Below are 56,017 nucleotides of genomic sequence, written 5' to 3'. Positions count from 1 at the left end.
AGCTCGGCCAGCTACCCCAAGATTCGCCGGGCAGGCCGATTCACGGTCAATATCCTGTCGGACGAGCAAGTCAGGATTTCCAACCAATTCGCCCAACGCGGCGCGGACAAGTGGCATGACGTCGAGTGGCAGAAATCGCCGCTGGGCAATCCGATCATTGCCGGCAGCCTGCATTGGCTGGATTGCGAAATTCACGCCGAACACCCCGCGGGTGATCACCTGATCGTGATTGGCGAGGTAAAAGCGCTGAACCTGCAGGAAGGCGCTTCCACGCAGCCGTTGCTGTATTTCAAAGGGCAGTATCGCAACATCGCCGCGCACGGCGCGGTTTGAGGACTTCAGGGCCTTGGCGCCGAATATATCCGGCCATGGCCGACGGCAGAGGCGACTCGAGGGAGATCAGATCCCTGCCATATGGCGTCTTTCTCCAAATGTGGATTGCCCGCCATGCTCGCCATTCGGAATAATGGTTTTCCCTAATAATTAAGGCTCTCATTAAGCCTGAATGGCGCGCCGACGTCGTCGGCAAGAAGGCGGCCGCGCTTCGAACCGTAGCCCGACAGCACTCGGAATATCCCCCCTCAGGGCCGGTTCCGTTAAGGCCTGAATATCAAAATCGCCTCTCAGGCGTGCCGGCCAATCGGCAAATGCAACAGTGCATCGAACATTTGCACTAGACAAAAAGTAGTAGTAGGGTTTCAGGGCGTTCATGTTGTGTCTGCTCGAAAAGACGGCGCATCAATGTTCCTGCGGCGTCCAGATTGACTTCAGGTCACATTTCCTCTGGCAGGAGCCGCTCGTGAAATGCGCAGAACATGAAAATATCCCCCAGGTTTTTCAATCGCCGAATCTCGCGGCACGTATCGCGCTAGGGCTTGCCGCGACTCTCGGCGGCTCGGCGGCGTTTGCAGACGTAGTTCCGGAAGGCACCTACACGACCCCCTTTCGAGTCGTCACCGGCGAAGAAAAGACGTTTGTCGGCGGTACTGTCATCACGCCCAAGCCGCCCTACCCCCCGCAAATGGGCGGTACGGGTATTCAGGTCCAGGGCGGTTTAGCCATTCTGGACCCCTCGCTCGGCGCTGGCACGCCCATCCGCATAAGCGTCAGCGGCAACGCCATCGACGGCTTGTATGTCAAAAGCGGCGGCAAGATGGTGATCAGGCCCGGAGGCGTCTATGTGTATGCCACCGGCGGCAACGTGCGCGGCATCTACAACGTCGGGGCCACGGGCCTGCCGGCAGAGTTTGATGGCTCGAACGTGTATGTCACGACCGACTTCGTCGACTCCCATGCCCTGCGCACCTATGGCGCCGACGCGACGACCATACTGCGGAACTCGACGCTGACCACCTTGCAAAATGGCTCCAAGGGGGCCGAGGTGTGGCAAGGCGCCAAAGCCGACTTGCGCGACACCGCCATCTTGACCAAGGGCACGACCGCATACGGCGTCCACGTCTTCCATGACGGCAGCGAAGTCACGACCACCAACGGGTCGATCACCACCGAAGGCACAAGCGCCTACGGCATTCTGGTGCAGGACTACGGCAAATTCATGGGCAACGGCACCTCGGTTCGTGCGCAAGCCGCGATCGGCGTCTATGTCTTCAACAATGGCGTATTCGTGTCCGACGGGATGAACATCCAGTCCGACCGCACTTACGGGATGTACGTCAACGGCGGCAGCATTGCGTTGAAAGACACGCAGGTGAGCACGCTGGGCACCGGCACGTTTGCACTGTTCATCAACGGCGGGGCGCCCGCGACCATAACCGGCGGGCAGATTCAAACCTCCGGCGACCGCTCTGTGGCCGTGCGCACTCAGTCCGGCGCCGTGGCGAACATCAACGGTACCCAGGTGAGCACGCTGGGACAGGCGGCGTATGGCATCCATGTCGAGGGCTGGGGCACGGTCAATCTGGGCCGCGATGGCGCGACCGGAAGCCAGGTCAGTACCCAGGGCGCGGACGCCGATGCGGTGCGCGTGTCGGTCAATGCCACGCGTTTCAGCGCCACCGGCGCGACGCTGCAAACCACGGGCGCAAACGCCCAGGGATTGCACCTGACCGGAACGGCGGGCGGCGCGGCCAAGACGTACACCCTTGTGGATTCCACCGTCACCTCAGCCCAAGCCGATGCCATACACCTGTCGGAGGGGCCCGCGATCGTGTCTCTGACCGGCTCGTCCATCACTGGCGGCAACGCCGCCATCAACATAGGCGCCACGTCGGCCGCGACGGCGGATATCGCCGCCAGCCAGACCTTGATCCAGGGGCGCGTGCTGACGCAACCCGGCAGCACGACCAACCTCTCCCTGAGCAATGACAGCAATTGGGTAATGACGGGGGACTCCAACGTCACGAACCTGGCCAATACCGACAGCCTCATCGACTTCACGCCGCCGCAGGCAGGCAGATACAAGACCGTCACGACGCGGAATTACAGCGGCAACGGCACCATCGCGCTCAATACCTACCTGGGCGACGACAGTTCCCCGTCGGACAAGCTCATCATCAATGGAGGGAACGCCACGGGCGCATCGCAGCTGCGCATCAAGAACGCTGGCGGCCCCGGCGCGTTGACGACGGCCGGCGGAATTCAAGTGGTGGAAGTGGTCAACGGCGGGGTATCCGGTTCGGGTGCGTTCGCGCTGTCCGGTCGCGCCGTGGCTGGCCCCTACGAATATCGACTCTACCAGGGGACCGCTGCGGCGCCGAACGATCAAAGCTGGTACTTGAGGTCTGAAAAACAACCTGATCCGCCGCCTCCGCCGCCCCCTCCACCACCTCCGCCTCCTCCTCCGCCTCCTCCGCCTCCCCCGCCGCCTCCGCCACCTCCGCCACCTCCTCCGCCGCCGCCACCGCCGCCTCCGCCGCCGCCAGACCCCGAGCCTCTATATCGGCCCGAAGTCGCCGCTTACCTGGCCAATCAACGCCTGGTGGGTCAGATGTTCGTGCAGAGCATGCACGACCGTTTGGGCGAACCGCAGTTCATTGAATCGCAACAATTCGAAGATGACGGCAGCAAGCGCAAAGCGATCTGGCTGCGCACGTCGGGAAAATGGGAAGGCACCCACAGCCGCGACGGCAACTTTGACGTGAGCACCGACCTATTCCTGATACAGGGAGGCGGCGATCTCGCGCAATGGAAGCTCTTTTCGGAAACCGATCGCTTGCACCTCGGCGCCATGCTCGGATACGGCACGGCTGACAGCACCGCCCGCGCCGACGGCAACCCCTACAAGGCAAAAGGCCGCGTCAACGGGTACAGCGCTGGCGTGTACGGCACATGGTTTCAGAACGACGAGACCAAACTGGGCGCCTACGTGGACACCTGGTTCCAGTACGGCTGGTTCAACAACCGGGTTCAAGGAAACGAACTGCCGCGCGTGGATTACGACTCTCAGGCTTGGGCGATATCGGCGGAGACCGGCTACGCATTCAAGCTGCGGGAGAACTGGACGCTGGAACCGCAGGCCCAGGTGATCTATGTCAGCTCCAACACCGACAGCATCACGGAACAGAACGGCACCCGGGTAGACCGCGCCGATTCGAATGGGACCATTACCCGTCTTGGCGTACGTACCTTCACCACATTTGACTTGGGCAATAACCGCAAGGTCCAGCCTTTCGCGACGGCGAACTGGTGGCGCAGCAACGTCGACAGTTCCGTGTCTTTCAATCAACTGCCCATCGGGGACCTGTATCCCAAGGACCGGTATGAATTGAAGGTGGGCGTAAATGCCGACTTCAGAAAGGGCTGGACTGGATGGGTCAATGCGTCCGGCAGCTGGGGCGCGCAGGACTACCATCAGTATGTGGGGCGAATCGGCGTGAAGTACACATGGTGATGCGCGACGTGCCATCCTGCTCTGCCACCTCTGCGCCGAATCTGCTCTACGTTCTTGATCTGCATCTGCGCTCTTTTTTGGCAGCGTCCGATCACGGACGGCGTGGAGATTGGGCGACACCAAGAGCCCGGGCCTGCGACATAGGGTCGCACTTAAGACATATTTGCCTCTTTCGCAAGCCAAAAGCGACATACAAATTGAACAATTCGACAATTTGCCTGGGCCTTGGCGGTAGAATTTGGCCGCCTACTTGCCTGGCTCACGAGTAATACATGCAGCTGCTGAAGCAGCGTTGAGGAAATGATGAATTTTTGGTTCCCAGTCGTCTTCGGTACGTTCAAGCTCCTCGTGTTGGGCACGGGCATGTTTCTCGCCATCAAGTCTCACCGCGATGGCGCAAGAAAGGAAAGAGAGCAGAGGGAAAAGGAAAAGGAGATGAAAGCAACATAGTGGAAACTTTGTTGCTGTCCTGCCCCAAACCATCACCACACTCAATCCAACGTCATATTGAAGTAGACAACCCTCTCCGTCTCCTTGAACCCAAGACGTGTATGAGCCGCCTGGCTCACCAGATTTTCCAGCCCGGTGTCCGAAGCCAGCTCCCTGCAGCCCTTGCCCGCGGCCCACACGCGAACAGCAGTAATCAAGGCCCTGGCCGCGCCCCGCCGCCTGGCCTCGGGCACGACGTATAGACCTTCCAGGAACGCCACGGGACTGGAGTCCGTGCCATTGACGTAGTCCGTCCTGATGGACGCTTCGGCAAGGCCTATCGCCTGGCCGTTGTCGGCGCGCACCAGGAACTGAACGTACCTGTCCGGCGAGCAAACCTGATCGTCCATGTCTTGCTGATGTTCGACAGCGGACGCGTCAGGCCAGAGTGACATGCGCAGTTGCAGCCAGGCGGCATCCCGCGAGGACGTGATAGCGGCGGTTTTCATGGCAGGGTTCGTTTTCCGGGTGACGCGCAAAAATTTATCACCTGGCCCCGCCCGCTGTCGAAGCGCATCCGACTGCGGCGTGCGCCGCCCTACTCCCGCACCGGCACCGTGTAGTTCAGCGCCAGCCGGCCGCCATCCGCATAAACCGTCTGCCCGGTCACATAGCTGGCGTCATCGCTGGCCAGGAACAACGCGACCTTGGCGACTTCGTCAGTCGACCCCAGCCGCTGCATTGGAATCCGCGAAAGCACGGTCCTGCGGGCTTCCGGGTTGCTGGTAATGGTGGCGAGGATCTCGGTGTCGATGCTGCCGGGGCCGATGGCGTTGACCCGTATGCCATGCGGCGCCAGGGACAGCGCCATCGACTTGGTCATCTGGCGCACCGCGCCCTTGCTGGCGCCGTAGGCCAACTGGTCCGGCATCGCCAACTCGGCCGTCATCGACGACAGGGTCACGATGGCGCCGTTGCCGCGTGCGCCTGCCACCATGGCGCGCGCAGCCGCCTGCGCGACCAGGAAGGTGCCGCGCACGTTGACGTTCATGACCGCGTCCAGGTCTTCCAGTTTCAGGTCCAGGAAGTCCGCCGCGCGGATCACGCCGGCATTGCAGACGCAGATGTCCAGGCCGCCCCAGCGCCGCACGCATTCATCGGCCAGCTTCTGGGCGTCGGCCGCGTCGGTCACGTCGGCCAGCATGACGGCGGCGCGGTCTCCCAGCGAACGGGCCGCGACCATCAGCTCGGCCTCCTTGCGATCGGCCAGCAGCACATATGCGCCTTCGGCCACGAAACGCCGCGCGATCGCCAGCCCGATGCCGCCGGCCGCGCCGGTCACCAGCGCCACTTTGTCCTGCAATCTCATCTCAGACTCCCACGTAGGCGGCCACCAGGTCGGGCCGCTCGGATAGTTCGGCCGAGCTGCCGCGCCACACCGTCACGCCCTTATCGAGGATGACGTTGCGGTCGGACAAGCGCAGCAAGGCCGTGGTGTTCTTGTCCACCACGATCATCGACAAGCCTTCCGCCTTCAGTTGCGCCAGCACGCGCCAGATCTCGGCGCGCACCACCGGCGCCAGGCCTTCGGTGGCCTCGTCCAGCACCAGCAGGCTGGGGTTGGTCATCAACGCCCGACCCAGCGCCAGCATCTGCTGTTCGCCGCCGGACAGCTGGGTGCCCAGGTTGGCGCGCCGTTCGCGCAGGCGCGGGAACAGTTCGTAGACGCGCTCCAGCGTCCAGCCGCGGGAACCAGCGCGGCCGATGGCGGTGGCGATCAGGTTCTCTTCCACGGTCAGGGTGGGGAAGATCTGGCGCCCTTCGGGCACCAGCGACAGGCCCAGACGGCCGATGCGATACGGCGCCAGCCCGCGCAGCGAGCGCTCGCCGTAGCGGATGCTGCCCTGGCTGGCCGGCAGCAGGCCGAACAGGCATTTGATGACGGTGCTGCGGCCCATGCCGTTGCGGCCGATCAGGCCCACGACCTCGCCCTGGCCCACGTCCAGGTCTACGCCGAACAGCGCCTGGCAATGCCCGTAGGCCGCCGTCAATCCGCTGATGCTCAACATGGCGGCTCCTTATGCGTCGGCGTCGTCGCCCAGGTAGGCGCGGCGCACGTCGGGATGGTTGCGTATCTGGTCCGCGCTGCCGGTGGCGATGATCTTGCCGTAGACCAGCACGCTGATGCGGTCGGCCAGCGCGAACACGGCGTTCATGTCGTGTTCGACCAGCACGATGGTGTAGCGGCCTTTCAGGCTTTGCAGCAAGGCGATCACGCCGGCGCTTTCGGCCGCGCTCATGCCGGCCATGGGCTCGTCCAGCAGCAGCACCGACGGTTCGCCCGCCAGCGCCATGGCGATCTCCAGCTGGCGGCGCTGGCCGTAGGCCAGGCTGGCCACCTCGGCCTCGGCCACGTCCTCCAGCTGGCAGGCGCGCAGCGCCTGGGTGGCGGCGTCCACCACATCCGCGCAATCGCGCAAGGCGGTCCAGGCCGACAGCCGCCGGCGGCGCTTGCGCAGCGCCGCCAGGCAGGCGTTGTCCAGCACCGTGTAGCTGTCGAATACCGACGTCACCTGGTAGGAGCGCAGCATGCCCAGCCCCACGCGCTCCTGCACGGTGGCGCGGGACACGTCGGCGGCGCCCAGGCGCACGGCACCACCATCGGGACGCAGTTCGCCGGACAGCAGGTTGATCAGGGTGGTCTTACCGGCGCCGTTGGGGCCGATCAGGGCGTGCAGCTCGCCCGGCGCCACGTCCAGCGACACGCCGTCGGTGGCCCTGAGGCCGCCGAAGCGGCGCACCAGGTCCTGGGTGGACAGGCCCACGGGCGCGGCGGCAGTTTTCAGGTTCATGCCGAGGCCTCCTTGGCGATCGCGTCGGGCGGACGGCGGTCCTTTTGTTCACCGGCTGCCGGCGGCTGGGCCGTGGGCGCCGCGGGCGGCGGACGCCGCAGCCAGGCCAGGGAATTGGCGTAGCCGCCCTTGGCTACCATGGCGATGATCACCACTGCCGGCCCCATCAGCAGCATCCAGTGCTGCGTCATGCCCTTAAAGGCTTCTTCCATCAGCAGGTAGGCGACGGCGCCGAAGATCGGGCCCAGCACATTGCCCAGGCCGCCGATCACCACCATGACGATGAGTTCGCCCGACACCGGCCAGGACATGTAGCTGGGCGAGGCGAAGGCGGTCAGGTTGGCCAGCAGCAGTCCCGCCACGCCGGTCAGCACGCCGGAGGCCACGTAGGCCGTCAGGCGCACGCCGAACACCGAATAGCCCAGCGCGTCCACGCGCCGCGGGTTGGCATGGGTAGCGCGCAGAATCATGCCGAAGGGCGAGCGGCGCAGGCGCAGCATCGCCAGGCTGGAGGCCAGCAGCAGGCCCCAGGCCGCCCAGTACACCGGCTGGCTGCCGCCCAGGTCGAACAGGCCGAAGGAACTGGCTTCGTAGATGTTCAGGCCGTCGTCGCCGCCGTACTCGCGCAGGCTCACCGCCAGGAAATAGAACATCTGCGCGAAGGCCAGCGTGATCATGATGAAGCCTATGCCCGAGGTGCGCAGGCAGACGGTGCCGACGATCAGCGCCACCAGCGCGCACACCGCGATGCAGACGGCCAGCTGCAGCCAGCCGTTGCCGAAGCCGTGGTAGCTCAGGATGCCCACGGCATAACAGCCCAGGCCCAAGAACATGGCGTGGCCGAAGCTCACCAGCCCGGCGAAGCCCAGCACCAGGTTCAGCGCCAGCGCCGCCAGCGCGTAGATCAGGATGCGCGCGCCCAGCGTCACGTAGAAAGGTTCGCCCAGCCATTGCGCCACGAAGGGCACGCCGGCCAGGACCAGGAACAGCAAGGGCAGCACCCAGCGCCGGTTGTTGTGTTCTTGCATGATGATCCAACCTCAGGACAGGCGCGCGTCAACGCCGCGCCGAGAAGACCAGGCCTTGCGGCCGGAACGCCAGCACCACGGCCATCAGCACATAGATGAGCATGGAGGCCAGGGCGGGCCCGACCGCGTTCGCGACCGAAGCATCGAACACGGCGCGCAGCATGTCGGGCAGGAAGGCGCGGCCCAGCGTGTCTATCATGGCGATGAGCAGCGCCGCCACCAGCGTGCCGCGCACCGAGCCGATGCCGCCGACCACGATCACCACCAGCGCCAGGATCAGCACGGGCTCGCCCATGCCGGACTGCACCGACAGTATTGGCCCCGCCAGCGCCCCCGCCACGCCGGCCAGCACCGCGCCCAGCAGGAACAGCAGCGTCTTCTGCAGGTCCACGTTGGCGCCCAGCACGCTGGCCATGGGCGCGTTGCTGGCGCCGGCGCGGATCAGCATGCCGAAGCGCGTGCGCTGGATCAGGAACCAGGCGCCCACGGCCACCAGCGCGCCCACGCCGATGATCATCAGCCGGTACACGGGATAGTCGTTGCCGAACAGGCTGACGGCACCCTCCAGCCCTTGCGGCACGGCGGCGTAATACGGCCGGCTGCCCCAGATGACGGAAGCCAGTTCGTTGAAGAACATCATCAGCCCGAAGGTGGCCAGCACCTGGTACAGGTGGTCGTGCTTGTACAGCGGCCGCGCGATCAGGCGTTCCAGCGCCACGCCCACCAGGCCGCTGCCGGTCACCGCCGCCAGGATGGCGAAGGCGAACGAGCCGCTGGCGTTGTAGGCGGTGGCGCCCAGGAAGGCGCCGATCATGTACAGCGACCCGTGCGCCAGGTTGATGAAGTTCATGATGCCGAAGATCAGGGTCAGCCCCGAGGACAGCAGGAACAGCAATGCGCCCAGCTGCAGGCCATTGAGCATCTGCGACAACAGCAAGGATCCGTTCATGGGGCGTCTCCCGGGACGGTTACTTCAGCGGGCAGTCCGCCACGTAGGCGTCCTGGTGGTCGGTGAACACCTTGGCCAGCTGCTTCAGGCCCACGCCGTCGCCCTCCTTCACGACCTGATAGGCGTACAGGTCCTGCACCGGCATGTTGTTGCTGTTGAAGCGGAACTTGCCGCGCACCGTGGGGAAGTTGGCGCCGGCCTCCTTCACCGCCGCGGCCAGGGCCTTGCTGTCGCCGACCTTGCCGCCCTGCTGCTTGATGGCCGCGTCCAGCAGGAAGGCCGAGTCATAGCCGCCCACCGCATACTCCGAGGGCAGGCGTCCGTACTTGGCCTTGAAGGCTTCAACGAACTTGCGGTTCTGCGGGTTGTCCAGCGTGGTGGCCCAGGGCGTGCCGTAGATCGCGCCCACCGCCTGCTCCTTCAGCGCGGTCAGCGTGTTGGAGTCGATCAGGCTTTCCGAAAAGAACGGCAGCTTTTCCATCAGGCCGGCCTGGCGCAGCTGGCGCACGAAGTTCACGCCGACCCCTCCGGTGTAGAACACGAACAGCGCGTCGGGCGAGGCCGACTGCATGCGCGAGATCTCGGCCGAGTAGTCCAGCTGCCCCAGCTGGGTATAGATCTCGTCGGCTGGCGCGGCGCCATAGAAGCGCTTGAAGCCCGCCAGCTTGTCCTTGCCGGCCTGGTAGTTGGACGACATCAGGTAGGCGCGCTTGTAGCCCTGGTCCTTGACGTACTTGCCCATGGCCTCGGACATGCTGTCGTTCTGCCAGCCCAGCACGAACAAGTTGGGCAGGCACATGCGGCCGGCGATCGGCGCGGGCCCGGCATTGGTGGACAGCGCCACCACGCCCGATTCCTTGATGCGCCGCAGTTCGGCCATCAGCACGTTGGAGAAGCCCAGGCCGATGATCACGTCGACCTTGTCCTTCTCGATGAACTTCTGCACGATCTGCGCGCCCACGTCGGGCTTGAGCTGGTCGTCGTCGCGGATCACCACGGCCTTCTGGCCGCCCAGGCTGCCGCCCAGCTGCTCGATGCCCAGCATCAGGCCGTCGTACTGGTCCTGGCCCAACGCTGCCTGGGGTCCGGACAGCACACCTGTGAAGCCGATGCGGATGTCCGCCATTGCGGCGCTGGCCGCGGTCAAGGCCGCGACCGCGGCCAGCGCGGACAAACCGCGTGCGTATGCTTGCATGCTATGTCTCCTTGGGGGATGGGCGGCGGCGCCGTTCTACGCGGCGCCTGCCGTATTGAGGTCAGAGCTTCACGCAGACATTGCGCAGCTCCGTGTAGAACTCCAGCGAATGCACGCCGCCCTCGCGGCCGATGCCGGACTGCTTGGCGCCGCCGAAGGCCGTGCGCAGGTCGCGCAGGAACCAGGAATTGATCCAGCAGATGCCCACTTCCAGGGCCTGCCCCATGCGATGGGCCGTGCCCACGTTGCTGGTCCAGACCGAGGCCGCCAGGCCGTAGGGCGTGGCGTTGGCCAGGGCGACGGCTTCTTCTTCCGTGTCGAAGGGCGCGATGTGGCAGCAGGGGCCGAAGATTTCCTGCTGGATCACGGCCGAGCTTTCCGGCAGGCCGGTCCAGACGGTGGGCTGGATCCAGGCGCCGGCCGCCAGGCCGTCCGGCATGTCCGGCACGCCGCCGCCCGCCACCACCGTGGCGCCGTCTTCGCGGGCGCGGGCGTAGTAGCCCAGCACCTTGTCGCGGTGGCGCTGCGAGATCAGCGGACCCAGGTTGACGCCGGGATCCTTCGGACGGCCCAGCTTGAAGCCGCGGGCGCGTTCGCCCAGCGCCGCCACGAACCGGTCGAAGATCGGCCGCTGCACGTAGACGCGCTCGGTGCCCAGGCAGACCTGCCCGGTGTTGTCGAAGGCGGCGCGCGCGATGCCGGCCACCGCCTTGTCGAAGTCCGCGTCGGCGAACACGATGCCGGCGTTCTTGCCGCCCAGCTCGAAGGACACCGGGCGCACGCCCACCGCCGCCGCCTGCATGATGGCTTCGCCGGTGCGGGTTTCGCCGGTAAAGGTGATGCCGTCGACCAGCGGATGGCGCGTGAGCTTTTCGCCCGCCGAACCGGGGCCGCGGCCATGCACCACGTTATAGACGCCGGGCGGCACGCCGACCTCGTTCATGACTTCGCCCAGCAACGTGGCCGTGGCCGGGGTGTCCTCGGAAGGCTTGACCACCACGGTGTTGCCGCAGGCCAGCGCCGGCCCCACCTTCCAGGTCATCAGCAGCAGCGGCAGGTTCCACGGGCAGATCACGCCGATTACGCCGCGCGGCACGCGCACGCCGTAGTTCAGGGCATGGCCGCCATCCGGCGTTTCCAGGTCGAAGGTCTCGTTGGGGATGTTGCGCACCAGGTCGGCGAAGATCTTGAAGTTCGCCGCGCCGCGCGGAATGTCCAGATGGCTGGCCAGGTCATAGGGCTTGCCGGTGTCCGCGATCTCGGCATCGACGAATTCGTCGAAGCGCCGGATGATGCCGTCGGCCACCGCGTGCAGCAGCTCCACGCGCTGCTGCGTCTTGAGCTTGCCCCAGGGGCCGCGCAACGCCGCCTTGGCGGCCCGCACGGCGGCGTCGACCTCGGCGTCGCCGGCCTCGTGGATGCGGCCGATCAGGCGGTTGTCCACCGGGTCGCGATTGTCGAACGTCTGGTTCGTGGCGACCCATTCGCCGTTGATGAAGTTGCGGAAATCGGTCATTGCGTCCTCGGTTGTGACAGGTCTGCCAGCGCCGCTTCAGGGTCGCCGGCGGTCAGGTATTCCCACATGCGTTCGTAGATGCGGCCCGTGCCCACGGCGCGGGTCGCCGCCTCTTCGGGCGAGAACGTGGGCGCGCCTTCGGCCAGGCCGGCCGAGCGCAGTTGCCATTCGATGCGCGCGGCATCCTCCAGATACCAGGTCAGCACCACGGCATGCATCAGCGATTCCGCCGCCACCACGGCGCCGTTGCCGCGCATGGCCACGGCTCGCGCGGCGCCCAGGGCCTGCGCCACGCCGCGGGCCTGGGCATCGCTGCGCACCAGCTGCGGATCGTCCCAGAGCGGCACGGCGGGGGAAAAATACGAACCCATGCCATGGCGCGGCTGCGGCGTCACGCGCGCCGAGGACAGAGTCATGACCGTGGGTGGCATCGAGCGCACCACGCCGCCCACTTCGGGACGCATGCGGTAGATGTGCTGGTGGATGCGGACCTCGCCCAGCACGCCCTCGGGCAGCTCGCCGTGCACCGGCACCACCGTGCCTACCTCGCCCGGCTCGATCAGGCCCATGGGACGCGCCGCGCACACCAGGAAGTGCTCGGCGTCGAGCCGGCTGCTGCAGTGGCCATAGGCGTGGACCAGTCCGGCCCGGGCCAGGCCGCGCGCCGCCACCCGCACCAGGGCTTCCTGGCCGGCATCGGCCTTCATCGTCGCGCCGCTCACGTCTTGAACTCCGGGATGTCCGGCTTGGCGCCCCACATGCAGAACGAGGACGGCACCGCGGGGAAGGTGCGCGGCCGGTAGTTCTTTTCGTCCTCGGCGGTGATCAGGCGCACGCCGGTGGAGTATTCGTAGATCATCCCGTCGGGGCCGTCGAAGTACAGGAACATCGCCCCCGAGGTCGGATGCCGCCCCGGACCGAAGCGGATCGGCACGTTCCATTCCTTCAGCTGGTACCAGGCCCGCATGATGTCGTCGATGCTCTCGACCTGGTGATTGATGTGCTGCACGCCCGGATAGCTGGACGGGAACAGCGCGATCTTGTGGTGCACTTCGTCGATGCGCAGCAGCGGCGCTTCGCCGATGCGGTCGCTGACGCGGGCCGACAGCAGGTCGGTCCAGAAGGCCTCGTCGCGGCGCGCGTCCAGCGTGCGCAGGCCGATATGCGAAAAGCCCGTCACGCCGGCGTCGCGGCCGGGGAAATAGCGGCGGCCGCTGTGATGCGGCGCGTGCACCAGCTCGATGCGGTTGCCGGACGGATCGATGAAGGCAAGGAATTCACGCACGTAGCGCTGCTCGGCGTCCTCGCGCTTGCCCGCCTCGACCCGGTAGCCGCTGCGCTCCAGCACCGCGCCGGCGCGCTCCAGTTCCTCGGGGGTGTCGACCTCGAACGCCGCGGTGTGATCGCGCGGATCGCCTTCGAAGTAGCACAGGGTGTGGTCGCGGGTGTCGGACTTGAAATAGACCGCGCCATGCTCCTTGCGGGCCACTTCCAGGCCCAGCACGGTGGTCGCATAGCGGACCGCCCCTTCCAGGTCGCGGGTACCCAGCCGGACGTACCGGATGTCGTGTAGCCGTATCACTGCTTGTCTCCTGGTTGCGCCTGCCGCCGGCTGCATGCCGGTCGTAGTCTCGACGCTTTTTTCTACGATAAGCAGCATAAATATCGGCGTCAATAATTTTTATCGAGATTTTTTAAAGCCAGTGATAAAGTAGCTCCCATGTCAGACGGCGCCACCCTCCCCCCGCTCGCTCATTCCGCCTCGGCCAACACCCTGGTCGGCGCGGCCTATGTCAACCTGCGGCGCGACATCATCCAGGGCGTGCATCCGCCGGGCTCCCGCTTGCGGGTCGAGCACCTGAAGGATGACTACGGCGTGGGCGCGGGCACCTTGCGCGAAGCGCTGGCGCTGCTGGTGTCGGACGCGCTGGTCATCGCGCAAGGCCAGCGCGGCTTCCACGTCACGCCGATCTCGCTCGAAGACTTCCGCGACATCACCGAGAACCGTGTGCTGCTGGAAACCCAGGCCCTGCGCCAGTCCATCGCCCTGGGCGACGACGACTGGGAAAGCGCCGTGCTCGCCGCCTTTCACCGCCTGAGCAAGGCCGAGCAGCGCCTGGCCGCCGACCCCGACACCCGTTTCGAGGAATGGGAGCAGCGCAATCGCGAGTTCCACCGTGAACTGATCCGCGCCTGTCCCTCGCGCTGGCTGCATCATTTCCTGGGCATCCTGTACCAGCAGGCCGAGCGCTACCGCCGCCTGACCGTCACGCGCAAGCCCATCGCGCGCGACCTGGACGACGAACACAAGGGCATTCTGGACGCCACGCTGGCGCGCGACGCGGACCGCGCCTGTGCGCTGCTGGCGGCGCACATCCGCCTGACCTACGACGCCGTGGCGCGCCTGCCGCCGGACCTGTTCACGCCGGACTGAATCCGCCTCAGTTGAAAAAAACCCACACTGGCGGACGCCTACCCGTTGATTCGCCTACACCACTTCTATAGAATCTTCAATTCGGGCCTCTGCCCATTCCATTTCCCCCACTTCACACACCACTGGGAGGCGCAAGATGATGAATCCGCATACCGCCATCCCGCGCGTGTCTCCGCGACGCCATTAAGTCGTCGCCCGCGCGGACCCATCGCTGGATGCCTATCTAGCGACTGGTCCTCCGTGCCCGCCCCAAGAACCTAAACGCAATCGCCCGCGCTCGCAGCGCAGGCCGTTCCTTCCTCTTTCCACACAAGGACTCCCGGCGTCCTGGTGACGCCGGGCCATTGCAATGGCCAGAAAAAAGATTGATCTACGAGGACAAGCCTTCAGGGATGTCCTGGGCTTTACCTTCCGCTATTGGCGCGAGCAACCGCTGCGCACCGCGCTCATCGTCGCGCTGGCGCTGCTGTCGGCGCTGGCCGACGTGCTGACTCCGCTGTACGCCGGCAAGCTGGTCGACGCCGTGGCCTCGGGCGCGGCGGGCGACGAGCTGATCTGGAGCGCGGCCGTGTCCGCGTTCTGGCTGCTGATCGCGCTGGGCATCGGCAGCACGCTGCTGCGCCAGGCCGTGTTCCAGAACATCATCACCTTCACCCTGAAGATGATGAACGGCATGGTGTCGAACGCGTTCTACCGCGTGCAGCGCTTTTCCACCGACTGGCACGCCAACAGCTTCGCCGGCTCGACCGTGCGCAAGATCACCCGCGGCATGTGGGCGGTCGACCTGTTGAACGACACGCTGCTGGTTGCGCTGCTGCCTTCGGTCGTCATGCTGGTGGGCGCCACCGCCCTGCTGGGCGTGCACTGGCCCGTGATGGGCCTGGTGGTAGGCCTGGGCTCGGTGCTGTATATCGCCGTCACTGCGGCGCTGTCGCTGGGCTATGTGGCTCCGGCGGCGCGCTTGGGCAACGCCTGGGACACCCGCATGGGCGGCGCCCTGGCTGACGCCGTCAGCTGCAATGCCGTGGTCAAGGCCTTCGGCGCCGAAGCGCGCGAGGAAGTCCGGCTGGACCGCGTCGTCGACAAATGGCGCCGCCGCACCCGCCGCACCTGGATCCGCGCCACGTTGAACGGCGGGGTACAGGGCGCGATGCTGGTCGCCATGCAAGCCGGCATCCTGGGCGCGTCGCTGCTGCTGTGGGCGCGCGGCCAGGCCAGCGTGGGCGACATCACCTTCGCGCTGACGATGTTCTTCATGCTGCAGGGCCACCTGCGCGACGTGGGCATGCACATCCGCAACCTGCAGCGCTCGGTCAACGACATGGAAGAGCTGGTCGCGCTGGAGAAGCAGCCGCTGGGCGTGGACGACAGGCCCGGCGCGGGCGAGCTGCGCGTCACGGCCGGCGAGATCCGCTTCGAGGGCGTGACGTTCCGCTATGGCGCGCACGACAAGGCGCTGTACGACCAGTTCTCGGTGCGCATCGCGCCGGGCGAACGGGTCGGCCTGGTCGGCCATTCCGGCTCGGGCAAGACCACGTTCATCAAGCTGATCCAGCGCCTGTATGACGTGAACGAAGGCCGCATCACGATCGACGGGCAGGACATCGCCCAGGCGCGGCAGGCGTCCTTGCGCAGCCAGATCGCCATCGTGCAGCAGGAGCCGGTGCTGTTCCACCGCACGCTGGCGGAGAACATCGCCTATGCCCGTCCCGGCGCCACGCAGGCCGAGATCGAGCAGGCGGCGCGGCTGGCCAGCGCCCATGACTTCATCATGGCGCTGCCCAAGGGCTACGACACGCTGGTCGGCGAACGCGGCGTCAAGCTGTCGGGCGGCGAGCGCCAGCGCGTCGCCCTGGCCCGCGCCTTCCTGGCCGATGCGCCCATCCTGATCCTGGACGAAGCCACGTCCAGCCTGGACAGCGAAAGCGAGGTGCTGATCCAGCAGGCGATGGACCGCCTGATGGTGGGCCGCACCACGCTGGTGGTGGCGCACCGACTGTCCACCGTGCGCGCGCTGGACCGCCTGCTGGTGATGGACCGCGGCCGCGTCATCGAGGAAGGCAGCCACGATGCGCTGATCCGCCTGAAGGGCGGCCTGTACCGGCGCCTGTTCGAGCGCCAGGCGCTGGAACTGACCAAGGGCCTGGCGCCCTCGGAACTGCTGGAAGACGGCGCCGTCGCGCCGCAGGCCAAGGACGAGGACGAAGCGGCGGACGAATCCTCGTACGCCTACGCCAAGTAGGCCTGGCCGCCGGCCCTGCGGCGCAAGCCGCGGGGCCCGCGTTTCAGGCCGGACGCTGGGCGAAGGTCAGGCGCAGGCCGAAGCCGATCAGCGCCAGTCCGAACACCCGGCTCTGGATCTTCTGCGCCCGGGGGCTGGCCGACATCCAGCGCCCCACCGCTCCGCCCGCCAGCGCGCACAGCGCGTCCAGGGCCAAGCCCAGGCTGACGAGGATCACGCCCAGCACGGCGAACTGCTGGCCTATCGGGCCATGGGCGGGCGAAACGAATTGCGGCAACAGGACCGAGCAGAACAGCAAGGCCTTGGGATTGAGCACGTTGGTCAGCACGCCGCTCAGGAACGCAGGCCCCAGGCCCGCACGGCTCCGCGCCGCCTGCTGCGGTCCGGTCTGACGCAGTTCAGCCTGACGCAGTTCGGCCTGCCGTGGCTCGACCTGACGCGGCCCGACCTGCCCGCCTGCGTCATACGCCACCGGCCCCGCCCGCCACAGTTTCACGCCCAACCAAACCAGATAGCAGCCGCCCACGGTGCGCGCGACTTCGAATGCCCAGGGATGGGTCTTGAACAACGCCGCCAATCCCAGCGCAGCCAAGGTCACGTGCGCGGCCCGCGCGATGGCCAACCCCACGGCCACCGCCAGCGCCTGTCCCCTGCCGCGCAGCACGCCGGTCTCCAGCAACAGGATCATGTCGGGTCCGGGCACCACGTAGACAATCAGCAAAGCCCCTAGAAACATCGCCATATCCGCCATCGCCGCGCTCCTGTTCGTCCTGTCGCAGGCGACCATTCTAGGAAAACCGGGCTGGCATGTGCTTGCTATTTATGCTACTGGACTTATGATAATTGGCATATTTCACCAATCATCCAATACTGGTTTCAATTTCATGCCAAAGCGCGAACTCGACGCCTATGACCGCCGCATTCTGGAGGCCCTGCAGCAGAACGCGCGGCTGACCAATGTGGAGCTTGCCGAGCAGATCGGCCTGTCGCCCTCGCCCTGCCTGCGGCGGGTGCGCCTGCTGGAAGAGGCCGGCGTCATCCAGGGCTACGAAGCCCGCCTGGCGCCGGACGAGGTCGGCCTGGGCCTGACCATCTTCGTCGGCATCAAGGTGGAACGGCACCACGAGCGGGACGCCGCCCAGTTCCGCAAGGAAGTCAGCGCGCTGCCGGAAGTCATCTCCGCCCACCTGGTGTCGGGCGAATCCGACTTCCTGCTGCACGTCGTGGTGCCCGACCTGCGGGCCTATGAACGTTTCCTGCTCGACACCCTGCTCAAGCTGCCCGGTGTGAAGGACATCCGCAGCAATTTCGCCATCCAGACCGTCAAGCCGCAAAGCCCGCTGCCGCTGGATCATCTGGCAAAGTGAAGGCGCCGCGCCGGCGCGAGCGAACGCGCTCAGGCCATCGCCGCCGCGGCCCGGTCCACCGCCTGCGAGCGGCGCTCGAACCGGGCCTGCGACATTTCCAGATAGCGCTGCACCACGGCCGGCTCCGAGGTCTTGGGTGTCCCGCCAGGAAACGGCGGCTTGGGGTCGTACTCGATCTGCAACTGGATGAGCTTGGCCACGTCCTCGCCGCACAGCTGCGCCACCACCAGCAGCGCCATGTCTATGCCCGAGGTCACGCCGCCCGCCGTGAACAGATTGCCGTCCACGCACATGCGTTCATCGCTCGGAATCGCGCCGAAGCGCGACAGCAATTCACGTGCACGCCAATGGCTGGATGCGCGCCTGCCTCGCAGCAGCCCCGCCGCGCCCAGCAGCAGCGAACCCGTGCAAATGCCAAACACATGGCGCGCCGCCAGCCCCTGGGCGCGCGCGAACGCTACCCAGTCGGGGTCGACAATGGCATCATCCGTGCCCGGCCCGCCGGGCACCACCAGCAGATCGCAGGCCGGCGCGGACGCGAGGGTCTGCGTGGGCACGAAACACAGCCCGCGATCGGACCGCACCGGGTCCCGCGTTTTTGCGACAAAATCCACGGTAAAGCCCGGCGCGCCCGCCAGTACTTCGTACGGTCCGGTCATGTCCAGCTGGGTCAGCCCTTCGAACAAGAGAAAATTCACATGCATGACGATGCTCCGTTGGAAACGACAAATCCCAGCATAGGCGGACGCGCCCAGCCGCGCGCGCCAATTCCAGCGCCGGATGCGCCAAAGCGCGTGATGTTCGTCCTGTATGACGGCTTCCAGCCGCTGGACCTGGCGGGGCCCTGGCAGGCCTTCAGCTCGGCCAACGAGGAAGCCGGCCGCAAGCTCTACCGGCTAAGCACCATCGCCGCCGCGCAGCAGGTGTCCACCTGGGAACAGGGGCTGCGCATGCAGGTGGATGGCACCTTCGCCGACGACGGCGACGAGCCCTTCGACATGGTGTTCGTGCCCGGCGGCCCCGGCGCGGATTTCGCCGGCGCGCACGGCGAGACCCGTGCCTGGCTGCGTCGCCGCGACGCCAGCGCCGCGCGCACCTGCAGCGTATGCACCGGCGCCTTCGTGCTGGCCGCGGCCGGCCTGCTGGACGGCCGCGCCGTCACCACCCACTGGCGTTCAGCCGACCGGCTGCGCCAGCTCTACCCTGCCCTGCGCGTGCAGGACGACCGCATCTACATCGAAAGCGGCAAGTACTGGACTTCGGCGGGCGTCACCGCGGGCATCGACCTGGCGCTGGCGCTGATCGAGCGCGATTTCGGCGCCGACCTGTCGCAGCGCGTCGCGCGCAGGCTGGTGGTCTTCATGCGGCGCAACGGCGACCAGCGCCAATACAGCCAGGCGCTGCGGCTGCAGGACCGCGTGGCCGCGCCGTTCCGCGACCTGGTGGAAAAGATCGAGGCGCGGCTGTCGGCGCGCTGGTCCGTCGACGACATGGCCGACGCCTGCCAGATGTCGCGCCGCACCTTCCAGCGCAAGTTCGCCGCCCATTTCGGCGTGGCCCCCACCGAGGTGCTGAAGCGGCTGCGGCTGGAACGGGCGCAAGCGCTGGCGGCGTCCGGCAAGGTATCCAGGAAGGAGATGGAGCGCGAATTCGCGCTCCATTCCTCGCCGCAAAGACCGGATGCAGGCAACTAGCTCGCCAGCCCCACCGACACGCCCCCGCACACGTACAGCATCTGTCCCGTCATGAACCCCGCCCGCCGGTCCATGAACATGGATACCGCGTGCGCGACCTCTTCGGGCTGACCCACGCGCCGTACCGGGATCGACGCTTCCAGCGCCAGCGTCTGCGGCGCGCCTGCGGGATTGGACTGGTTGAACAGTTCGGTGGCGATGGGCCCGGGCGCCACGGTGTTCACCGTGATGCCGCTGCCCGCCAGCTCCAGCGCCCAGGTCCGGGTCATGCCCGCCAGCGCCGCCTTGGAAGCGCCATAGACGGTGCGCCCGTCCTTGCCCAAGGCGGCGCGGCTGCCGATGTTCACCACGCGCCCATAGCCCGCCGCCCGCATCCCGGGCAGCAAGGCTTGCATCAGCAGGACGGGCGCCGTGACGTTCAGCGCCATGATCCGCGCCATCTGCTCCTGGGTCACGTCATCGATGCGCGCGACCTGGATCATGCCGGCGTTGTTGACCAGGTGCAGCACCTCGCGCTCGGCCGCCAGCGCCTGCGCCGCGGCGATGGTGGCCGGCGCATCGCCCAGGTCGACCGAACGGAAGGTCTCGCCGCGCAAGAGCGCTTCGGGCGCGCCGCGGCTGAAGTTGACGACCTCGAAGCCGTCGTCGATCAGGCGCGCGATGATGGCGCGGCCTATGCCCCGGCTGCCGCCGGTGACCAGTGCGGTGGGTTTGTTCATTGCGCGGTGATTCCCTTGTCCTTGATGAGTCCGCCCCATTTCTTGCGTTCCGCGCTCTCGAAGGCGGCCAGGTCCGCGCCGAACAGCGTGCCCGGCTTGGCGCCCATGCCGGCGAAGTTGGTCGCGATGGCCGGGCTTTGCAGGCCGGTGCGCGCGGCTTCGATCAATTGCTTGACCACGGCATCCGGCGTGTTGCGCGGCGCGTACAGCGCGAACCAGGCGGTGACGTCGAAGCCTGGCAGGCCGGATTCTGCGACGGTGGGCAAGTCAGGCACCGAGGGGTCGCGCGTGGCGGACGTGACCGCCACGCCGCGCACCAGGTTGCCGTCCTTGATCTGCGCCAGGGCGCCCGGCAGGTTGTCGAACAGCAGGTCGACCTGGCCGCCCGCCACCGCGGGCAGGGACGCGGACGTGCCCTTGAACGGCACATGCAGCATGGTCACCCCCGCCATGGCTTCGAAATAGGCGCCGGTCAGGTGCACCGAGGAACCGATGCCGGGCGAGGCATAGGTCAGCTTCTTGTCCTTGGACTGCTTGGCCGCCTTGATCACGTCGGCCACCGTCTTGTAGGGCGACTTGGCGCTGACGGCGATGACGTTGGGCGTGGTGGACACCAGCGCGATGGGCACCAGGTCGCGCTCGGGATCGAACGCCATGTTGCTGTACAGGAACTGGTTGATGGTCTGGGTGCCGATGGTGCCCAGGCCCAGCGTGTAGCCATCGGGCTTGGCCCGCGCCACATAGGCCATGCCGATGTTACCGCCCGCGCCGGGCTTGTTCTCGACCAGCACGGTCTGCTTCAGGCCCGGCTCCAGCGCATGGGCGATGGCGCGGCCGAAGAGGTCCGCGCCGCCGCCCGGCGGATAAGGCACGACGACGGTGACGGGATGGTCGGGGTAGCCGGCCGCTTGCGCGGCGGGCAGGGTCAGGAAGGCCAGCGCGGCCAGGGCCGGCGCAGTGATCGCCAACCCGCGTTGCAGGAATTGCGTCATGGGCTTGTCTCCTATCGAACCCGCTGATTGCGGATTTCTTTTTAAAGTACGTAAATACGTACTATATTCATAAGAACATGGAAAACCTCCAGGAGACAAGCAGATGAAACGCTGGACCCAACGCCCCGAAGGCTCCACCTGGGGCGATTTCGGCCCGGACGACGAGATCGGCCGGCTCAACCTGCTGACCGAGGAAAAGGTGCTGCAGGCGGTCCGCGAGGTGCGCGCGGGCAAGGTGTTCTGCCTGTCGCTGCCGCTGGACCTGCCGGGCGGCAACGTGCTGAACCCGCGCCGCCACGCGCCGGTGCTCAAGCCCACCTTCCGCGAAGGCACGCCCTATCTGAACTTCCAGATGTCCCAGGTCCAGCCCGAGGCCGTGGACGTGCTGTCCGACGACCAGGTCACGTTGTCCATGCAGTACTCCACGCAATGGGACGGCCTGTGCCACGTGGGCGCGCTGTTCGACATCCAGGGCGACGGCGAGGCGCGCCGCGTCTACTACAACGGCTACGCGGCCGGCGTGGACGTGTTCGGCGGCGCCGATCCCGACAACTCCGCCGATGCCTGCTGCCCGCCCGGCGGTTCGTACGCGCGCAAGCTCAGCGTCAGCCGCTACGCCGAAAAAGGCATGCAGGGCCGCGGCGTGCTGGTGGACCTGGCGCGCGCATTCGGTCCCGGCCGTAAGATCGTCGGCCTGGCGGACCTGCAAGCCGCCATGCAGGCGCAGAACGTCACGGTCGAGACCGGCGACATGCTGGTGCTGCGCACCGGCTTTGCGGAAGCCATCGTGGCCATGGACGGCCAGCCCGATCCGCACAAGCTGGAACAGACGGGCGCCGTGCTGGACGGATCCGACCCGGCGCTGCTGGACTGGATCACGCAGTCGGGCATCGCCGCCATCTGCGCCGACAACTATGCGGTCGAGGCCTATCCGGCGCGCACGTCCGGCCCCGGCCATTCCATCCTGCCGCTGCACCACCACTGCCTGTTCAAGCTGGGCGTGCCGCTGGCCGAACTCTGGTACCTGAAGGACCTGGCCGACTGGCTGCACGCGCAGGGCCGCAACCGCTTCCTGCTGACCGCCCCGCCCTTGCGCATGCCCGGCGCCGTGGGTTCGCCCGTGACGCCCATCGCCACCGTCTGAACCATGCACATGCCGTACTCGACTTTCTCCGAACACCTGGATGCGCTGGCCGCGGGCCGGCCCGACGCGCCCCTCCTGATCGACCAGGACCGGCCCGTCAGCGCGGCGCAGCTGCGCGCGCGCAGCCGCAAGCTGGCCGCCGGCCTGGCGCGCCTGGGCGTGCAGCCGGGGCAGCGCGTGGCGGTCTGGCTGCCCAATTGCGCCGCCTGGGTCGAATCCTTCCTGGCCTGCGCGCACCTGGGCGCGCTGGTGCTGGCCGTCAACACGCGCTTTCGCGCGCTGGAACTCGCGGACATCCTCGGCCGCGGCAAGGCCGACTGGCTGGTGTTCTGGCCGGGATTCAAGGGCATCGATTTCCAGGGCATCCTGGGCGAGGTCGCGCCAGAGCACCTGCCGCGCCTGCAAGGCGTGATCGCGCTGGCGGGCGCGCACGAAACGCTGCCCGCCACTCTCCACGGCAAGCCCGCGCACCGCTACCAGGACCTGCTGTCCTGCCCGGACCCCGCCCCTGCCGCGCAGCCCAACGCGGGCGTGCTGTGCTTCACCACGTCAGGCACCACCTCCAAGCCCAAGTTCGTGCTGCACGACCAGCGCACCCTGCTCAACCATGGCGCGACCGTGGCGCAAGCCTATGGCTACGACGCGACCGCCTGCGTGCTGGCCAGCGCTCCGTTCTGCGGCGCCTTCGGCTTCGCGACCCTGGCGGGCGGCCTGGCACAAGGCGTGCCCGTGGTCTGCGCGCCGGTGTTCGACGCCGCCCAATCCGCCGTGGCGGTGCGCCGCCACGCGGTGACGCATACCTATGCCAACAACGAAGCGCTGGTCGGCATGATGCAGGCCGGCGCCCCGGGCGACTTCGCCTCGGCCCGGCTGTTCGGCTTCGCCAGCTTCACGCCGGCGCTGGACAATATGCTGGACCTGGCCCGCGAGGCCAGCGTGCCGCTCACCGGCCTGTACGGATCCAGCGAGCTGGTGGCCCTGGTCGCCGCCCAGCCGCGCGATCCGGCCGACGGCGACGTATCGGTCCGCTACCAACCCGGCGGCACCCTCATCTATCCCGACGCCCGGGTGCGCGCGCGCGATCCGGCCACCGGCGAGATCGTGCCGCAGGGCCAGTCGGGCGAACTCGAAATCCTCTCGCCCAGCCTGATGCAAGGCTATCTGGACAATCCCGAAGCCACCCGCGGCGCGCTGACCGACGACGGCTACTTCAAGACGGGCGATCTCGGCTACACGCTGGGCCCGCGCCAGTTCGTGTTCCAGACCCGCATGGGCGATTCGCTGCGCCTGTCCGGCTTCCTGGTGAATCCCGTGGAAATCGAACAGGTGGTCGAAACCCTGCCCGGCGTGCGCGCCTGCCAGGTGGTCGGCGCCACCCAGAAGGGCAAGACCGTGCCCTACGCCTTCGTGCTGCTGCAAGCAGGCGCTGCGGCCGACCCCGCAGGCTGGGCCGCCGCGTGCAAGGCCGCGATGGCGGGTTTCAAGACGCCGGCGGGCTTTACCGTGCTGGATGCATTCCCCTCGGTGGAAAGCGCCAACTCGGTCAAGATCCAGAAGCACCGGCTGCGCGAAATGGCCGATGCCATGCTCGCCGCTCCGGCCACGACACCCTCTGCCTGAACATGCCCGATCCCAAGCTTTTTTCGCGCAGCCCCCAGCCGCTGTATCTGCAGGCGGCCGCGCTGTTCCGCAGCAACATCCAGAACCGCACCTGGCGGCCGGGGCAGCAGATCCCGCCGCTGGAAGCGCTGATGGAAACCTACGGCATCTCGCGGGCCACCATCCGGCAGGCGTTCGGCTTGCTGGAAGAAGACGGCCTGATCCGCCGCTCGCGCGGCTCGGGCACCTTCGTCAACGCCGAACTGCCCGAGACGCCCACCCTGCTGATCCCCAAGACCTGGGCCGAAACCGTGGAACTATCCAACCAGCTGGGCACGGTGTCCCTGGTGGAATCCAGCGCCGACTCGCCGCTGCCCGACACGCTGGGCATGCCTTGCAATGCCGATCGCAGCGGCAGCTTCCAGTACCTGCGGCGGGTGCACACCACGGATGGCGCCCCCTTCTGCTATAGCGAAGTGTTCCTGGACAGCGTTCTGTTCCGCAAGCACCGCGCCCGCATCCGCAAGAGCACCGTGGCGCCGGTACTGGACCAGTTCTACGGCGCGCGCATCAGCGAGGCGCGCCAGGTGCTGAACGTGATCGAGGCCGGCCAGGAGTCCGCCGAATCCCTGCAGATCCCCGTATCGTCGCCCGTGGCCGAACTGCGCCGCTACGCCTGCATCGACGGCCGCGTGGTGTATTTCGCGCGGCTGGAATTCCCGTTCCGCAAGGTACGGATGGAGTTCGACCTGCTGTCCAACCGCTAGACCCGCCACAAGCCAGGAGCCCCGACCCGCAATCCGACAAGACAGAGCGCCGCAGCACATCACCAAGCGCCAGCAGTATCCGAACCAGATCCGGCATAAAGGAGACAAGCCATGAAATGCCGCAGAACCCCCCGGATTTCCTTGAAGTTGCGCAGCACGCTAGCCCTGTTTACCGCCTTTGCCGCGGCGCCCTGCGCCATGGCAAAGGCCATCTCCGACGACGTGGTCCGCCTGGGCCTGATCCTGGACATGAGTGGCGTCTACGCCGACGTCACCGGCAAAGGCAGCGCGACCGCGGCCGAAATGGCCATTGCCGATTTCGGCGGCACGGTACTGGGCAAGAAGATCGACCTGCTGGTGGTGGACCACCAGAACAAGGCCGACATCGCCGCCGCCAAGGCGCGCGAGTGGTACGACACGCAAAAGGTCGACGCCATCATGGACGTGGCCGGATCCGCCCCGGCGCTGGCCGTGCTGGAAGTGGCCCGCGAGAAAAAGAAGATCGTGGTCTTCAGCGGGCCCGGCACCGAACGCATCACCAACGACCTGTGCTCGCCCTATTCCGTGCACTACACCTACGACACCTGGTCGCTGGCCAACACCACGGCGCGCGCCACCGTCGAGCAAGGCGGCAAGAGCTGGTACTTCCTGACGGCCGACTATGCCTTCGGCCACACCTTGCAGGCGTCCGCCACCGAAGTCGTCAAGGCCAACGGCGGCACCGTGCTGGGCGCGTCGCGCCACCCCCTGGGTTCCAGCGACTTCGCGTCCTACCTGCTGCAAGCCCAGGCCAGCCGGGCGCAGATCGTGGGCCTGGCCAACGCGGGCGGCGACACGGTCAACGCCATCAAGGCCGCCAGCGAGTTCGGCCTGACCAAGGGCGGCCAGAAGATGGCCGGGCTGCTGCTGTACATCAACGACATCCACGCCATCGGCCTGGAAGCCGCGGCCGGCCTGACGCTGACGGAAGCCTTCTACTGGGACATGAACGACCAGACCCGGGCCTGGTCCCAGCGCTACTACGACAAGCTCAAGAAGATGCCGAACATGAGCCAGGCCGGCACCTACTCGTCCGTGATGCACTATCTGAAGGCGGTGCAGGCCGCCGGCACCGACGAGCCCGCGGCGGTCATGAAGCAGATGAAGTCCATGCCCATCAACGACTTCTTCGCCACCAACGGCCGCATCCGCGAGGATGGGCGCATGGTGCACGACATGTACCTGTTCGAAGTGAAGAAGCCGTCCGAGTCCAAGCGGCCCTGGGACTACTACAAGCTCGTGGCCACCCTGCCCGGCGACCAGGCCTTCATGCCGTTGTCGCGCTCGTCCTGCCCGCTGGTGAAGAAGTAGCTGGTAAAGAAATGGCGACAAGGCGGGCGCCGCGACGGCGCCCGCGCCGCTAGGCGCGCAGCGCCCGGTCCAGCTCCAGCACCGTCTGGTACAGCACGCGCGTGCCGTCCAGCAGTTGCGCCGGCTCGATCGACTCCTCCGGACAATGGCTGCGGCCGTTCAGGCACGGAATGAAGATCATGCCGATGGGGCCGGTGGGCGCCATGTAGACCGCGTCATGGCCCGCACCGCTGGGCAGGCGCATGGATGCATACCCCAGGTCCTTTGCGGCGGCCTCCACCGCGTCCATCACCAGCGGCGAACAATCGGTGGGCAACGCCCGGCTTACCGGCGCCACGCTGGCTTGCAGGCGCAGGGCCTTCAAGCCTTCCGCCACCTCCGCCATCAGCGATTCCGGAAAACCCTCCAGCACGGCGTCGCTGTCGCTGCGCACCTCCAGCATCATTTCCACACGCCCGGGCACCGCATTGGCCGCGTTGGGCGTAAGCGTCAGGCGGCCGACAGTCGCCACCACATAATGCGGCCTTCCGCTAAGCGCGCTGGCCTGGCGGTTGGCCGCGTCGATGATGCGGGCCGCGCCCACCAGGGCGTCGCGGCGGATGTCCATGGGCGTGGTGCCGGCATGGTCGGGCTGGCCTTCGACCGTGATCAGCACGCGGCGGATGCCGACGATGTTGGTGACCACGCCGATGGGCAGGCCGCGGCTTTCCAGCACCGGTCCCTGTTCAATGTGCAGCTCGACGAAGGCGGCGGTGCCGCCCGGTCCGCGCAGCGGCTGGCCCAGCGCGTCCGGATCCCCGCCTATGCGGCGCAGGCCTTCGGCCAGGGTTTCGCCCTGGGGGTTGCGCGCCGCCAGCATGGCTGCATCCAGCTTGCCGCTCAACGCCCGGCTGCCTATGCAGGACGGGCCGTAGTCGCTGGGCTCTTCCGACAGGAAGTCGATCACCTCGAAGGGATGCTCCAGTTCGACGCCGTGCTCGCGCATGGCGTGCGCGACCTCGATGCCGGCCAGCACGCCGATGATGCCGTCGTAGCGGCCGCCGCTCATCACGGTGTCGCAATGCGAGCCGGTCGCGATCGGCTTGCGCGACGGATCGCGGCCCGGGCGGCTGCCTATCAGGTTGCCGCCCGCGTCGAGCCGGACGGTGAGCCCGGCGGCTTCAAACTCCGAACGCAGCCAGTCGCGCGCGTCGGCAAACAGCGGCGAAAAGGCGCGGCGGGTCCAGGGCACATCGGGCAAGGTGAAGCCGGCCAGGGTCTGGGTGCGGGCCCAGAGGCGTTCGGCGTTCAGAGGCGGAAACGGGACGGTCATGGCGCTTCCCCTCAAGCCTGGCGCAGACGCAGGAAGCGGCCGTCGCCCTTCTGGTTGACGATGCGCTGACCGTCATAGACCTGCTGGCCGCGGCACCAGGTGGCCGCGACGCGCACGGTGAATTCACGGCCTTCGAACGAACTCCACTGCACCGCCGACAGGCTGTTCGATGGATTGAAGGCATAACGTTCCGGCGTGAGGATGACGATGTCGGCGTCCTTGCCCACGTCCAGCGTGCCCTTGCGGTCATCCAGCAGGAAGTGCTGCGCGGGGTTGCGGCTCAGCTGGCGCACCACCATGGATGGCGCAATGCCATGCTCTTCGCAGCCCGTCCAGAAGGCAGGCAACAGCGTTTCCAGGCCGGGGCCGCCGGACGAGTTCTTGAAGACGTTGGGATTCTGCTTGCGCTCCAGGCCCCAGCTGACGTGATCCGACGACACGAAGGTGCATTCGTCGTTGGCGATGTGGGTCCAGAGCAGGTCGACCTCGGCCTTGGGCCGGATCGGCGGATAGTGCTTGGTCTTCGCGCCGAAGCGGCGGGTATGTTCTTCATGGTTCAGCATCAAGTACTGCACGCAGGTTTCGATGCTGGCGCGATGGCCGCTGCGGCGGTACATGTTGCAGATCTCGAAGCCGCGCGAGGTCGACACGTGCACCGCATGGGCGCGGGCGCCGGTTTCGGCGCCGATCTCATAGATCAGCGCGGTCGCCAGGTTCTCGATCAACGGCGTGTGGGCCCGCATGAAGGCGTCCCAGCCCGTATCGTCGGCCTCGATCAGGCGCGCGATGTTCTTGCGGGTCAGCTCCTGCATCTGGTTGTGCACGCCGCAGGCCAGGCCCGAAGGCGCGATCAGGCGGAAGGCTTCGTACAGATCGTCTTCCTCGATGCGGGGAAAGCGGCCCGGAGTGGCTTCGAAGGTGGAAAACTTGAACGCGCAGACCCCGCCCTCGATCAGGCCGGCGGCGGCCGCCAGTCCATGCTCCTTGTTCAGGGTGCCGAACAACGCCACGTCCACATGGCAATCGCGCTCGACCTCGGCGATCTTGGCGTCCAGGTGCGGACGCGAAGCCACGGGCTCCGGATCGTCGTAGGGCATGTCCACCATGACCGTGACGCCGCCGGCGGCCGCGGCGCGCGAGGCCCAGCCCAGTCCTTCCTGATTCGCCTGGCTGCCCGAATGCACCTGGCCGTCCACCACGCCGGGCACGATCCACTGGCCGCGCGCATCCACGCTGCCGCGCGCCGCGGGAGGCTGGCCCAGGCCGCGCGCCGCGATCCTGCCGTCCCGCACCGCCAGCCAGCCGTCCATCGCCACGCCATCCGGGTCGACGATGTTGCCGCGCACCACCAATTCGAAATCGCTCATGACCGCATTCCATCCTGTGTTGAATGCAGGCAGTGTAGGAGCGCGATTCCAAAACGTCTTATGCTTATATGTGCGTAAGAATTAACATCAGGTTAATCATATGAAATTGAATCTGCGGCAGATCGAAGTTTTCCGGGCGATCATGCTCAGCGGCTCCATCAGCGGCGCGTCCAAGCTGCTGTTCGTCTCCCAGCCCGCGGTCAGCCGGCTGATCGCCTATACGGAGCAACGCCTGGGCCTGATGCTGTTCCAGCGCATCAAGGGCCGCCTCTACCCCACCCCTGAAGCCCACCGCCTGTTCGTGGAGGTCACGGCGCTGTACCAGAACGTGCAACGCGTGAACGAGGTTGCCGACAACCTTGCCGAGAACCGCGAGGGGCAATTGCGGCTGTCCTGCAGTCCCAGCCTGGGCCAGTCGCTGCTGCCCCGGGCGATCGCGCAGTTCCGCAAGCGCTATCCCCAGATGCGCATCGTGTTGCAGACGCAGATCCCGGCAACGCTGCAGCAGGCGCTGCTGACGCAGCAGGTCGAATTGGGCGTGGCCTACATGCCCGTGGAACACCCCAGCCTGGCCTCGCAGCCGCTCTACGAAAACAAGATCGTCGCGGTCCTGCCCAAGGGTCATCCGCTGGCCGGCCAGGGCCAGGTGGAGGTGCGCGATCTGGTCAAGGAGCCCCTGATCGGCTACAGCGCCGACATCCCTTTCGGCATGCTGATCAACCGCCTGTTCGGCAACGAGGACTCGCGTCCGGAGCCGCTCATCGAAGTGCAGCAGGCCCACGTCGCCTGCGCCCTGGTGCAGGCGGGCGCGGGCGTGGCGCTGGTGGACGAAATCACGGTCGCGGGCCCCACCTGGTCGAACGTGGTGGCGGTGCCCATCCGCGGCACGGTCAACGCGCCAGTGAACGTCTTCCACGTGCAGCTGCAGCCCTTGTCGCGCCCGGCGCTGGCGTTCATCAATGTGCTGCATGGCCTGGAGCGACACAATTAAGTCCTGCCGCGCCCTGTAAACTTCCTGGGGTTATCCCTTAGCCTGGCCTCAACCGTCCCCCACACCCCGCTATGGCGCGGGCGAGTGATTAATTTGATGTTATGGACCAGGAACAAAAGGTAATACGACATTATCGGGATTGATTCCTATGATGCGCTCGTCTGTCCAGGGGACCTCGTAATCGCCGCGCCAAGCGCGCCCGCCCCCGGACGCTCACGATCAGAACTGGGAAACAATGAAGGACATCTCGATGAACCTGGGAGCCGAAGCCGTGCCGGCCCGGAAGGCGACCCAACCCGTGCGGGATCACAGCGGACGCAAGGCCGTCATTGCCGCTTCGGCCGGCAATGCCCTCGAATGGTATGACTTCACCGTCTATGCCCTGTTCGCGGTCTACATCGGGCAGAACTTCTTTCAGAACGCCAACCCGACCGTGCAATTGATGACGTCGTTCCTGGCTTTCGGCCTGGGCTTCGTGGTCCGCCCGCTGGGCGCGCTGGTGCTGGGCTCCTACGGCGACCGGGCCGGCCGCAAGGCGACCCTGACGCTCACCATCATGCTGATGGCGCTGGGCACGCTGCTGATCGCCGCCGCCCCGCCCTATGCCGCCATCGGCGTGGGCGCTCCGCTGCTGATCGTCTGCGGCCGCGTGCTGCAAGGATTTTCCGCCGGCGGCGAAGTCGGCGGGGCCACCGCCTTCCTGGTGGAGCATGCGCCCGCAGGCAAGCGCGGCCAGTATGCCTCCTGGCTGCAAGCAAGCATGGGGATCTCCAACTTGCTGGGCGCACTCGTGGCGACCCTTGTCACGACCCTGCTTACCGAAGCGCAAGTGGGCGAATGGGGCTGGCGCATTCCCTTCATCCTGGGCCTGGCCATCGCGCCGGTCGGCCTGTGGATGCGCGCCGCGCTGGACGAAACGCCGCACTTCCGCGAGGAACAGGAACGCCAGGCGCGCCAGAATGCCCGCATCAAGGCGCCGCTGCTGGCCGTCATCCGCGACTATCCCAAGGAACTGCTGACCGGCCTTTGCATGTCGGTGCTCTGGGCGGTCGGACCTTATGCGCTCATTATCTTCATGCCGATCTACGTGCAGAAATCGATGGGCTTCACGAGTTCGCAAGCCTTCATTGCCGCGCTGGTGGGCAATCTGTTCCTGACCGGCGGCTGTGTGTTCTCCGGCACCCTGTCGGACCGCTACGGACGCCGCAACATGCTGCGCGCAGCCGCCGCGGTACTGCTGGTCGCCGTCTACCCGCTGATGATGTGGCTGCAGGCATCGCACACGCAAATGACGCTGATCGTGGTGCAGTCGCTGTTCTGCCTGATGGTGGCGATGTACGTGGGCGTAGCGCCCGCCGCGCTGTCCGAGGTATTCCCGACCGCTGTGCGCTCCTCGGGCATGTCCCTGACGTACAACACCGCCGTCACCCTGCTGGGCGGCTTCGCCCCGGCCATCCTGACCTGGATCACTTACTCCACGGGCGTGTCCTTCGCCCCGGCCCTGTATGTCATGGCCGCCAGTGTCGTTGCGCTGCTGGCCCTGACCGTGCTGCCGCAGGGCAAGCACATCTGAGCCTGCATTGACGGCCGCCGCGCAACGCTGCGCGGCGGCCGTCAGCCCCTCTGCTTCATTCAGGCCGCCACGGCCTCCTCCAGCATCTCCAGCCGGTCCTGCCCCCAGAACACCTCGCCCCGGTACACATAAGCGGGCGATCCGAACACTCCGGCGGCAACGGCGTCATTGGTGTTGCGGCGGTAGACGGCCTCGATGCCGGGCTCGGCCGCCGCGGCCAGCAGCGCCGCGGCATCCAACCCCTGCCGGTCCACGATGCCGCGCAAGGTGGCTTCATCGGAGATGTCCTGCTCATCGCACCACTCCGCCTTCAGGATGGCCTTGTACAGCGCCGCCACCGGCAGGCCGGCGCGATCCGCGGCGATGACGATGCGCGAAGCCAGTCCCGCGTCCGGGCACATATGGGCCGGCTGCGGATTGACGTGGATGCCCAGCTTGCGGCACCAGCGCGCCAGCTCCGTTACCCGGTAGGCCTGGCGTTCCGGCGAGCGCAGGCCCAGCAGTATGCCGCCGGTGCGGGCGTAGACCTCGGGCAGGTCCACCGGCAGGTAGCGGATCCGCGCCTGCTGTCTTGCGGCCAGCGCTTCCAGCCTGTCGGCGCCCAGGTAGGCCCAGTCGGAGTTCATCCAGAAGTAATAGTCGATGGTCTTCATGGCGTCTTCAATCATGGCGTCCTCAGGTTTGCGCGGGCAGGCACTCGCAAGGCGGCAGGCGCGGCGGCCCCGCTGCGCATCAGCCAGGCGCTGACCAAGGCGATCACTCCCAGGATGCTCAAGTACCACACCACATACCTGGGATCGCCGCCGCCCTTGGCCAGCAGCCAGGTCGCCACGATGGGCGCCAGGCCGCCGCCAATGGCGCCGGACACCTGCACCGCCAGCGAAATGCCCGTGTAGCGCACTTCGGCCGGGAACTGGCTGGAGAACAAGGTGCCTTCCGGCCCGTACAGGCAAGCGTAGACCAGGCCGACTGCCAGGCAAACCGCAAGAATGATCCACCCGGTGTCGCGCGTGCCCAGCAGGTGGAAGAACACCGGCGCGCAGGCCAGGATGCCGAGGGTGCCGGCCATGAACACCCACTTGTGGCCGATCTTGTCGCCCAGCATGCCGAACAGCGGCATGGTGAACAGCGCGACGGCCGCGCCCCAGATGGTGGCGTCCAGCATCACCGAGCGCGCGATGCCCAGCGTGCCCGTGGCGTAGGCCAGCGAAAAGGTCACGACGGTGTAGAACCAGGTCACTTCCGCCAACCTCGCGCCCACCACCACCAGCAGCGCGCGGCGATGGTGCTTGAGGACCTCCGCCACCGGCACCTCGACCTTGGCGCCCTTCTCCTTCATCTGCTCGAAGTCGGGCGACTCGGCCACCTTGACCCGGATGAACCAGCCCACCAGCAGCAGCACCACGCTGGCGAGGAACGGCAGGCGCCAGCCCCAGGCCAGCATGTCGGCTTCGGGCAAGGCCGCGACCGCGCCCATCGCCAGCGAAGACAGGATCAGGCCCGGCGCCACGCCGGCCTGCGGCAGGCTGCCGAAGAAGCCCTTCTTGCCTTCCGGCGCATGCTCCACCGCCATCAGCACCGCCCCGCCCCATTCGCCGCCCACCGCGATCCCTTGCAGGAAGCGCATCAGCACCAGCAACACCGCGGCCCAGTAGCCGATCTGTTCATAGGAAGGAATCAAGCCGATCAGGATGGTCGGCACGCCCATCAGCAGCAAGGTGATCAGCAGCATGGACTTGCGGCCGATCTTGTCGCCGTAGTGGCCGAAGATCACGCCGCCCAGCGGCCGCGCGAAAAAGCCCACCGAGTAGGTGGCGAAGGCCGCCAGCGTGCCCGTCAACGGGTCGAAGGACGGAAAGAAGATCTTGTTGAAGATCAGCGCGGCAGCGGTGCCGTACAGGAAAAAGTCGTACCACTCGATGGTGGTGCCCATCATGCTGGCCAGTCCGGCCGTCACGTAATCGCGGCGCGAGCGCGCAGCCGCAGGCTTGGTCGTCATCATCATGACTCCCCGAAAAAGGTCTGGAAGGAAGAGGCTGCGCGGTATCAGGCGGCGGGCAACGGCAAGGGCGCAATGCCATGCGTCTGCCGCGCCCAGTAGTTGAACGTCGCGTTGACGATCGAGGGCTTGAGCAGGTAGTCGTGCGCCTCGCGCGCCAGCGCGTCGTCCACCGGCGTCAGCGGGCCGAAGGCCTGGGCGCGGATCTGCATGCGCGCCGCGCGCTCCAGGTACACCGACAGATAGGTCGCCTCTTCGCAGTTGACGCCGGCCGTCAGGTAGCCGTGATGCGCCAGGATGATGGCACGCTTGTTGCCCAGCGCGCCGGAGATAATCACCCCTTCCTGGTCGGCGATCGGCACGCCGGGCCACTCGCCCAGGAATGCGCAGTCGTCATGCAGCGGCGTCATGTCCATCTGCGAGATCACCAGCGGCTGGCGCGCCGCGGCCAGCGCCGAGGCCCAGGGCGAATGCGTGTGGATGATGGACTGCACGTCGGGCCGCGCCTCGTACACCCACAGGTGGAAGCGCGTGGCCGGGTTGGCCATGCCCTCGCCCGTCAGCGTGTGCAGGTCGCGGTCCACTTCGATGAAGTCGGCCGGCGTGGCCTCGTCGAAACCCAGGCCGAAGCGCAAGGTCCAGTAGGCGCCCGGCCGCTGCGAGCGCACGCTGATCTGCCCGGCCAGTCCGGCCTCCTGCCCGGTCATGGCCAGGATGCGACAGGCATAGGCCATGGTGTCCTGGATGCTGCGCGACACGGGGCGCAGATGGCGCGCCATTTCCTGCGTGGCGCGGGTATCGAAATAGGATTTCTCTCGTAATGCGGTGCTCATGTCTTCCCCTGTGTAATGCCCGCGCCATCGGCGCCACCGGACGCCATGCGAGGTATGCACAGTATGGAAAGCCAGCCGCGATACAGCCATGCAGCCAGGGTCATAGCAGCTATTCAGGCGCACCCGGGCGCGGCGCTACTGCAAGGCGATGCGATGCGCGACGGCCAGAAGCTCGCCCACCAGCGGCAGCGGCTGGCGGTTGGCCAGGGTGATGGCGACCACCCGGCGTCGCAGGATCGGGCTGCGGACCCGGACCTTGCGCAGCCCGTACTCGGTCAGCAACTTGTCGGGAATGCGGGACGGCAGGATGCAGGCGCCCACGCCCGAGGACACCAGCTTGAGCATGGCGTCTATGGTTTCGGCCTCGGCCACGAACTCGGGCTCCAGCCCGGCGCTGTGGATCATCTTGCGCAACGCGTAATGCGGCGGAAAGCCCACCAGCCGCAGCGCCATGCCGGCCAGGTCCACGTCGTCCCGCAGCGGCACGTCGCCGCGCACGATCAGGCACATGTCGTCGTCGAACAGCGTGGCCGAGGCCAGGTTGTCCGACGCCACCGCCGCGTCGTAGACGAAGCCCACGTCGGCCTTGCCGCTTTCCACCAGCGCCACCACCTCGGGCGAACTGCGGCCCATCACGGACAGGTTGACGTGTTCATGGCTGCTGACGAAACTGGCCACCACCTCGGCCATGAAGTAGTAGCTGAGCGTATGCACGGTGGCGAGCCTGACGGTGCCCTGCGTCACGCCCTCGCGCTGGCGCACCGCTTCCAGTACCTGGTCGATGTTGCGGTAGGCGGGCTGGATGCCATCGAGCAGGCGGGCGCCCGCCTCGGTCAGCTCCACGCCGCGGCCGGTGCGGATGAACAGCGGCTTGCCGACGTGGGCTTCCAGCGCCGCCAGCTGGCGGCTCAGCCCGGACTGCGTCTGGTCCAGGTCCTCTGCCGCCCGCGATAGCGATTTGAGTTCCGCGATGCGCAAGAAATAGCGCAACTGCCGGTCCGGTGTGTCCATGCTGCCCTCCCGCCCCCTATGCGATGCGCCCATGCCGGCGCGGCTGACAGTGTGCACCAGCGGCCGGCCGGACACTACGGGGATTTGCGCTAGGACCGGGTTGGCGTACCCTGGATGGCCTGGCCGCCGCCACATGAAAGGAAACCTGAATGACCGCGCCCCTGCCCCAGCGCCCCATCGCCGCCACCATAGCCGCCGTCGTCCGGGACGGCCGCGTGCTGCTGGTGCGCCGCGCCAATCCGCCCGATCAGGGCCGCTGGGCCTTCCCCGGCGGCAAGATCGACGCTGGCGAAAGCGTCCATGCCGCCGCGGCGCGCGAATTGCAGGAAGAGACCGGCGTGCGCGCGGAACCGCTGCACGTGTTCGATGCGGTGGACGTCTACGACCGCGACGACGCGGGCGCGCTGCGCCGCCACTTCATCCTGATCGCCGTACTGTGCCGCTGGCAGTCCGGCGAGCCGGTGGCGGGCGACGATGCTGCCGACGCCCGCTGGGTGCCGCTGGAAGAATTGGACGATCATTCGCTTGCCACCAGCTTCGGCGTGGCCGAACTGGCGCGCAAGGCGGCGACCCTGTCGGCTGCGCTGTAGATCCGCCGCATCTCGTCCGACGCATCTCGTCCGCGGCAGACCCGCCGCGATCCGCACCCCGCCCCGCTCAGTCCGCCCCGCTTTCCAGCAGCCAATCCCGGAACGCCCGCGCCTTGTCCGGCATGGCGCCCCTGCCTGGCCACACCAGGTAATAGCCGAAGTCCTCCAGCATGGCGTCGTCGCGCGGTGGTCATGGACTACTTCGGCGGCCGCCATGTCAGCGGCATCATCGGCGCGCTGTACACCAGCGTCGCGTTCGGCACCCTGATCGGCCCGGTGGCCGCGGGCCATGCCTATGATCTGAGCGGCTCTCACCTGCTGCCCATCATCGCCAGCGCGGCGGGCAATGCGGTGGCGGCCGCGGTCACGGTCCTGTTGCCGCGCAGGCCGGATTTGCAGGGCACGGCATCCGGCGCGCCACAGGCTCTACCATAGGCGTCCGCAATCCTTTTCCTGGCCGGGCATGTTCGACCCCTACCTCTCCCGCTGGCAACTGACGCCCGACGGCGCCCCCATCGTCACCCGCGCGGCGCAGCTGCTGCCGGTGCGGCATCGCGGCCTGCCCGCCATGCTCAAGGTCTCGCATGAAGAAGACGAGAAACAGGGCGGCGTGCTGATGCGCTGGTGGGACGGCCAGGGCGCCGCGCGCGTGCTGGCGCATGCGGATGACGCCATTCTGCTGGAACGGGCCACCGGCGCGCGTTCGCTGGCCGAGTACGCCCGCAACGGCCGCGACGACGAGGCCACCCTCATTATCTGCGGCGTGCTGAAGGACCTGCACGCGCCGCGCGCCCGGCCCCTGCCCGCGCTGCGTCCGCTGGAGGAATGGTTCCAGGAACTGTGGCCCATGGCGCGGGCACAAGGCGGACTGCTGGCGCACAGCGCCCGCCACGCCCGCGCGTTGCTGGACAGTCCGCGCGACCTGACGGTGCTGCACGGCGACGTGCACCACGACAATATCCTGGACTTCGGCGAGCGCGGCTGGCTGGTCATCGACCCCAAGCGCCTGCATGGCGAGCGCGCCTTCGACTACGCCAACATCTTCTGCAACCCCGACCTGGCGGATCCGGTGCCGCCCGTGGCCATCACGCCCGGACGCTTCGAGCGGCGGCTGGACCTCATCGCCGCGCAGTCCGGACTGGAGCGCCGCCGCCTGCTGCAATGGATCCTGGCCTGGTGCGGGCTGTCGGCCGCCTGGTTCATGGGCGGCGGCGAGGACGCCGCGATCGACCTGGACATCGCCCGCCAGGCGCAGGCGCTGCTGGAGCCCTGAAGTCCGGCGCACGCGCGCAAGCATGACAGTCCGATGCGGTAAGGTGTAGCCCCACACCCCTTATCTCTTCATTCCTGGAGTACCGAATGACCGGATTGTTCATCGTGGTGGCGGCGCTGGCGTTCCTGATGCTGGCGGCGTATCGAGGCTATAGCGTGATCCTGTGCGCGCCCATTGCGGCCATGGGCGCGGTGCTGCTGACGGACCCGTCGGCGCTGGCGCCCGTGTTCTCGGGCATTTTCATGGAGCGCATGGCGGGCTTCGCCAAGCTCTATTTCCCCGTGTTCCTGCTGGGCGCCGTGTTCGGCAAGCTGATCGAGCTCTCGGGCTTCTCGCGCGCCATCGTGCAGGCGGTGCTGCGGCTGATCGGCGCCGAACGCGCCATCCTGGCCATCGTGCTGGTCTGCGCGGTGCTGACCTACGGCGGCGTGTCGCTGTTCGTGGTGGTGTTCGCGGTGTATCCGTTCGCGGCCGAGATGTTCCGCCAGGGCGGCATTCCGAAGCGGCTCATGCCGGGCGCGATCGCGCTGGGCGCGTTCACCTTCACCATGACCGCCCTGCCCGGCACGCCGCAGATCCAGAACATCATTCCCACCACCTTCTTCGAAACCACCACCTGGGCCGCGCCCTGGCTGGGCCTGATCGGCGCCTGCTTCACCCTGACCGCCGGCATCGCCTACCTGGAATGGCGGCGCAAGCGCGCGGCCGCCGCCGGCGAGACCTACGGCACCGACCTGCGCAACGAGCCGGTCACGCCGCCCAGCGAACGCGAGCACCATCCGCTGATCGCGCTGCTGCCGCTGGTGGTGGTGGGCGTGGCCAACTACCTGCTGACGCGCTGGATTCCCGGCTGGTATCCGGCGGGCTCCGAAGTCGCGCTGCCGGGCCTGCCCCAGCCCATGCCCGTCAATGCCGAGGACCAGGTGGCGCTGTGGGCGGTGATGGGCGCGCTGATCGCGGGCATCGTCACCATCCTGCTGTTCTCGTTTCGTTCCATCAAGGCGCACTTCGCCGAAGGCAGCAAAAGCGCGGTGTCGGGCGCGCTGCTGGCCTCGATGAACACGGCGGCCGAATATGGCTTTGGCGGCGTCATCGCCGCCTTGCCCGGCTTCCTGCTGGTTGCCGAAGCGCTCAAGGCCATTCCCGATCCGCTGGTGGGCGAAGCGGTGGCGGTGACCTCGCTGGCCGGCATCACCGGTTCGGCCTCGGGCGGCATGAGCATCGCGCTGGCAGCCATGGCCCAGACCTTCATCGACAGCGCCCATGCGGCCGGCATCCCCATGGAGGTGCTGCACCGGATTGCCGCCATGGCCAGCGGCGGCATGGACACGCTGCCGCACAACGGCGCGGTCATCACGCTGCTGGCGGTGACGGGCCTGACGCACCGCCAGTCCTATGGCGACATCTTCGCCATCACCCTGATATCGACCACGTCGGTGTTCCTGGCGATCGCGGTGTATTACCTGACTGGCATCGTCTGAGCCAGGCCGGCGGCGATGACCTCCGCCAGCCATTGCGTAAAGACGCGCACCCGCGCCGATACCTGGCGGTTCTGCGGGTACAGCACCGACACGGGCATAGGCGCGGGCGGTGCGTCGGGCAGCACGATCTTCAACTGGCCCGCCGCCAATTCGCGTTCGACACGGTAGCGCGGCACCTGAACCAGACCCAGCCCCGCCAGCGCCGCGCCCGTGTAGAGTTCAGCGCCCGTGACGCTGACCACGGCCCTGGGCCGCACCTGCACGTTCTTGCCGTCGACCGTGAAATCCAGCGGCAGGCTGCGGCCGGTCGCACTGGACAGATAGTCCACCGCGCGATGGCCTTCCAGATCCTCCAGGCGGCGGGGTTCGCCATAGCGCTCCAGATAGGCCGGGCTGGCCACCGTCACCTGCGGCATCAGCGCGATCTGGCGCCCGGCCAGCGACGAGTCCTGCAGCGCCCCCGTGCGCAGCACGCAATCCACGCCTTCGCGCACCAGGTCCACCAGGCGGTCGTCCTCGCCCAGCTGCAGCACGATGTCCGGGTAGCGCTCCAGGAAGGCGGGCAGGCCCGGCATGACGAAGAACCTGGCCAGCGTGCCCTGCGCGTTGACCCGCAGCAGGCCCTTGGGCGCCGTGTTGAGGAAGGCGCCGTCGGCCTCTTCCAGATCCGCCAGCAGCCGCACGCAGCGCTGGTAGTGGGCCTCGCCGTCGTGCGTCAACCGCACCTGGCGCGTGGTGCGTTCCAGCAGCCGCGCGCCCAGGCGCGTCTCCATGCGCTTGACCAGGTTGGTGACCGTGGGCCGCGGAATCTGCAGGTCCTCGGCCGCCTTGGAAAAGCTGCGTCTCTCGGCGATCCGCACGAACACCTGCATTTCCTGGAAGCGGTCCATCGCCGTGCGTCCATTATTAATGTGAATGAAATTATGTTAGCGAATATAGAGTAATTATCTTCCGTCTGGAATAGTCCATGATACGTCTCATCCCAAACCCGACCGGAGATACGACATGAACACCCAGGCCCCGCAACGCATCGCGCTCGTCACTGGCGGATCGCGCGGCATAGGCGCCGCCATCGTCCGCCGCCTGGCGCGAGACGGCTATGCCGTCGCCATCAACTACGCCTCCAGCGCCGCCGAGGCCGAGGCCCTGGCCGGCGAGATCGGCGCCGCCGGCGGCCGCGCCATGGCCGTGCGCGCCGACGTGTCCAAGGCCGCCGAGGTGCGCGCCATGTTCGACCAGGTCGAGGCCGGGCTGGGCCGCATCGACGTGCTGGTCAACAGCGCCGGCATCCTGAAGATGGTGCCGCTGGCCGAGACCAGCGACGAGCTCTACGAACAGACCTTCGGCATCAACACCCGCGGCACCTTCAACACCTTGCGCGAAGCCGCCACGCGGCTGGCCGATGGCGGCGGCATCGTCAACGTGTCCAGCACCACCATCGCGCTCAACCTGCCCAACTATTCCGTCTACATCGCGAGCAAGGCGGCGGTGGAAAGCCTGACGCAGGTCTTCGCCAAGGAATTGCGCGGACGCCGCATCACCGTCAATGCCGTGGCGCCCGGCCCTGTCGCCACCGAACTGTTCCTGACCGGCAAGAGCCCCGAGCTGATCGAGCACTACGCCAAGATGCCGCCGCTGGAACGACTGGGTCAGCCCGAGGACATCTCGGGCGTGGTGTCGTTCCTGGTCAGCCCCGACGCGGGCTGGGTCAACGGCCAGATCCTGCGCGCCAACGGCGGCGTGGCCTGAAGCTACGCAATCCGCCGCCGCAAGACTCATCTCCGCGCGCGGCGCCTTCCTCATCCCTACGCATGAGCGCGCCGGCTTCGGCGCGCTCGCCGCGCATCGCCCGGATCGCCGCGAATTTGCGTGTGTCCTCATCCGTATTACCCATGCCCGCCTCGCCTGATGGGTTGAGCGGGCGCGCGCATTCATCTCCTTTCTCCATTGATCACTCGGGCCTTTGACTTACGGACAAGTCTGGCCAGCTGGACGAGGTTTGCATGAGACGAGAGCCGGAAGGTCTGTATTAGGCTGATCCCGTAGTACTCCGACTCACCTTGATCAATTGGACGAAAGTAAATGAATCAACTCATTCATCCGGATTGCCACCCCTTCACCGCCGCAGGCAACCTGAAGCAGCTCTCGGCGTTCTACGAGGAGGGACGCCGGGTCATGTGGATGATGCTTCGCGCTCAACCGCGTCCGTGCTTCAACCATGAACTGATCGACGAGATCATGACCCTGGCGCGCGCCGCCAAGGACTCCGGCCTGCCCATCGATTTCTGGGTCACCGGCTCGCTCGTCCCTCAGATCTACAACGTGGGCGGCGATTTGAATTTCTTTGCGGAAGCCATACGCACCGGCAAGCGCGAGGCGCTGCGGGCGTACGCCCGGGCTTGCGTGGACTGCGTGCATGCCGCCACCCGCGGCTTCGACACCGGCGCGATCTCGCTGGCGATGATCGAAGGCACGGCATTGGGCGGCGGCTTCGAGGCCGCGCTGGCGCACCACTTCGTCCTGGCGCAGAACACCGCCCGCATGGGCTTCCCCGAAATGGCGTTCAACCTCTTCCCGGGCATGGGCGGCTACTCGCTGGTGGCGCGGCGCTCGGGCATGAGGCTGGCCGAGGAGCTGATAGGTTCGGGCGAATCGCACACGGCCGAATGGTTCCATGGCAAGGGCCTGGTCGACGTGCTGTTCGAGCCGGGCGATGCCTACAAGGCCACGCGCACCTTCATCGACGTGATGCGGCCCAAGCTCAACGGCATGCGCGCCATGCTGCGCGCGCGCCAGCGCGTGCTGAGCCTGTCGCGCTCGGAGCTGATGGACATTACCGAGGATTGGGTCGAAGCCGCGTTCTCGATCGACCCGAAGGACCGCGCCTACATGGAGCGCCTGGTGATGGCGCAGAACCGCCGCAGTTCTTCCAGCGCGGAGTCCGCGCTGGAAGCCACCATGCATTGAGCTTTTGACGTGAAGCCGGCTGCCTCAGGCGATGAGATGCAGCCGGCGGCGCTGGGCCAGCCAGGCGGTGAACTCCGCCGCCGGCATGGGCTTGGCGTACAGGTAGCCCTGTTTGGCGTCCACGCCCAGGGTGTCCACGAAAACGGCCTCTTCGGTCGTCTCCACGCCTTCGGCGATCACCTTCAATTCCAGCGTGCGCGCCACAGCGACGATGGCGCGCGCCAACGCCTGCGACACCGGGTTCTCGTTCACCCCGCGCACGAAGCTGGCGTCCAGCTTGATGGCGTCCAGCGGAATGCGGGCCAGCTGCGACAGCGAGGAATAGCCGGTGCCGAAGTCGTCCAGGTGGACACGCGCGCCCAGCTGCCGGAACTGCTTGATCAATTCGATGGCGGCGCCTTCGTCCTCGATCAGGCAGCTCTCGGTGAGTTCGATATCCAGCATGCAGGGATCCAGGCTGGCATCGCTGATGGCGCGCATGAACTCGCTGACCACGCCCTTGTCGTTCAGCTGCCGCGCCGACATGTTGATGGCGACGCGGATGTTCAGGCCGTCGCGCTTCCAGGCCGCGGCCTGCCGGGCCGCCTCGCGCATGACCCACACGCCCAGCGGCGAGATCAGGCCCGATTCCTCGGCGTAGGGAATGAAGACGCTGGGGCCGACCATGCCGCGCTCCGGCGAGCGCCAACGCACCAGGGCTTCCACCCCGTCGACCTCGCCGTTGCGTCCGGCCAGCTTGGGCTGGTAGTACAGCATCAGGTGGTCTTCGGCCAGCGCCTTGCGCAGATTGGTGTCCAGCCAGACGTAGTCCGCGTTGCGGCGGTCCATCTCGGGCTGGAACACGCGATAGGTGTGGCGCCCCGCTTCCTTGGCCACGTACATGGCGATGTCGGCGCTGCGCACCACGCTGTCCAGGTCCGCGCCGTGCTCGGGATACATGGCGATGCCGATGGAGCAGCTGGTGTAGACCTCGATCAGTTCCTGGCGGAACGGCTCGCGCAGGCGCTCGATGATGCGCTGCGCGGTGGCCTCCAACTCCCAGGCCTGGGCGGATTCGTGCAGCACGATGAACTCGTCGCCGCCCAGCCGCGCCAACGTCTGGCCTTCGGCCAGGCAGGAGGAAATCGCCACCGCCACCGACTTGAGCAGGCGGTCGCCGAAGCCGTGGCCGTAGTGGTCGTTGATGCGCTTGAAATTATCCAGGTCCAGAAACAGCACGCCGCCACGTCCGTCTTGGCCCGCCGCCAGCGCCGCCTTCAGCCGCGTCGTGATCGCGTGGCGGTTGGGCAGGTTGGTGAGCATGTCGGTATTGGCCAGCACCCGCAGGCGCTCCTGCGCCTGGCGTTCCTCGGTGATGTCGGTGCCCGAACAGATCAGGTAGACGCGCTTCTCGCCGCTGCCGCTGGTGACGAACTTGTTGCGGAACAAGAACAGCCGCGGGCCCTTGACCGTATTGATCAGGCGCTCGGCCTCATAGGACTGGCCGCGCTTGTAGAACTCGGCGATGTTGCGGCGCGAGGCCACGGCCTCTTCACGCGTCATGAACATGTCGAAGACGCTGCGCCCGATGATGTCCTGCTCGCGCTTGCCGGTGTATTCCTCGCTCAGCTTGTTGAAACGCTGCACGCGGCCGTTCTGGTCGACGATGACAATGACGGAATTGGCCTCGGACACCACGGTCTCGGCGAAGGACAGCCCTTCGACCAGGTCCTTGGCCACGGATTCGGTATCCGAATGGGCGGACGCGGTGCCGGCCCATTCGTTGGGATTGATCTTGCGGCCCACCAGATGGAGCCGGAGCACGTCGCCGTACAGCGAGATGTCTATGCGCACACTGGACGTGATGCCCGTCAGGCTGCGTATCGTCTCGGCCTGATCCGGGCGCAACGCCATCGCGATATTGGCGGCGCCCTTGACTGCTGCGAGTTCGAACGCATCGCTATCGGCGGCCAGCCGCCAATATGGACTGTGCGTACCGAAATGCGTGTACAGAATCGACTTTTCGTCCTGGTCGTCTGTCATTGTTATCCCCCTTCTGCCGTCCTGGGAAGGCCCGCAAACTACATTACGGCCTAGTCTATTCGGGGTCAACCACTGTATACAATCTCGCGAAGGTTTTATTGCGGTTTATTGCGTCCCCATTGGCGTTTCATAGCGCAAATCTTTGCATACGCCATTTTTTTAATGCGTCTTCCCCAGTTTATGCGCAAGCCTTGTTGCGTCTTTTACGCCGCCGCGCGCAAAGAAAATCGCCGGGAGTTCCTGACGGAACTTCCGGCGTGTGACGTAAAGCCGCAACCTTGGGAGTATTAATCCCCTTTCACGCCGGCCTCGTCGATGACTTTGGTCCAGCGGGCCAGCTCGGCCGACACGCGCGCGCCGGCGTCGGCCGGCGTGGTCCAAGTGGCAATCGCGCCCTGGTTCAGCAGCGAAGCCTTGACCTCGGGCTTGGCCATGATTTTCTTCAGCTCACCGTTCAGGCGCTCGATCACCGGCGCCGGGGTATTGGCGGGGGCCACGATGCCGAACATCGAGCTCACCTCGAAGTCCTTCAGGCCGGCTTCCGCCGCGGTCGGCACGTCCGGCAACGCCTCCACGCGCTGCGCGGAAGTGACCGCCAAGGCGCGCAGCTTGCCGGCCTTGATGCTGCCCTGGGCCGCGGGCACGGTTTCGATCATGCTCAGCACCTGGCCGCCCATCAGGTCGGTCATGGCTGGGCCGCTGCCCTTGTAGGGCACGTGCAGCACGTCCACGCCCGCGGTGCGCTTGAACATTTCGGCGGCCAGATGCTGGGGCGAACCGTTGCCCGCCGAACCCATGGTGATGTAGCCAGGCTTGGACTTGGCCAGCGCGATGAACTCGGCCAGCGTTTTCGCCTGCACCGAAGGATTCACCACGAACACCAACGGCACCGTGCCCACGATGGACACCGGCGCGAAGCTCTTCTCCACGTCATACGTGACGCGGCCTCGGTACAGGGCGGCGTTGATGGAATGGCTGGTCAGCGCGCCCATCAGCAGCGTGTAGCCGTCGGGCTGGGCCTTGGCGACCTGGTCCGCGCCGATGTTGCCGGCGGCGCCCGCGCGGTTCTCCACGATCACCGACTGGCCGAGCGCGCCGGTCAGTTCCTGCGCCAGCACGCGGCCGATCACGTCGGTCGCGCCTCCGGGCGGATACGGCACGATCATGCGGATGGGCTTGTCGGGATAGGCATCGGCGGCCAGGGCCGGAGCGGAAACGCCAGCGCACAGGGCCAGCAGGGAAAGCAACACGGCGCGGCGCGGCCGCAGACGCAGATCTGACATGTAGGTCTCCTGCCGGGATGGGTATAGGAATAAAAGGGACGCCCGGTTCGTCAACCGCGCCAGTGTAGGACCCTCAACTTGATTGAAGAATCAGAATTTTTCTATCGACTGATCTATAAAGAAGATCAATTAGCAGCCTCGGATAAACCGCCTGCCGCCGCCGTCAAGGGCTGGCTATGATGCTGCCGTCAGATTATCAATAATATTATCGAGATACAGATGAAGGACGAGACCAAGAACGGCAAGCCCGCCCCGGGCCCATTCGAGAGCGCGGGCAGCGCCGCGCGCGGCGTGGCCCGCGGCCTCACCAATTACGGCGACACGGGCTTTTCGCTGTTCCTGCGCAAGGCCTTCATCAAGGGCGCGGGCTACACCGACGACGCCCTGTCCCGCCCCATCATCGGCATCGTCAACACCGGCAGCAGCTACAACCCCTGCCACGGCAACGCGCCGCAGCTGATCGAGGCAGTCAAGCGCGGCGTGATGCTGGCGGGCGGCCTGCCCATGGACTTCCCCACCATTTCGGTGCATGAGAGCTTCTCGCAGCCCACCAGCATGTACCTGCGCAACCTCATGTCCATGGACACCGAGGAAATGATCCGCGCCCAGCCCATGGATGCCGTTGTGCTGATCGGCGGCTGCGACAAGACCGTGCCCGCCCAACTGATGGGCGCGGCGTCCGCCGGCGTGCCCGCCATCCAGCTGGTCACGGGGTCGATGCTGACCGGCTCGCACCGCGGCGAGCGCGTCGGCGCCTGCACCGATTGCCGCCGCTACTGGGGCCGCTACCGCGCCGAGGAAATCGACGCGGTCGAGATCGCCGACGTGAACAACCAGCTGGTCGCCAGCGTGGGCACCTGTTCCGTGATGGGCACGGCCAGCACCATGGCCTGCATCACGGAGGCGCTGGGCATGATGGTGGCCGGCGGCGCATCGGCCCCTGCCGTCACCGCCGACCGTGTGCGCGTCGCCGAACAGACCGGCGCCACGGCGGTGGCCATGGCCGCCTCGCGCCTGACGCCGGACCGCATCCTGACCGGCAAGTCCATCGAGAACGCCCTGCGCGTGCTGCTGGCGATCGGCGGGTCCACCAACGGCATCGTGCACCTGACGGCCATCGCCGGCCGCCTGGGCATAGACATCGACCTGGCCGGCCTGGACCGCATCAGCCGCGAGACGCCCGTGCTGGTGGACCTGAAGCCTTCCGGCCAGCACTACATGGAAGACTTCCACCACGCCGGCGGCATGCCGGCGCTGCTGCGCGAGCTGCGCCCCTACCTGCACCTGGACGCGCTGACCGTGTCCGGCCGCACGCTGGGCGAGGAACTGGACGATGCGCCCCCCGCCTTCGCCCAGGACGTGATCCGCACGGCGGCCTCGCCCATCTATCCGGTGGGCGGCCTGGCCGTGCTGCGCGGCAACCTGGCGCCCGGCGGCGCCATCATCAAGCAGTCCGCCGCCAACCCCAAGCTGATGGAACACGAAGGCCGCGCGGTAGTGTTCGAGGATGCCGAGGACATGGCCAGGCGCATCGATGACGACGCGCTCGACGTCACCGCCGACGATATCCTGGTGCTCAAGCGCATCGGCCCGACCGGCGCGCCCGGCATGCCCGAAGCCGGCTACATGCCCATCCCCAAGAAGCTGGCGCGCGCCGGCGTGAAGGACATGGTGCGCATCTCCGACGGCCGCATGAGCGGCACCGCCGCCGGCACCATCGTGCTGCACGTCACGCCCGAAGCCGCCATCGGCGGCCCGCTGGCCTACGTCCAGAACGGCGACCGCATCCGCCTGTCCGTGGCCAACCGCGAAATCGCGCTGCTGGTGGACGACGCCGAACTGGCGCGCCGCGCCGCGGCCCAGCCCATCACCCGGCCCGCCGCCGACCGCGGCTACCGCAAACTGTTCCTGCAGACCGTGACCCAGGCCGACCAGGGCGTGGACTTCGACTTCCTGCGCGCCGGCGTCACCCGCGACACCGTGCCGAAGAAGTAAGCGCCCCGCCATGAACGCCGACACGACCGCAGCCCTGCAAACGCCAGCCCCGGACGCCGCGCAAGCCGCGGTCGCCACCCTGGAGGAAGACATCGTCTTCGGCCGGCTGCACCCGCGCCAGCGCCTGACCGAAGACGAGCTGATGGCGCGCTTCGCGCTCAAGCGCCACGTGGTGCGGCAGGTGCTGGCCGAGCTGGAACTGCTGGGCGTGGTGGAGAAAAAGCGCAACATCGGCGCGGTGGTGCGCGCCTACTCCGCGCGCGAGGTCATGGAGCTGTATGCGCTGCGCCAGGTGCTGGAAGTGCATGCCGCCAGCCAGATGCCCTTGCCCGTGCCGCAGGCGCGGCTGGCGGCGCTGGTGGCCGTGCAGCGCGAACACGACGCAGCGGTGGCCGACGGCGACGCGCGCCGCGTATTCCGCAGCAACCAGCGCTTCCACCGCGAATTCTTCAGCCTGCTGGACAACGCGGTGCTGGGCCAGGCCATCGAGGAATACGCCCGCCGCACCCACCCCATCCGCTTCGGCTCGCTGGCGGCCGCCGGCTACCGCGAGCGCGCCCGCCAGGAACACTGGGCCATGATCCACGCCCTGCGCGACGGCAACCGCGAGGCCCTGATGACCGTATGCCGGGAGCACCTGCTGCCGTCGCGGGATGCGTATCTGGCGGCGGAGCAGGCGCGGTTGGGAAGCCAGTAGCGTCCGCTGCGCCACTCAGCGCGCAGCCAGGATTCCCATTGCCTGCCGCATGAATCCCAGCGTCGCCTCGTCAGCCCATGAACCGGCGGCAAGCTCGGGCTCGGTCATCAGCGCCTGGCGGAATTTCGCCTGCGTGACCGGGTTGTCGCCGGCGTAGCTGCGGAACAGATCCAGCCAGCGCCGGGCAAGCGCCTGCGCTTCGGGCGAGTCAGGCGCCGCGCCGGCGTCGATCGCGTCGCGCACGTCGGCCATCAGTTGCGGCCATTCGCCCATGCGATCGCCGTAGTGTTCCCGCAGGTACCGGGCTTCATCCGGCGCCAGGTATTTCTCGTAGAGCCGCAACTTGCTTTCCGAGAACGCGCGCAGCACGTAGTCGCGCATCGCGGGGGAAATGCCGATGTGCTCCTGCATGGCGGACTCTCGCTCATGCATCAGGTTCAGCTTCACCAGCAGGCGCGGATCGCCGTTGGTGTCCCGCACCAGCAGCGTCATCCAGCGCAAGGCCAGCTCCCGCGGCCGCGCCGCTTCGGGCGCGACGCCTGCTTCCATCTGCTCCCGCACCTTCCCGATGAGCGCGATCCAATCCGCGTCGCCGTCCCGGGCGCTGCGGTACAGAGGCAGGCGCGCCAGCTCTTCCTGCGAAAAATACTTGTCGTACATGGTCATCAACTCCAGAGTGGTCAGCCAATCGGCCAGCTCCGGCTCCCTGCCTTGCGCCAGCTGGTCTTGCAGCTGCGCGAGGCGATCGCGCAGCCGGTTGGCCTGCTGGATCTGGCGGTCGAGCATCGCGATCTGCTTCGCGATGATCTCGTCCAAGGGAGTGCCGGGCTGGTCGAGGTAGGCGCCGATTTCCGCCAGCGGCAGTCCGAAACGACGCAGCGCCTGAATCTGGTGCAGGCGAGCAATGTCGTCACGGCCATACAGCCGGTAGCCGTTGTCGGCGCGCGCCGAAGGCGTGAGCAGGCCGATCGCGTGATAGTGGTGCAGCGTGCGGACCGTCAGTCCGCAGCGCCTGGCCAGTTCTCCTACTTTCAGTCTCACTGCATTCCTCCGTTGATTGCGCAAACCGGACTCTGGGACATGACGTTACGTGAGGGTCAAGCGTTGCCGCAAGCCTCACGAAGAGGCCTAAAATAGACGTCTGCCTTGGAGTCGAACATCATGAACACTTCGGCTGGCGATCGTATCTTCTCCGGATCCATCCCGCAGTTCTATCAGCGGTATATGGTCCCCCTTATTTTCCAATCCTATGCCGCCGACCTGGCTAGGCGCACAGCGGCGTTACGTCCCTCATCCGTCCTGGAGCTCGCCGCGGGAACCGGCGCCGTGACGCGCCAGTTGGCGGACCAACTGCCCGCCGCCTCGTCCATTACCGCAACCGATCTCAATCCCGCCATGCTCCAACAGGCCGGGAACCTGGGCGCCAGCCGCCCCATCACCTGGAGCCAGGCCGACGCGATGCGGCTGCCGTTCGAAGATCAGTCTTTCGATGCCGTCGTGTGCCAGTTCGGCTACATGTTCCTGGCGGACAAGGCGGCAGGCTATGCCGAGGCGCGCCGCGTCCTGCGCCCGGGCGGCGCGCTCCTGTTCAACGTCTGGGACCGCATCGAGGACAACGCATTCGCCGCTACCGTCGAGCAGGCCCTGGCGCGGCTGTTTCCGGATGACCCGCCAAAATTCATGAGCCGCGTGCCCCATGGCTATCATGACCTCGCGCTGATCGCGGGCGATCTTGCCCGAGGCGGATTCACCGGGCAGCAGGCGATTGAAACCGTGGCCTTTGAAAGCCGCGCGGACACGCCGCGGACCGCCGCGATCGCCTACTGCCAAGGCACGCCGCTGCGCAACGAAATCGAGGCTCGCGACGCAAGCATGCTGGACAAGGCCGTAGAAATGGCGACGGACGCGCTGCGCCAGCGCTATGGCACGGGCCCCATCACTGGCAAAATCCAGGCGCATGTCGTCACGGCGCCCCGTGACGCCTAGCCGGCGGCCCTGCCACCCGCAACGCGCGTTCCGCTGCCGCGCCGGTTCCGGCAGCGGCTTGTTCCCGGTCGGCTGCCCGGGTTAACCTTGAGGCCTTCTCCTATCCTCACCGGAGCCCACAGAGTGAACAAGTAAATGCCGGGATGCCCATGCGCATCTTGCCTCCCCTCGCTGCCTGGCGCGCGAGCCGCATTGCTTGTTCCATTCTGATCTCTGGCAGGACCCGGCCCCTATCGGCGCGCCGCGGTCCGCCGCCACAAGGCTCAGGCTTGCGGATGCCGCGTCCCCCCTCACGGCCGTGCAGGGCGACATGCGCGATCTTTCGGCCTTCCCCGACGCGTCCTTCGACTGCATCGTGCACCCGATCTCGAACCTCTACGTGCCTGACGTGCGGCCCGTGTGGCGCGAGTGCTTCAGGGTACTGAAGCATGGCGGCAGACTGCTCAGCAGCTTCTACAACCCGGTCGTGTTCGTCGGCGACCGCGCGCCGGAGCTGGCGGAACAAGGCCTGATCCGGCCGCGCTTCAAGCTGCCCTACTCGGACGTGCGCGACCTCTCGCCGGACGAGCTGGCGGCGAAGCAGGCCCGCGGCGACGCGCTGGTTTTCGGCCACAACCTCGACGAGCAGATCGGCGGCCAGCTGGAGGCCGGCTTCCTGCTCAAGGGCTTCTATGAGGACGAGCAGCCACAACCGCGCTTCCTGATCGATCGCTTCCTGCCGACCTTCCTGGCGACGTACGCGGTCAAGCCTTGAGCCGGGCTGCCCGGGAAGACGCCTGCAGACGACAGGCGGGCGCCTGCCGGCGCCGCGCCCTGACCGCCTTACTTGAACGGATTGGAGTCCGCGCCGTAGGCGCTGCCCCCGTAGCCGCTGCCACCGACCTCCAGCGAGACCGAACTCGGATCGACGGTGGCGGCCGTTCCCTTGTAGTGCATCACCATGCCCGGGAACGCCATCACGGCCGCGACCATCAGCAGCTGAATCACGATGAACGGCACCGATCCCCAATAGATCTGTCCGGTCGTGACGGGCTCGATCATCTTGCCCGTGACCCTGTCCTTGTAGCGGTCCCGTGGCGCCACGGACCTCAGGTAGAACAGCGCAAAGCCGAAGGGCGGATGCATGAACGAGGTCTGCATGTTGACCGCCAGGATCACGCCGAACCAGATCAGGTCTATGCCCAGCTTGTCCGCCACCGGCCCCAACAGCGGCACGATGATGAACGCCAGTTCGAAGAAGTCCAGGAAGAAGGCCAGCACGAAGGTCAGGATGCTGACCACGATCAGGAAGCCCCACTGCCCGCCCGGCAGGCCGGTCAGCAGGTGCTCGACCCACAGGTCGCCGTTGACGGCGCGGAAGGTCAGGCCGAACACGGTGGAACCCACCAGGATGAACACCACGAAGCAGGACAGCTTGGTGGTCGTGTCCATGGCCTGCTTGAGCAGGTCCAGCGACAGGCGGCGACGCGCCACCGCCATCAGGATGGCGCCCACCGCGCCCATGGCGCCGCCCTCGGTCGGCGTGGCCACGCCGATGAAGATGGTACCCAGCACCAGGAAGATCAGCGCCAGCGGCGGAATCATCACGAAGGTCACGCGCTCGGCCAGTGCCGACAGGAGGCCCAGGCCCAGGGCCTTGTTGACCAGCGCGATGACGAAGGCGGTGGCGCCCCAGAACAGCAGCGCCACGACGATGCGCTCGTCCATGGGCGCCGTGTTGTTCTCGACCCAGAGGCCCAGGAAATAGGCCGACACGGCGGAAATCACCATCAGCACCAGCAGCGAACGTCCGCCGCGGCCGCCGTTGGGCTCCTGGAACCGGCGCGCCTCTTCGGGCAGCGCGGGCGCTGAAGCCGGCTTCAGCACGCTCATGATGACGATGTAGAGGATGTACAGCCCGGCCAGCACGAAACCCGGCACCATGGCCGCCCGGTAGATGTCGCCGATGGAACGCCCCAGCTGGTCGGCCAGGATGATCAGCACCAGCGAAGGCGGGATGATCTGCGACAGCGTGCCGGACGCGGCGATCACGCCGCTGGCCAGTTTGCGGTCATAGCCGTTGCGCAGCATGATGGGCAGCGAGATCAGCCCCATCGAGATCACCGAGGCCGACACCACGCCCGTGGTCGCGGCCAGCATCGCGCCGACGAAGACCACCGCGATGGCCAAGCCGCCGCGGACCGAGCCGAACAGCTGGCCGATGGTCTCCAGCAGGTCCTCGGCCATGCCGGATCGCTCCAGCACCAAGCCCATCAGTGTGAAGAACGGCACCGCCAGCAACGTGTCGTTCGAAATGATGCCGAACACCCGTTGCGGCAACGCCTGGAACAGCGAGGAATTGAGCAGGCCCAGTTCCATCCCGACCAGGCCGAACAGAATGCCGTTGGCCGCGAGCGCGAAGGCCACCGGAAAGCCCAGCAGCAGGAAGACGATCAGCGTCGCGAACATGATCGGCGCCAGATTGGCAATAAGAAACTCCATGATCAGCGACCCTTGTTATCCAGTTCATTCTGCGCGACCGCTTCGCGCGCCTGCGCTTCGCGGGCGATTTCCTCGGCCAGTTCTTCCTCGGCGCTCTTGGCGCCCTCGCGCTCGCGCGGATCGCGGCATCGCCCCTGCAGAAAGCCCACGCACTTGATCAGGTGCGACAGCCCGGCCAGCACCAGCAGCCCGAAGCCCACCGGGATCAGCAGCTTGACCGGCCAGCGGATCAGGCCGCCCGAGTTGGAGGAGTGTTCATTGCTGAGGTACGAATCCATGAACACCGGCCAGGACAGATAGGTGATCAGCAGGCAGGCCGGCATCAGGAAGAACAGCACGCCGAATATCTCTATCCAGATCTGCGCCGGCCGCGACAGGCGCGAGGCAATGATGTCCACCCGGACGTGGTCGTTCTTCAGCAGGGTGTAGCCCGCCGTCAGCAGGAACATGGCGCCGAACATGTACCACTGCAGTTCCAGCCAGGCGTTGGAGCTGTCGTGGAATATCTTGCGCATGATGGCGTTGCCGGCGCTGACCAGGACCACCAGCAGCGTGACCCAGGACACGGCCCGTCCCATCCTCAGGTTGATCGCGTCTATGCCGCGCGACAAGGCGAGTAGTGCTTGCATCTGTTTTCCCCAGAATTGTTTCTAATCACGCACCTGCCCTACACGAAGCCCGTGGTGCCCCAGGCCGAACCTGTCTCAGCCGTCTTCGCGCTGATGCCGCAGCCATGGCGTCAGCCGCCGTTCCAGCCAACCCAGCAAGGCGAACAGCAGCATGCCCATCAGGGCCAGCACGAAGATCGCGGCAAATACCCGCACCGTGTCGAAGGTGCCTTGCGCGCTCATGATCACGTAGCCCAGGCCCCGTTGCGAGGACACGAACTCTCCGACGATGGCGCCCACCAGCGCCAGCGAAATCGAGACCTTCATGCCCGCCAGGATCGAAGGCAGCGCGCTGGGCAGCCGCACCTTGAAGAAGAAGTCACGACGCGAACCCTTCAACACGCGTCCCAGGTCCAGCACGTCCTGCGGCACCGAGCGCAGGCCATGGACGGTATCCACGATCATGGCGAACACGGCGATCAGGAAGGCGATGGCGATCTTCGGTTCGGCGCCCGTGCCCAGCCAGATCACGAACAGGGGCGCGATGGCGACCTTGGGCACGCTGTTCAGCGCCACGATCAGGGGATAGATGAAGCGTTCGAACCAGCGCGAGCCGACCAGCATCACGGCGATCGCCACGCCGAACACCACCGCCAGCGTGAAACCCGCCAACGTGGTCATCAGCGTGTAGGCGGCGTGGCCGGCATACCAGCTCCATTCGGCCGCGAGTTCCAGCGCCACCTGGCCCGGCAGCGGCAACATGATGGCGCGCACGTGAAATATCCGGGCGGCGGCTTCCCACAGCAACAGGAACACCAGCACCGACACCAGCCCGGCCATGCGGCGGCCAGCCCCTTTCAAGAGCGCGATCATCGGGCGGCCTCCATGCCGGACGCGGCGCGCGCGCCCTCGTCTATCAGGCCCATGCCCTGGAACATGCCGCGGATGTGCCGCACGTACTCGCCGAATTGCGGGGTTTCGCGCAGCGCCAGCGGCCTGGGCCGCGGCAGGTCGATCGGTATGGTTTCCAGGATGCGGCCCGGACGCGGCGAGAACACCATCACCACATCGCCCAGGAACACCGCCTCCGCGATGCCGTGGGTCACGAACAGCACCGTGTTGCGCGTTTCCATCCAGATCCGCTGCAGTTCGACGTTCATCTGGTCGCGCGTCAGCGCGTCCAGCGCGCCGAAGGGCTCATCCATCAGCAGCAGCTTGGGGTCGTCCACCAGCGCGCGGCAGATCGCGGCGCGCTGGCGCATGCCGCCCGACAGCTCGCGCGGATAGCTGTCCGCGAACTTGTCCAGCCCGGTCAGGGCCAGCAACGCGCGCACCTTGGCCTCGTAGGCCGCCACCGGCTTGTGCGCGAACTCGACCGGCAGCAGGATGTTGCGGCGGACGCTGCGCCACTCCAGCAGCGCGTCGCGCTGGAACACCATGCCCATGCCGTCCGGCGGCCCCTGCACCGGCACGCCCTCCACCCGCAGGTCGCCGCTGGAGACGGTCTCCAGCCCGGCCACGCAACGCAGGAACGTGCTCTTGCCGCAGCCGCTGGGCCCCAGGATGCTGACGAAGCGGCCGCGTGGCACCTCGACTGACACCGAGGCCAGCGCCTCCACGCCCGCCGCGCCCGGATAGCGCTTGCGCACGTCCTTGGCGGACACGGCCCATTGCGTCATGGTTGCACCAGGCTGTCGTAGCGTTCCGGATGCACCAGGTCGGGCACATAGAACGAGGCAGCCTGGGCGCTGGCGCTGATCAGCCCGACCGTCGACAAGGTGGCGACGGCCTGCGTCCAGTCCTGCGGCACGATGGCGCCCAGGCGCGCGCCCGCCACCGGCTGGCCGAAATACGGCTGCAAGGCGTCGATCTGGCCGCGCAGTACCTTCTTGTCCAGCCGCGCCTGCGGCCGCTGCGCCAGGATGGCGGCGACGGCCTCGTCCTGGTGGCCGGCGTAGATGTATTCCCAGGCCCGCGCGCTGACGCTGGCGAAGCGCGCGATGGCGTCGCGCCGCTGCGCCAGCTTGGACTCGTTGGCAAACAGGCCGAAGCTGGGCATGTTCAGGCCGAAGTCGGCGAACCGCACCGCGCTGGACGGCCGGTTCTGCGACACCACCGGCAGGAAAAACGGAATGGTGGAAAACGCCGCGTCGGCCCGTCCCACCGCATAGGTGGAAGCCTTGCTGGCGGCATCCACGTTGATCAGTTCCAGATCGCTCTTCTTGAGCTTGCCCGCGGCCAGGAAGGCGTCGATGAACGGCGCTTCCAGCGAACCCGCGGTATAGGCGACCTTCTTGCCCTTGAGCTGCGCCGGGCCGGTGATGCCGGCGTCGGACGGGACCAGCAGGCCGATGTCGCTTTGCCTGGCGAACACGGCCACCGCCTTGACCGGCATGCCTTTTTCGCGGGCGATCATGGCCGAGGCCAGGGCCGCGTGCCCCAGGTCGAAGCTGTCGCCGGCGCCGACGATCTGCACCGTCGTCACCGAGCCGTTGCCATCCTCCAGCGTCACGTCCAGGCCGGCCTGCTTGTACCAGCCCTTCTGCTGCGCCAGGTGAAAGGCGCCGTGCACGCCCCAGGGGGTCCAGTCCAGCCGCACCTTCAGCGGCTCCAGGGCCTGGGACCAGGCAGGCGCGCTCAGCGCGACAGCAGCCAGGCCCAACAATGCGTTGCGCCAATTCCTTGCGAATACCGCGAGCATGATATTCCCCGTTATGAGTCGACATGAGCGGCCGCGCCCGCGGCCGCCGGCACTACCCGGGTCCGTTCAGCCGCCGAGGCCGAACCACCGCTTGATGCGCGCCCACAGCACGCTGAAGAACATGGCCGTGGGATTGAAGCTGGCCTGCACCGGCGCTTCGCCCACGCCGGCGGGCTGACGCAGCCGGGCGGTGACGTTGTTGCCGAAATCCGCGATCATGCGGCGCACGAAGTCCTGCACCAGTCCGGACCGGGAGAATTGCGCCAAGGGTCCCTGCAGCGAATACAGCAAGTTCACGTGGACCTGCGTTTCGGTGGGCGACAGCGCTTCCAACCGATAGGTGATGTCGCCATTGGCGCGCGACTGGCTGAGCGAGTCCTGCCCCGCTCCGCGGAACACCGCCCGCATGGCGGCGTCGTCGCGTTCCAGGCGGGCCGCGCCGTTGAAGGCGGCGGCCATGGGGCCGAACTTGATGGCGATCTTGCCCTTGACGCGGTCACCCTCGTGCTCCTCGATCGAGGCGCCCGGCAGGCAGCTGGCCAGGGCCGGCAGGTCGACCATGAAGGCCCACACTTCCGCGGCCGGGAACGGCACCTTGAAGCCGCCGTCGATCTGGCTGCCGCGGCCTTCCTTCTTGCCCGCCGGGGCGGCGGGCGCCGCTGCCGCTGCCGGAGCGGCGGCTGCCGCCGGCGCCGCCGGCGTGAAGCCCGCGAACGCCAC

50 protein-coding genes and 2 pseudogenes (1 of these 52 cut by a window edge) are annotated in these 56,017 nt (G+C 67.0%); 22 read left to right on the top strand and 30 right to left on the bottom strand.

Features of this window, described 5'->3' with window-relative positions; genetic code table 11:
- A protein-coding gene (locus tag HWY37_RS31635) for a flavin reductase family protein (RefSeq protein WP_176090630.1) crosses the window boundary here: on the top strand, positions 1 to 333 show its 3' portion. The gene continues 177 nt to the left of window position 1, outside the view; 333 of the gene's 510 nt are visible here — the last part of the coding sequence; its start codon lies off the left edge, out of view; it ends in the stop codon at positions 331 to 333.
- Positions 334 to 799: 466 nt separating this feature from the next.
- On the top strand, positions 800 to 3,850 hold the full coding sequence (locus tag HWY37_RS31630; protein ID WP_176090629.1) for an autotransporter family protein: 3,051 nt from the start codon (positions 800 to 802) through the stop codon (positions 3,848 to 3,850).
- 491 nt (positions 3,851 to 4,341) lie between these two features.
- Here HWY37_RS31630 and aac(6') read toward each other — a convergent pair whose 3' ends face one another.
- From aac(6') to HWY37_RS31580, 10 genes are all read right to left on the bottom strand, one after another.
- The gene (aac(6'), locus tag HWY37_RS31625; protein ID WP_176090628.1) at positions 4,342 to 4,788 is read right to left on the bottom strand and encodes an aminoglycoside 6'-N-acetyltransferase; all 447 of its coding nucleotides are present in this window, start codon (positions 4,786 to 4,788) and stop codon (positions 4,342 to 4,344) included.
- 89 nt (positions 4,789 to 4,877) lie between these two features.
- A complete protein-coding gene (locus tag HWY37_RS31620) occupies positions 4,878 to 5,648 on the bottom strand; it encodes an SDR family NAD(P)-dependent oxidoreductase (protein ID WP_176090627.1) in 771 nt (256 codons plus the stop codon).
- A 1-nt stretch (position 5,649) separates the two neighbouring features.
- Positions 5,650 to 6,348 (bottom strand): ABC transporter ATP-binding protein, encoded by a 699-nt coding sequence (locus tag HWY37_RS31615; protein WP_176090626.1) that lies wholly within the window; start codon positions 6,346 to 6,348, stop codon positions 5,650 to 5,652.
- Positions 6,349 to 6,357: 9 nt separating this feature from the next.
- Positions 6,358 to 7,131, bottom strand: coding sequence for an ABC transporter ATP-binding protein (locus tag HWY37_RS31610; RefSeq protein ID WP_176090625.1), 774 nt, complete (start codon positions 7,129 to 7,131; stop codon positions 6,358 to 6,360).
- Positions 7,128 to 8,159: a branched-chain amino acid ABC transporter permease gene (locus HWY37_RS31605; RefSeq protein WP_175208905.1), complete on the bottom strand. Its 1,032-nt coding sequence runs from the start codon at positions 8,157 to 8,159 to the stop codon at positions 7,128 to 7,130. The genes HWY37_RS31610 and HWY37_RS31605 overlap by 4 nt, the downstream gene beginning before the upstream one ends.
- A 28-nt stretch (positions 8,160 to 8,187) precedes the next feature.
- A complete protein-coding gene (locus HWY37_RS31600; protein ID WP_042793142.1) occupies positions 8,188 to 9,108 on the bottom strand; it encodes a branched-chain amino acid ABC transporter permease in 921 nt (306 codons plus the stop codon).
- A gap of 19 nt (positions 9,109 to 9,127) precedes the next feature.
- Positions 9,128 to 10,303 carry an ABC transporter substrate-binding protein gene (locus HWY37_RS31595; RefSeq protein WP_175208906.1) on the bottom strand — a complete coding sequence of 392 codons (1,176 nt, stop codon included), beginning with the start codon at positions 10,301 to 10,303 and terminating at the stop codon, positions 9,128 to 9,130.
- A 61-nt stretch (positions 10,304 to 10,364) separates the two neighbouring features.
- Positions 10,365 to 11,819: a 2-hydroxymuconic semialdehyde dehydrogenase gene (locus HWY37_RS31590; RefSeq protein WP_175208907.1), complete on the bottom strand. Its 1,455-nt coding sequence runs from the start codon at positions 11,817 to 11,819 to the stop codon at positions 10,365 to 10,367.
- Positions 11,816 to 12,526: a class II aldolase/adducin family protein gene (locus HWY37_RS31585; RefSeq protein ID WP_175208925.1), complete on the bottom strand. Its 711-nt coding sequence runs from the start codon at positions 12,524 to 12,526 to the stop codon at positions 11,816 to 11,818. The genes HWY37_RS31590 and HWY37_RS31585 overlap by 4 nt, the downstream gene beginning before the upstream one ends.
- A gap of 11 nt (positions 12,527 to 12,537) precedes the next feature.
- Positions 12,538 to 13,401, bottom strand: coding sequence for a VOC family protein (locus tag HWY37_RS31580; protein ID WP_176090624.1), 864 nt, complete (start codon positions 13,399 to 13,401; stop codon positions 12,538 to 12,540).
- Between the two features lie 138 nt (positions 13,402 to 13,539).
- Here HWY37_RS31580 and HWY37_RS31575 point away from each other — a divergent pair, with 138 nt between their 5' ends.
- Together HWY37_RS31575 and HWY37_RS31570 are read left to right on the top strand one after the other, a co-directional pair.
- Entirely contained in the window at positions 13,540 to 14,253 is a 714-nt protein-coding gene (locus HWY37_RS31575; RefSeq protein ID WP_175208909.1) for a GntR family transcriptional regulator, read from the top strand.
- 349 nt (positions 14,254 to 14,602) lie between these two features.
- On the top strand, positions 14,603 to 16,495 hold the full coding sequence (locus HWY37_RS31570; RefSeq protein ID WP_176090623.1) for an ABC transporter ATP-binding protein: 1,893 nt from the start codon (positions 14,603 to 14,605) through the stop codon (positions 16,493 to 16,495).
- Between the two features lie 43 nt (positions 16,496 to 16,538).
- Here the strand turns inward: HWY37_RS31570 and HWY37_RS31565 are convergent, their stop codons facing one another.
- Positions 16,539 to 17,237, bottom strand: coding sequence for a LysE family translocator (locus HWY37_RS31565; protein ID WP_246302460.1), 699 nt, complete (start codon positions 17,235 to 17,237; stop codon positions 16,539 to 16,541).
- Between the two features lie 142 nt (positions 17,238 to 17,379).
- Here HWY37_RS31565 and HWY37_RS31560 point away from each other — a divergent pair, with 142 nt between their 5' ends.
- On the top strand, positions 17,380 to 17,862 hold the full coding sequence (locus HWY37_RS31560; protein ID WP_175208912.1) for an Lrp/AsnC family transcriptional regulator: 483 nt from the start codon (positions 17,380 to 17,382) through the stop codon (positions 17,860 to 17,862).
- 29 nt (positions 17,863 to 17,891) lie between these two features.
- Here the strand turns inward: HWY37_RS31560 and HWY37_RS31555 are convergent, their stop codons facing one another.
- Positions 17,892 to 18,566: a DJ-1/PfpI family protein gene (locus HWY37_RS31555; protein ID WP_176090622.1), complete on the bottom strand. Its 675-nt coding sequence runs from the start codon at positions 18,564 to 18,566 to the stop codon at positions 17,892 to 17,894.
- A gap of 90 nt (positions 18,567 to 18,656) precedes the next feature.
- Between HWY37_RS31555 and HWY37_RS31550 the strand changes: the two genes are divergently transcribed.
- Positions 18,657 to 19,556 (top strand): GlxA family transcriptional regulator, encoded by a 900-nt coding sequence (locus HWY37_RS31550; protein ID WP_176090661.1) that lies wholly within the window; start codon positions 18,657 to 18,659, stop codon positions 19,554 to 19,556.
- Here the strand turns inward: HWY37_RS31550 and HWY37_RS31545 are convergent.
- Together HWY37_RS31545 and HWY37_RS31540 are read right to left on the bottom strand one after the other, a co-directional pair.
- Positions 19,553 to 20,275 (bottom strand): SDR family oxidoreductase, encoded by a 723-nt coding sequence (locus tag HWY37_RS31545; RefSeq protein WP_175208915.1) that lies wholly within the window; start codon positions 20,273 to 20,275, stop codon positions 19,553 to 19,555. The genes HWY37_RS31550 and HWY37_RS31545 overlap by 4 nt on opposite strands.
- On the bottom strand, positions 20,272 to 21,267 hold the full coding sequence (locus tag HWY37_RS31540) for a Bug family tripartite tricarboxylate transporter substrate binding protein (RefSeq protein ID WP_175208916.1): 996 nt from the start codon (positions 21,265 to 21,267) through the stop codon (positions 20,272 to 20,274). The genes HWY37_RS31545 and HWY37_RS31540 overlap by 4 nt, the downstream gene beginning before the upstream one ends.
- Before the next feature lie 103 nt (positions 21,268 to 21,370).
- Between HWY37_RS31540 and HWY37_RS31535 the strand changes: the two genes are divergently transcribed.
- From HWY37_RS31535 to HWY37_RS31520, 4 genes are all read left to right on the top strand, one after another.
- Entirely contained in the window at positions 21,371 to 22,411 is a 1,041-nt protein-coding gene (locus HWY37_RS31535) for a cyclase family protein (RefSeq protein WP_175208917.1), read from the top strand.
- A 3-nt stretch (positions 22,412 to 22,414) separates the two neighbouring features.
- Positions 22,415 to 24,031 carry an AMP-binding protein gene (locus tag HWY37_RS31530; RefSeq protein ID WP_425485061.1) on the top strand — a complete coding sequence of 539 codons (1,617 nt, stop codon included), beginning with the start codon at positions 22,415 to 22,417 and terminating at the stop codon, positions 24,029 to 24,031.
- Positions 24,032 to 24,033: 2 nt separating this feature from the next.
- Positions 24,034 to 24,777 carry a GntR family transcriptional regulator gene (locus HWY37_RS31525; RefSeq protein WP_175210396.1) on the top strand — a complete coding sequence of 248 codons (744 nt, stop codon included), beginning with the start codon at positions 24,034 to 24,036 and terminating at the stop codon, positions 24,775 to 24,777.
- Between the two features lie 111 nt (positions 24,778 to 24,888).
- Positions 24,889 to 26,127, top strand: coding sequence for an ABC transporter substrate-binding protein (locus HWY37_RS31520; RefSeq protein WP_176090620.1), 1,239 nt, complete (start codon positions 24,889 to 24,891; stop codon positions 26,125 to 26,127).
- 49 nt (positions 26,128 to 26,176) lie between these two features.
- Here HWY37_RS31520 and HWY37_RS31515 read toward each other — a convergent pair whose 3' ends face one another.
- Positions 26,177 to 27,439, bottom strand: a complete 1,263-nt coding sequence (locus HWY37_RS31515; RefSeq protein ID WP_175210399.1) for a Zn-dependent hydrolase — start codon at positions 27,437 to 27,439, stop codon at positions 26,177 to 26,179.
- Positions 27,440 to 27,450: 11 nt separating this feature from the next.
- Positions 27,451 to 28,806, bottom strand: coding sequence for a dihydroorotase (locus tag HWY37_RS31510; protein ID WP_176090619.1), 1,356 nt, complete (start codon positions 28,804 to 28,806; stop codon positions 27,451 to 27,453).
- Between the two features lie 100 nt (positions 28,807 to 28,906).
- Between HWY37_RS31510 and HWY37_RS31505 the strand changes: the two genes are divergently transcribed.
- Positions 28,907 to 29,797: a LysR family transcriptional regulator gene (locus HWY37_RS31505; protein ID WP_175210403.1), complete on the top strand. Its 891-nt coding sequence runs from the start codon at positions 28,907 to 28,909 to the stop codon at positions 29,795 to 29,797.
- A gap of 250 nt (positions 29,798 to 30,047) precedes the next feature.
- A complete protein-coding gene (locus HWY37_RS31500) occupies positions 30,048 to 31,370 on the top strand; it encodes an MFS transporter (protein ID WP_246302459.1) in 1,323 nt (440 codons plus the stop codon).
- A 59-nt stretch (positions 31,371 to 31,429) separates the two neighbouring features.
- On the opposite strand, the gene HWY37_RS31495 is transcribed toward HWY37_RS31500, so the two are convergent.
- The 4 genes from HWY37_RS31495 to HWY37_RS31480 all read right to left on the bottom strand — a co-directional run bounded on the left by HWY37_RS31495 (position 31,430) and on the right by HWY37_RS31480 (position 35,213).
- Positions 31,430 to 32,023 (bottom strand): 2-hydroxychromene-2-carboxylate isomerase, encoded by a 594-nt coding sequence (locus HWY37_RS31495; RefSeq protein ID WP_176090660.1) that lies wholly within the window; start codon positions 32,021 to 32,023, stop codon positions 31,430 to 31,432.
- An 11-nt stretch (positions 32,024 to 32,034) separates the two neighbouring features.
- The gene (locus tag HWY37_RS31490) at positions 32,035 to 33,372 is read right to left on the bottom strand and encodes an MFS transporter (protein ID WP_176090659.1); all 1,338 of its coding nucleotides are present in this window, start codon (positions 33,370 to 33,372) and stop codon (positions 32,035 to 32,037) included.
- Between the two features lie 44 nt (positions 33,373 to 33,416).
- Positions 33,417 to 34,202 (bottom strand): aldolase, encoded by a 786-nt coding sequence (locus HWY37_RS31485; RefSeq protein WP_176090617.1) that lies wholly within the window; start codon positions 34,200 to 34,202, stop codon positions 33,417 to 33,419.
- Between the two features lie 135 nt (positions 34,203 to 34,337).
- Positions 34,338 to 35,213: a LysR family transcriptional regulator gene (locus tag HWY37_RS31480; protein WP_175210409.1), complete on the bottom strand. Its 876-nt coding sequence runs from the start codon at positions 35,211 to 35,213 to the stop codon at positions 34,338 to 34,340.
- 149 nt (positions 35,214 to 35,362) lie between these two features.
- Between HWY37_RS31480 and HWY37_RS31475 the strand changes: the two genes are divergently transcribed.
- From HWY37_RS31475 to HWY37_RS31460, 4 genes and pseudogenes are all read left to right on the top strand, one after another.
- Entirely contained in the window at positions 35,363 to 35,803 is a 441-nt protein-coding gene (locus HWY37_RS31475; protein ID WP_175210410.1) for an NUDIX hydrolase, read from the top strand.
- A gap of 183 nt (positions 35,804 to 35,986) precedes the next feature.
- Positions 35,987 to 36,238 (top strand): annotated as a pseudogene (locus HWY37_RS31470) (MFS transporter); the annotation flags it as partial.
- A 28-nt stretch (positions 36,239 to 36,266) separates the two neighbouring features.
- On the top strand, positions 36,267 to 37,076 hold the full coding sequence (locus tag HWY37_RS31465) for an aminoglycoside phosphotransferase family protein (RefSeq protein ID WP_175210412.1): 810 nt from the start codon (positions 36,267 to 36,269) through the stop codon (positions 37,074 to 37,076).
- Positions 37,077 to 37,162: 86 nt separating this feature from the next.
- On the top strand, positions 37,163 to 38,557 hold the full coding sequence (locus HWY37_RS31460; protein WP_176090616.1) for a GntP family permease: 1,395 nt from the start codon (positions 37,163 to 37,165) through the stop codon (positions 38,555 to 38,557).
- Here HWY37_RS31460 and HWY37_RS31455 read toward each other — a convergent pair.
- The gene (locus tag HWY37_RS31455; RefSeq protein ID WP_176090615.1) at positions 38,536 to 39,447 is read right to left on the bottom strand and encodes a LysR family transcriptional regulator; all 912 of its coding nucleotides are present in this window, start codon (positions 39,445 to 39,447) and stop codon (positions 38,536 to 38,538) included. The two genes, HWY37_RS31460 and HWY37_RS31455, sit on opposite strands and share 22 nt — an antisense overlap.
- A gap of 115 nt (positions 39,448 to 39,562) precedes the next feature.
- Between HWY37_RS31455 and HWY37_RS31450 the strand changes: the two genes are divergently transcribed.
- Positions 39,563 to 40,306, top strand: coding sequence for an SDR family oxidoreductase (locus tag HWY37_RS31450; protein ID WP_175210417.1), 744 nt, complete (start codon positions 39,563 to 39,565; stop codon positions 40,304 to 40,306).
- Between the two features lie 333 nt (positions 40,307 to 40,639).
- Complete coding sequence (locus HWY37_RS31445) at positions 40,640 to 41,524, top strand: crotonase/enoyl-CoA hydratase family protein (RefSeq protein WP_175210419.1); 885 nt, start codon at positions 40,640 to 40,642, stop codon at positions 41,522 to 41,524.
- 24 nt (positions 41,525 to 41,548) lie between these two features.
- On the opposite strand, the gene pdeR is transcribed toward HWY37_RS31445, so the two are convergent.
- Positions 41,549 to 43,546, bottom strand: a complete 1,998-nt coding sequence (gene pdeR, locus HWY37_RS31440; protein WP_175210421.1) for a cyclic di-GMP phosphodiesterase — start codon at positions 43,544 to 43,546, stop codon at positions 41,549 to 41,551.
- A gap of 287 nt (positions 43,547 to 43,833) precedes the next feature.
- The gene (locus HWY37_RS31435) at positions 43,834 to 44,829 is read right to left on the bottom strand and encodes a Bug family tripartite tricarboxylate transporter substrate binding protein (protein ID WP_175210423.1); all 996 of its coding nucleotides are present in this window, start codon (positions 44,827 to 44,829) and stop codon (positions 43,834 to 43,836) included.
- A 219-nt stretch (positions 44,830 to 45,048) separates the two neighbouring features.
- Between HWY37_RS31435 and HWY37_RS31430 the strand changes: the two genes are divergently transcribed.
- Entirely contained in the window at positions 45,049 to 46,824 is a 1,776-nt protein-coding gene (locus tag HWY37_RS31430; protein WP_176090614.1) for an IlvD/Edd family dehydratase, read from the top strand.
- A 10-nt stretch (positions 46,825 to 46,834) separates the two neighbouring features.
- Entirely contained in the window at positions 46,835 to 47,521 is a 687-nt protein-coding gene (locus tag HWY37_RS31425; protein WP_175210427.1) for a GntR family transcriptional regulator, read from the top strand.
- A 15-nt stretch (positions 47,522 to 47,536) separates the two neighbouring features.
- Here HWY37_RS31425 and HWY37_RS31420 read toward each other — a convergent pair whose 3' ends face one another.
- On the bottom strand, positions 47,537 to 48,562 hold the full coding sequence (locus tag HWY37_RS31420) for a MerR family transcriptional regulator (protein WP_176090613.1): 1,026 nt from the start codon (positions 48,560 to 48,562) through the stop codon (positions 47,537 to 47,539).
- A 120-nt stretch (positions 48,563 to 48,682) separates the two neighbouring features.
- Between HWY37_RS31420 and HWY37_RS31415 the strand changes: the two genes are divergently transcribed.
- The gene (locus HWY37_RS31415) at positions 48,683 to 49,507 is read left to right on the top strand and encodes a class I SAM-dependent methyltransferase (protein WP_175210431.1); all 825 of its coding nucleotides are present in this window, start codon (positions 48,683 to 48,685) and stop codon (positions 49,505 to 49,507) included.
- Between the two features lie 244 nt (positions 49,508 to 49,751).
- Positions 49,752 to 50,261, top strand: a pseudogene (locus HWY37_RS31410) (class I SAM-dependent methyltransferase); the annotation flags it as partial.
- 68 nt (positions 50,262 to 50,329) lie between these two features.
- Here HWY37_RS31410 and HWY37_RS31405 read toward each other — a convergent pair.
- From HWY37_RS31405 to HWY37_RS31380, 6 genes are all read right to left on the bottom strand, one after another.
- Positions 50,330 to 51,988, bottom strand: a complete 1,659-nt coding sequence (locus HWY37_RS31405; RefSeq protein ID WP_175210433.1) for a TRAP transporter large permease — start codon at positions 51,986 to 51,988, stop codon at positions 50,330 to 50,332.
- A gap of 2 nt (positions 51,989 to 51,990) precedes the next feature.
- A complete protein-coding gene (locus tag HWY37_RS31400) occupies positions 51,991 to 52,617 on the bottom strand; it encodes a TRAP transporter small permease subunit (protein ID WP_175210435.1) in 627 nt (208 codons plus the stop codon).
- 75 nt (positions 52,618 to 52,692) lie between these two features.
- Positions 52,693 to 53,469, bottom strand: a complete 777-nt coding sequence (locus HWY37_RS31395) for an ABC transporter permease (RefSeq protein ID WP_175210437.1) — start codon at positions 53,467 to 53,469, stop codon at positions 52,693 to 52,695.
- The gene (locus HWY37_RS31390) at positions 53,466 to 54,275 is read right to left on the bottom strand and encodes an ABC transporter ATP-binding protein (RefSeq protein ID WP_175210439.1); all 810 of its coding nucleotides are present in this window, start codon (positions 54,273 to 54,275) and stop codon (positions 53,466 to 53,468) included. Before HWY37_RS31390 ends, HWY37_RS31395 begins: the two co-directional genes overlap by 4 nt.
- Positions 54,272 to 55,297 (bottom strand): ABC transporter substrate-binding protein, encoded by a 1,026-nt coding sequence (locus HWY37_RS31385; RefSeq protein WP_175210441.1) that lies wholly within the window; start codon positions 55,295 to 55,297, stop codon positions 54,272 to 54,274. Before HWY37_RS31385 ends, HWY37_RS31390 begins: the two co-directional genes overlap by 4 nt.
- Positions 55,298 to 55,363: 66 nt before the next feature.
- On the bottom strand, positions 55,364 to 56,017 hold a 654-nt coding region (locus HWY37_RS31380; RefSeq protein WP_176090612.1), incomplete at its 5' end, for an SRPBCC family protein.

The organism is Achromobacter anxifer, from assembly GCF_903652925.1.
GTDB lineage: Bacteria > Pseudomonadota > Gammaproteobacteria > Burkholderiales > Burkholderiaceae_B > Achromobacter > Achromobacter anxifer.
The sequence above is the reverse complement of the archived record's forward strand: the minus strand, read 5'-3'. Positions and strand labels throughout refer to the sequence as shown.

Excerpts from the sequence above, each read along its gene's own strand:
- HWY37_RS31415 (WP_175210431.1), top strand. The coding sequence starts at position 48,683 with ATGAACACTTCGGCTGGCGATCGTATCTTCTCCGGATCCATCCCGCAG.
- HWY37_RS31510 (WP_176090619.1), bottom strand. The coding sequence starts at position 28,806 with ATGAGCGATTTCGAATTGGTGGTGCGCGGCAACATCGTCGACCCGGAT.
- HWY37_RS31460 (WP_176090616.1), top strand. The coding sequence starts at position 37,163 with ATGACCGGATTGTTCATCGTGGTGGCGGCGCTGGCGTTCCTGATGCTG.
- HWY37_RS31565 (WP_246302460.1), bottom strand. The coding sequence starts at position 17,237 with ATGGCGATGTTTCTAGGGGCTTTGCTGATTGTCTACGTGGTGCCCGGA.
- HWY37_RS31520 (WP_176090620.1), top strand. The coding sequence starts at position 24,889 with ATGAAATGCCGCAGAACCCCCCGGATTTCCTTGAAGTTGCGCAGCACG.
- HWY37_RS31395 (WP_175210437.1), bottom strand. The coding sequence starts at position 53,469 with ATGATCGCGCTCTTGAAAGGGGCTGGCCGCCGCATGGCCGGGCTGGTG.
- HWY37_RS31515 (WP_175210399.1), bottom strand. The coding sequence starts at position 27,439 with ATGACCGTCCCGTTTCCGCCTCTGAACGCCGAACGCCTCTGGGCCCGC.
- HWY37_RS31425 (WP_175210427.1), top strand. The coding sequence starts at position 46,835 with ATGAACGCCGACACGACCGCAGCCCTGCAAACGCCAGCCCCGGACGCC.
- HWY37_RS31390 (WP_175210439.1), bottom strand. The coding sequence starts at position 54,275 with ATGACGCAATGGGCCGTGTCCGCCAAGGACGTGCGCAAGCGCTATCCG.
- HWY37_RS31595 (WP_175208906.1), bottom strand. The coding sequence starts at position 10,303 with ATGCAAGCATACGCACGCGGTTTGTCCGCGCTGGCCGCGGTCGCGGCC.
- HWY37_RS31605 (WP_175208905.1), bottom strand. The coding sequence starts at position 8,159 with ATGCAAGAACACAACAACCGGCGCTGGGTGCTGCCCTTGCTGTTCCTG.
- HWY37_RS31555 (WP_176090622.1), bottom strand. The coding sequence starts at position 18,566 with ATGCATGTGAATTTTCTCTTGTTCGAAGGGCTGACCCAGCTGGACATG.
- HWY37_RS31615 (WP_176090626.1), bottom strand. The coding sequence starts at position 6,348 with ATGTTGAGCATCAGCGGATTGACGGCGGCCTACGGGCATTGCCAGGCG.
- HWY37_RS31455 (WP_176090615.1), bottom strand. The coding sequence starts at position 39,447 with ATGGACCGCTTCCAGGAAATGCAGGTGTTCGTGCGGATCGCCGAGAGA.
- HWY37_RS31590 (WP_175208907.1), bottom strand. The coding sequence starts at position 11,819 with ATGACCGATTTCCGCAACTTCATCAACGGCGAATGGGTCGCCACGAAC.
- HWY37_RS31465 (WP_175210412.1), top strand. The coding sequence starts at position 36,267 with ATGTTCGACCCCTACCTCTCCCGCTGGCAACTGACGCCCGACGGCGCC.
- HWY37_RS31570 (WP_176090623.1), top strand. The coding sequence starts at position 14,603 with ATGGCCAGAAAAAAGATTGATCTACGAGGACAAGCCTTCAGGGATGTC.
- HWY37_RS31495 (WP_176090660.1), bottom strand. The coding sequence starts at position 32,023 with ATGAAGACCATCGACTATTACTTCTGGATGAACTCCGACTGGGCCTAC.
- HWY37_RS31480 (WP_175210409.1), bottom strand. The coding sequence starts at position 35,213 with ATGGACACACCGGACCGGCAGTTGCGCTATTTCTTGCGCATCGCGGAA.
- HWY37_RS31600 (WP_042793142.1), bottom strand. The coding sequence starts at position 9,108 with ATGAACGGATCCTTGCTGTTGTCGCAGATGCTCAATGGCCTGCAGCTG.
- HWY37_RS31430 (WP_176090614.1), top strand. The coding sequence starts at position 45,049 with ATGAAGGACGAGACCAAGAACGGCAAGCCCGCCCCGGGCCCATTCGAG.
- HWY37_RS31500 (WP_246302459.1), top strand. The coding sequence starts at position 30,048 with ATGAACCTGGGAGCCGAAGCCGTGCCGGCCCGGAAGGCGACCCAACCC.
- HWY37_RS31490 (WP_176090659.1), bottom strand. The coding sequence starts at position 33,372 with ATGATGACGACCAAGCCTGCGGCTGCGCGCTCGCGCCGCGATTACGTG.
- HWY37_RS31575 (WP_175208909.1), top strand. The coding sequence starts at position 13,540 with ATGTCAGACGGCGCCACCCTCCCCCCGCTCGCTCATTCCGCCTCGGCC.
- HWY37_RS31435 (WP_175210423.1), bottom strand. The coding sequence starts at position 44,829 with ATGTCAGATCTGCGTCTGCGGCCGCGCCGCGCCGTGTTGCTTTCCCTG.
- HWY37_RS31530 (WP_425485061.1), top strand. The coding sequence starts at position 22,415 with ATGCACATGCCGTACTCGACTTTCTCCGAACACCTGGATGCGCTGGCC.
- HWY37_RS31485 (WP_176090617.1), bottom strand. The coding sequence starts at position 34,202 with ATGAGCACCGCATTACGAGAGAAATCCTATTTCGATACCCGCGCCACG.
- pdeR (WP_175210421.1), bottom strand. The coding sequence starts at position 43,546 with ATGACAGACGACCAGGACGAAAAGTCGATTCTGTACACGCATTTCGGT.
- HWY37_RS31620 (WP_176090627.1), bottom strand. The coding sequence starts at position 5,648 with ATGAGATTGCAGGACAAAGTGGCGCTGGTGACCGGCGCGGCCGGCGGC.
- HWY37_RS31445 (WP_175210419.1), top strand. The coding sequence starts at position 40,640 with ATGAATCAACTCATTCATCCGGATTGCCACCCCTTCACCGCCGCAGGC.
- HWY37_RS31400 (WP_175210435.1), bottom strand. The coding sequence starts at position 52,617 with ATGCAAGCACTACTCGCCTTGTCGCGCGGCATAGACGCGATCAACCTG.
- HWY37_RS31525 (WP_175210396.1), top strand. The coding sequence starts at position 24,034 with ATGCCCGATCCCAAGCTTTTTTCGCGCAGCCCCCAGCCGCTGTATCTG.
- HWY37_RS31540 (WP_175208916.1), bottom strand. The coding sequence starts at position 21,267 with ATGACGCAATTCCTGCAACGCGGGTTGGCGATCACTGCGCCGGCCCTG.
- HWY37_RS31475 (WP_175210410.1), top strand. The coding sequence starts at position 35,363 with ATGACCGCGCCCCTGCCCCAGCGCCCCATCGCCGCCACCATAGCCGCC.
- HWY37_RS31545 (WP_175208915.1), bottom strand. The coding sequence starts at position 20,275 with ATGAACAAACCCACCGCACTGGTCACCGGCGGCAGCCGGGGCATAGGC.
- HWY37_RS31560 (WP_175208912.1), top strand. The coding sequence starts at position 17,380 with ATGCCAAAGCGCGAACTCGACGCCTATGACCGCCGCATTCTGGAGGCC.
- HWY37_RS31535 (WP_175208917.1), top strand. The coding sequence starts at position 21,371 with ATGAAACGCTGGACCCAACGCCCCGAAGGCTCCACCTGGGGCGATTTC.
- HWY37_RS31585 (WP_175208925.1), bottom strand. The coding sequence starts at position 12,526 with ATGAAGGCCGATGCCGGCCAGGAAGCCCTGGTGCGGGTGGCGGCGCGC.
- HWY37_RS31505 (WP_175210403.1), top strand. The coding sequence starts at position 28,907 with ATGAAATTGAATCTGCGGCAGATCGAAGTTTTCCGGGCGATCATGCTC.
- HWY37_RS31405 (WP_175210433.1), bottom strand. The coding sequence starts at position 51,988 with ATGGAGTTTCTTATTGCCAATCTGGCGCCGATCATGTTCGCGACGCTG.
- HWY37_RS31385 (WP_175210441.1), bottom strand. The coding sequence starts at position 55,297 with ATGCTCGCGGTATTCGCAAGGAATTGGCGCAACGCATTGTTGGGCCTG.
- HWY37_RS31450 (WP_175210417.1), top strand. The coding sequence starts at position 39,563 with ATGAACACCCAGGCCCCGCAACGCATCGCGCTCGTCACTGGCGGATCG.
- HWY37_RS31610 (WP_176090625.1), bottom strand. The coding sequence starts at position 7,131 with ATGAACCTGAAAACTGCCGCCGCGCCCGTGGGCCTGTCCACCCAGGAC.